Source organism: Pseudomonas sp. LPH60, from assembly GCF_030718165.1.
GTDB lineage: Bacteria > Pseudomonadota > Gammaproteobacteria > Pseudomonadales > Pseudomonadaceae > Aquipseudomonas > Aquipseudomonas danubii.
Map to the genome: position 1 here is coordinate 560,692 of NZ_JAVAJH010000002.1, position 53,624 is coordinate 614,315.

General features: G+C 63.2%; 58 protein-coding genes and 4 pseudogenes (2 of these 62 only partly in view). 41 read left to right on the plus strand and 21 right to left on the minus strand.

Going from position 1 to position 53,624, the window contains the following annotated elements; genetic code table 11:
• Nucleotides 1-64 carry the 3' end of a long-chain-fatty-acid--CoA ligase FadD1 gene (gene fadD1, locus Q8O96_RS08130; RefSeq protein WP_102860615.1) on the plus strand. Its footprint begins 1,625 nt before the window's first position, so the window shows 64 of its 1,689 coding nt (coding positions 1,626-1,689); its start codon lies off the left edge, out of view; the stop codon is at nt 62-64.
• Nucleotides 65-131: 67 nt separating this feature from the next.
• On the opposite strand, the gene Q8O96_RS08135 is transcribed toward fadD1, so the two are convergent.
• Entirely contained in the window at nt 132-509 is a 378-nt protein-coding gene (locus tag Q8O96_RS08135; protein WP_115580736.1) for a hypothetical protein, read from the minus strand.
• A 212-nt stretch (nt 510-721) separates the two neighbouring features.
• Between Q8O96_RS08135 and Q8O96_RS08140 the strand changes: the two genes are divergently transcribed.
• From Q8O96_RS08140 to def, 3 genes are all read left to right on the plus strand, one after another.
• A complete protein-coding gene (locus tag Q8O96_RS08140; RefSeq protein WP_102860617.1) occupies nt 722-913 on the plus strand; it encodes a CsbD family protein in 192 nt (63 codons plus the stop codon).
• Between the two features lie 186 nt (nt 914-1,099).
• On the plus strand, nt 1,100-2,044 hold the full coding sequence (locus Q8O96_RS08145; protein WP_102860618.1) for a YihY/virulence factor BrkB family protein: 945 nt from the start codon (nt 1,100-1,102) through the stop codon (nt 2,042-2,044).
• A 2-nt stretch (nt 2,045-2,046) separates the two neighbouring features.
• A complete protein-coding gene (gene def, locus Q8O96_RS08150) occupies nt 2,047-2,586 on the plus strand; it encodes a peptide deformylase (RefSeq protein ID WP_102860619.1) in 540 nt (179 codons plus the stop codon).
• 9 nt (nt 2,587-2,595) lie between these two features.
• Here the strand turns inward: def and Q8O96_RS08155 are convergent, their stop codons facing one another.
• Complete coding sequence (locus Q8O96_RS08155) at nt 2,596-3,021, minus strand: GNAT family N-acetyltransferase (protein ID WP_305948647.1); 426 nt, start codon at nt 3,019-3,021, stop codon at nt 2,596-2,598.
• A gap of 323 nt (nt 3,022-3,344) precedes the next feature.
• Entirely contained in the window at nt 3,345-3,947 is a 603-nt protein-coding gene (gstA, locus tag Q8O96_RS08160; protein ID WP_102880644.1) for a glutathione transferase GstA, read from the minus strand.
• A gap of 97 nt (nt 3,948-4,044) precedes the next feature.
• Here gstA and Q8O96_RS08165 point away from each other — a divergent pair, with 97 nt between their 5' ends.
• From Q8O96_RS08165 to Q8O96_RS31225, 3 genes and pseudogenes are all read left to right on the plus strand, one after another.
• Nucleotides 4,045-4,902 carry a LysR family transcriptional regulator gene (locus tag Q8O96_RS08165; protein ID WP_305948648.1) on the plus strand — a complete coding sequence of 286 codons (858 nt, stop codon included), beginning with the start codon at nt 4,045-4,047 and terminating at the stop codon, nt 4,900-4,902.
• Nucleotides 4,903-5,429: 527 nt separating this feature from the next.
• A pseudogene (locus Q8O96_RS31220) lies at nt 5,430-6,206 on the plus strand (PAS domain-containing protein); the annotation flags it as partial.
• Nucleotides 6,207-6,332: 126 nt separating this feature from the next.
• Nucleotides 6,333-6,746, plus strand: a pseudogene (locus Q8O96_RS31225) (methyl-accepting chemotaxis protein); the annotation flags it as partial.
• 63 nt (nt 6,747-6,809) lie between these two features.
• Here Q8O96_RS31225 and Q8O96_RS08175 read toward each other — a convergent pair.
• From Q8O96_RS08175 to Q8O96_RS08190, 4 genes are all read right to left on the minus strand, one after another.
• A complete protein-coding gene (locus tag Q8O96_RS08175) occupies nt 6,810-7,316 on the minus strand; it encodes a hypothetical protein (RefSeq protein WP_102860624.1) in 507 nt (168 codons plus the stop codon).
• Between the two features lie 182 nt (nt 7,317-7,498).
• Nucleotides 7,499-8,242: an NAD(P)-dependent oxidoreductase gene (locus tag Q8O96_RS08180; protein WP_102860625.1), complete on the minus strand. Its 744-nt coding sequence runs from the start codon at nt 8,240-8,242 to the stop codon at nt 7,499-7,501.
• 32 nt (nt 8,243-8,274) lie between these two features.
• A complete protein-coding gene (locus tag Q8O96_RS08185; protein ID WP_305948649.1) occupies nt 8,275-8,907 on the minus strand; it encodes a glutathione S-transferase family protein in 633 nt (210 codons plus the stop codon).
• Between the two features lie 100 nt (nt 8,908-9,007).
• Nucleotides 9,008-9,439: a PACE efflux transporter gene (locus Q8O96_RS08190; RefSeq protein WP_102860627.1), complete on the minus strand. Its 432-nt coding sequence runs from the start codon at nt 9,437-9,439 to the stop codon at nt 9,008-9,010.
• A 123-nt stretch (nt 9,440-9,562) separates the two neighbouring features.
• Between Q8O96_RS08190 and Q8O96_RS08195 the strand changes: the two genes are divergently transcribed.
• A complete protein-coding gene (locus Q8O96_RS08195; protein ID WP_102860628.1) occupies nt 9,563-10,480 on the plus strand; it encodes a LysR family transcriptional regulator in 918 nt (305 codons plus the stop codon).
• Here Q8O96_RS08195 and Q8O96_RS08200 read toward each other — a convergent pair.
• On the minus strand, nt 10,477-11,406 hold the full coding sequence (locus tag Q8O96_RS08200; RefSeq protein WP_305948650.1) for a LysR family transcriptional regulator: 930 nt from the start codon (nt 11,404-11,406) through the stop codon (nt 10,477-10,479). The genes Q8O96_RS08195 and Q8O96_RS08200 overlap by 4 nt on opposite strands.
• Before the next feature lie 66 nt (nt 11,407-11,472).
• On the opposite strand from Q8O96_RS08200, the gene Q8O96_RS08205 reads away from it, so the two are divergent.
• Nucleotides 11,473-12,093 (plus strand): LysE family transporter, encoded by a 621-nt coding sequence (locus Q8O96_RS08205; protein ID WP_305948651.1) that lies wholly within the window; start codon nt 11,473-11,475, stop codon nt 12,091-12,093.
• A 6-nt stretch (nt 12,094-12,099) separates the two neighbouring features.
• Here Q8O96_RS08205 and Q8O96_RS08210 read toward each other — a convergent pair whose 3' ends face one another.
• Complete coding sequence (locus tag Q8O96_RS08210) at nt 12,100-13,131, minus strand: LacI family DNA-binding transcriptional regulator (protein ID WP_102860631.1); 1,032 nt, start codon at nt 13,129-13,131, stop codon at nt 12,100-12,102.
• A gap of 215 nt (nt 13,132-13,346) precedes the next feature.
• Between Q8O96_RS08210 and Q8O96_RS08215 the strand changes: the two genes are divergently transcribed.
• Together Q8O96_RS08215 and Q8O96_RS08220 are read left to right on the plus strand one after the other, a co-directional pair.
• Nucleotides 13,347-13,880, plus strand: coding sequence for a gluconokinase (locus tag Q8O96_RS08215; protein WP_102860632.1), 534 nt, complete (start codon nt 13,347-13,349; stop codon nt 13,878-13,880).
• Nucleotides 13,881-13,964: 84 nt separating this feature from the next.
• Nucleotides 13,965-15,317, plus strand: a complete 1,353-nt coding sequence (locus Q8O96_RS08220; protein WP_047305702.1) for a GntP family permease — start codon at nt 13,965-13,967, stop codon at nt 15,315-15,317.
• A 209-nt stretch (nt 15,318-15,526) separates the two neighbouring features.
• On the opposite strand, the gene alaC is transcribed toward Q8O96_RS08220, so the two are convergent.
• Complete coding sequence (gene alaC / locus Q8O96_RS08225; RefSeq protein ID WP_047305701.1) at nt 15,527-16,738, minus strand: alanine transaminase; 1,212 nt, start codon at nt 16,736-16,738, stop codon at nt 15,527-15,529.
• Between the two features lie 279 nt (nt 16,739-17,017).
• Here alaC and Q8O96_RS08230 point away from each other — a divergent pair, with 279 nt between their 5' ends.
• The 9 genes from Q8O96_RS08230 (at nt 17,018) to Q8O96_RS08270 (ending at nt 26,685) form a co-directional block, all read left to right on the plus strand.
• Entirely contained in the window at nt 17,018-17,680 is a 663-nt protein-coding gene (locus tag Q8O96_RS08230) for a LysE family translocator (RefSeq protein ID WP_110594805.1), read from the plus strand.
• Between the two features lie 69 nt (nt 17,681-17,749).
• Nucleotides 17,750-18,238 (plus strand): GyrI-like domain-containing protein, encoded by a 489-nt coding sequence (locus tag Q8O96_RS08235; RefSeq protein WP_102860634.1) that lies wholly within the window; start codon nt 17,750-17,752, stop codon nt 18,236-18,238.
• A gap of 253 nt (nt 18,239-18,491) precedes the next feature.
• A complete protein-coding gene (gene kdpF / locus Q8O96_RS08240) occupies nt 18,492-18,590 on the plus strand; it encodes a K(+)-transporting ATPase subunit F (RefSeq protein ID WP_016968152.1) in 99 nt (32 codons plus the stop codon).
• Nucleotides 18,574-18,744, plus strand: a complete 171-nt coding sequence (locus Q8O96_RS08245) for a hypothetical protein (protein ID WP_162884082.1) — start codon at nt 18,574-18,576, stop codon at nt 18,742-18,744. Before kdpF ends, Q8O96_RS08245 begins: the two co-directional genes overlap by 17 nt.
• 13 nt (nt 18,745-18,757) lie before the next feature.
• The gene (gene kdpA, locus Q8O96_RS08250) at nt 18,758-20,464 is read left to right on the plus strand and encodes a potassium-transporting ATPase subunit KdpA (protein ID WP_115580729.1); all 1,707 of its coding nucleotides are present in this window, start codon (nt 18,758-18,760) and stop codon (nt 20,462-20,464) included.
• 9 nt (nt 20,465-20,473) lie between these two features.
• Nucleotides 20,474-21,157 (plus strand): K(+)-transporting ATPase subunit C, encoded by a 684-nt coding sequence (kdpC, locus tag Q8O96_RS08255; protein ID WP_305948652.1) that lies wholly within the window; start codon nt 20,474-20,476, stop codon nt 21,155-21,157.
• 12 nt (nt 21,158-21,169) lie between these two features.
• Nucleotides 21,170-23,242 (plus strand): potassium-transporting ATPase subunit KdpB, encoded by a 2,073-nt coding sequence (gene kdpB, locus Q8O96_RS08260; RefSeq protein WP_305948653.1) that lies wholly within the window; start codon nt 21,170-21,172, stop codon nt 23,240-23,242.
• Between the two features lie 60 nt (nt 23,243-23,302).
• The gene (locus Q8O96_RS08265) at nt 23,303-25,996 is read left to right on the plus strand and encodes a sensor histidine kinase KdpD (protein WP_305948654.1); all 2,694 of its coding nucleotides are present in this window, start codon (nt 23,303-23,305) and stop codon (nt 25,994-25,996) included.
• Nucleotides 25,993-26,685 carry a response regulator gene (locus Q8O96_RS08270; protein WP_305948655.1) on the plus strand — a complete coding sequence of 231 codons (693 nt, stop codon included), beginning with the start codon at nt 25,993-25,995 and terminating at the stop codon, nt 26,683-26,685. Before Q8O96_RS08265 ends, Q8O96_RS08270 begins: the two co-directional genes overlap by 4 nt.
• On the opposite strand, the gene Q8O96_RS08275 is transcribed toward Q8O96_RS08270, so the two are convergent.
• Nucleotides 26,664-26,816: a hypothetical protein gene (locus Q8O96_RS08275; RefSeq protein ID WP_162884081.1), complete on the minus strand. Its 153-nt coding sequence runs from the start codon at nt 26,814-26,816 to the stop codon at nt 26,664-26,666. The two genes, Q8O96_RS08270 and Q8O96_RS08275, sit on opposite strands and share 22 nt — an antisense overlap.
• Nucleotides 26,817-27,037: 221 nt before the next feature.
• Between Q8O96_RS08275 and Q8O96_RS08280 the strand changes: the two genes are divergently transcribed.
• On the plus strand, nt 27,038-27,535 hold the full coding sequence (locus Q8O96_RS08280) for a GNAT family N-acetyltransferase (RefSeq protein ID WP_305948656.1): 498 nt from the start codon (nt 27,038-27,040) through the stop codon (nt 27,533-27,535).
• Between the two features lie 94 nt (nt 27,536-27,629).
• Here the strand turns inward: Q8O96_RS08280 and Q8O96_RS08285 are convergent, their stop codons facing one another.
• The gene (locus tag Q8O96_RS08285; protein ID WP_305948657.1) at nt 27,630-28,115 is read right to left on the minus strand and encodes a GNAT family N-acetyltransferase; all 486 of its coding nucleotides are present in this window, start codon (nt 28,113-28,115) and stop codon (nt 27,630-27,632) included.
• Between the two features lie 183 nt (nt 28,116-28,298).
• Here Q8O96_RS08285 and Q8O96_RS08290 point away from each other — a divergent pair, with 183 nt between their 5' ends.
• From Q8O96_RS08290 to Q8O96_RS08305, 4 genes and pseudogenes are all read left to right on the plus strand, one after another.
• Nucleotides 28,299-28,733, plus strand: coding sequence for an SgcJ/EcaC family oxidoreductase (locus tag Q8O96_RS08290; protein WP_102860642.1), 435 nt, complete (start codon nt 28,299-28,301; stop codon nt 28,731-28,733).
• Nucleotides 28,734-28,800: 67 nt separating this feature from the next.
• A complete protein-coding gene (locus Q8O96_RS08295; RefSeq protein WP_102860643.1) occupies nt 28,801-29,145 on the plus strand; it encodes a YciI family protein in 345 nt (114 codons plus the stop codon).
• A 26-nt stretch (nt 29,146-29,171) separates the two neighbouring features.
• Nucleotides 29,172-29,662 (plus strand): annotated as a pseudogene (locus Q8O96_RS08300) (SRPBCC family protein).
• A complete protein-coding gene (locus tag Q8O96_RS08305) occupies nt 29,662-30,918 on the plus strand; it encodes an RNA polymerase sigma factor (RefSeq protein ID WP_250329518.1) in 1,257 nt (418 codons plus the stop codon). The pseudogene Q8O96_RS08300 and the gene Q8O96_RS08305 overlap by 1 nt, the downstream one beginning before the upstream one ends.
• Before the next feature lie 42 nt (nt 30,919-30,960).
• Here the strand turns inward: Q8O96_RS08305 and Q8O96_RS08310 are convergent, their stop codons facing one another.
• Nucleotides 30,961-31,815: a LysR family transcriptional regulator gene (locus tag Q8O96_RS08310; RefSeq protein ID WP_102880623.1), complete on the minus strand. Its 855-nt coding sequence runs from the start codon at nt 31,813-31,815 to the stop codon at nt 30,961-30,963.
• 89 nt (nt 31,816-31,904) lie between these two features.
• Between Q8O96_RS08310 and Q8O96_RS08315 the strand changes: the two genes are divergently transcribed.
• From Q8O96_RS08315 to Q8O96_RS08335, 5 genes are all read left to right on the plus strand, one after another.
• The gene (locus tag Q8O96_RS08315) at nt 31,905-32,339 is read left to right on the plus strand and encodes a multidrug/biocide efflux PACE transporter (RefSeq protein WP_305948658.1); all 435 of its coding nucleotides are present in this window, start codon (nt 31,905-31,907) and stop codon (nt 32,337-32,339) included.
• Nucleotides 32,340-32,522: 183 nt separating this feature from the next.
• The gene (locus Q8O96_RS08320; protein ID WP_102860648.1) at nt 32,523-33,131 is read left to right on the plus strand and encodes a paraquat-inducible protein A; all 609 of its coding nucleotides are present in this window, start codon (nt 32,523-32,525) and stop codon (nt 33,129-33,131) included.
• Nucleotides 33,131-33,745 carry a paraquat-inducible protein A gene (locus Q8O96_RS08325; protein ID WP_102860649.1) on the plus strand — a complete coding sequence of 205 codons (615 nt, stop codon included), beginning with the start codon at nt 33,131-33,133 and terminating at the stop codon, nt 33,743-33,745. Before Q8O96_RS08320 ends, Q8O96_RS08325 begins: the two co-directional genes overlap by 1 nt.
• Entirely contained in the window at nt 33,738-35,429 is a 1,692-nt protein-coding gene (locus Q8O96_RS08330; protein WP_305948659.1) for an intermembrane transport protein PqiB, read from the plus strand. The genes Q8O96_RS08325 and Q8O96_RS08330 overlap by 8 nt, the downstream gene beginning before the upstream one ends.
• Nucleotides 35,426-36,010 (plus strand): membrane integrity-associated transporter subunit PqiC, encoded by a 585-nt coding sequence (locus tag Q8O96_RS08335; protein WP_102860651.1) that lies wholly within the window; start codon nt 35,426-35,428, stop codon nt 36,008-36,010. Before Q8O96_RS08330 ends, Q8O96_RS08335 begins: the two co-directional genes overlap by 4 nt.
• Nucleotides 36,011-36,257: 247 nt before the next feature.
• Here the strand turns inward: Q8O96_RS08335 and Q8O96_RS08340 are convergent, their stop codons facing one another.
• On the minus strand, nt 36,258-37,175 hold the full coding sequence (locus Q8O96_RS08340; RefSeq protein ID WP_102860652.1) for a LysR family transcriptional regulator: 918 nt from the start codon (nt 37,173-37,175) through the stop codon (nt 36,258-36,260).
• Nucleotides 37,176-37,386: 211 nt separating this feature from the next.
• On the opposite strand from Q8O96_RS08340, the gene Q8O96_RS08345 reads away from it, so the two are divergent.
• The 6 genes from Q8O96_RS08345 (at nt 37,387) to Q8O96_RS08370 (ending at nt 43,140) form a co-directional block, all read left to right on the plus strand.
• Nucleotides 37,387-38,145, plus strand: a complete 759-nt coding sequence (locus tag Q8O96_RS08345; protein WP_102860653.1) for a 5-oxoprolinase subunit PxpA — start codon at nt 37,387-37,389, stop codon at nt 38,143-38,145.
• A gap of 94 nt (nt 38,146-38,239) precedes the next feature.
• Nucleotides 38,240-38,482 (plus strand): acetyl-CoA carboxylase, encoded by a 243-nt coding sequence (locus Q8O96_RS08350; RefSeq protein ID WP_102860654.1) that lies wholly within the window; start codon nt 38,240-38,242, stop codon nt 38,480-38,482.
• Nucleotides 38,483-38,492: 10 nt separating this feature from the next.
• Nucleotides 38,493-39,866 carry an acetyl-CoA carboxylase biotin carboxylase subunit gene (locus Q8O96_RS08355; protein WP_305948660.1) on the plus strand — a complete coding sequence of 458 codons (1,374 nt, stop codon included), beginning with the start codon at nt 38,493-38,495 and terminating at the stop codon, nt 39,864-39,866.
• Nucleotides 39,863-40,735 carry an allophanate hydrolase subunit 1 gene (locus tag Q8O96_RS08360; protein WP_102860656.1) on the plus strand — a complete coding sequence of 291 codons (873 nt, stop codon included), beginning with the start codon at nt 39,863-39,865 and terminating at the stop codon, nt 40,733-40,735. Before Q8O96_RS08355 ends, Q8O96_RS08360 begins: the two co-directional genes overlap by 4 nt.
• On the plus strand, nt 40,732-41,706 hold the full coding sequence (locus tag Q8O96_RS08365; protein WP_102860657.1) for a biotin-dependent carboxyltransferase family protein: 975 nt from the start codon (nt 40,732-40,734) through the stop codon (nt 41,704-41,706). Before Q8O96_RS08360 ends, Q8O96_RS08365 begins: the two co-directional genes overlap by 4 nt.
• Nucleotides 41,707-41,817: 111 nt before the next feature.
• Nucleotides 41,818-43,140, plus strand: a complete 1,323-nt coding sequence (locus Q8O96_RS08370; protein WP_102860658.1) for a cytosine permease — start codon at nt 41,818-41,820, stop codon at nt 43,138-43,140.
• 21 nt (nt 43,141-43,161) lie between these two features.
• On the opposite strand, the gene Q8O96_RS08375 is transcribed toward Q8O96_RS08370, so the two are convergent.
• Together Q8O96_RS08375 and Q8O96_RS08380 are read right to left on the minus strand one after the other, a co-directional pair.
• Nucleotides 43,162-44,772: an inorganic phosphate transporter gene (locus Q8O96_RS08375; protein ID WP_305948661.1), complete on the minus strand. Its 1,611-nt coding sequence runs from the start codon at nt 44,770-44,772 to the stop codon at nt 43,162-43,164.
• A 241-nt stretch (nt 44,773-45,013) separates the two neighbouring features.
• Complete coding sequence (locus Q8O96_RS08380; protein ID WP_115580721.1) at nt 45,014-46,036, minus strand: transporter; 1,023 nt, start codon at nt 46,034-46,036, stop codon at nt 45,014-45,016.
• An 854-nt stretch (nt 46,037-46,890) separates the two neighbouring features.
• On the opposite strand from Q8O96_RS08380, the pseudogene Q8O96_RS31230 reads away from it, so the two are divergent.
• Together Q8O96_RS31230 and Q8O96_RS31235 are read left to right on the plus strand one after the other, a co-directional pair.
• A pseudogene (locus tag Q8O96_RS31230) lies at nt 46,891-47,001 on the plus strand (hypothetical protein); the annotation flags it as partial.
• Nucleotides 47,002-47,229: 228 nt separating this feature from the next.
• Nucleotides 47,230-47,934 (plus strand): methyl-accepting chemotaxis protein, encoded by a 705-nt coding sequence (locus Q8O96_RS31235; protein WP_371826171.1) that lies wholly within the window; start codon nt 47,230-47,232, stop codon nt 47,932-47,934.
• A gap of 81 nt (nt 47,935-48,015) precedes the next feature.
• Here the strand turns inward: Q8O96_RS31235 and Q8O96_RS08390 are convergent, their stop codons facing one another.
• The gene (locus Q8O96_RS08390; RefSeq protein ID WP_305948663.1) at nt 48,016-48,333 is read right to left on the minus strand and encodes a PepSY domain-containing protein; all 318 of its coding nucleotides are present in this window, start codon (nt 48,331-48,333) and stop codon (nt 48,016-48,018) included.
• Between the two features lie 155 nt (nt 48,334-48,488).
• Between Q8O96_RS08390 and Q8O96_RS08395 the strand changes: the two genes are divergently transcribed.
• Complete coding sequence (locus Q8O96_RS08395) at nt 48,489-49,400, plus strand: sterol desaturase family protein (RefSeq protein WP_305948664.1); 912 nt, start codon at nt 48,489-48,491, stop codon at nt 49,398-49,400.
• On the opposite strand, the gene Q8O96_RS08400 is transcribed toward Q8O96_RS08395, so the two are convergent.
• Together Q8O96_RS08400 and Q8O96_RS08405 are read right to left on the minus strand one after the other, a co-directional pair.
• A complete protein-coding gene (locus tag Q8O96_RS08400) occupies nt 49,378-50,058 on the minus strand; it encodes a helix-turn-helix domain-containing protein (protein WP_170001962.1) in 681 nt (226 codons plus the stop codon). The genes Q8O96_RS08395 and Q8O96_RS08400 overlap by 23 nt on opposite strands.
• Complete coding sequence (locus tag Q8O96_RS08405; RefSeq protein WP_102860664.1) at nt 50,059-51,186, minus strand: glycerophosphodiester phosphodiesterase; 1,128 nt, start codon at nt 51,184-51,186, stop codon at nt 50,059-50,061.
• A 245-nt stretch (nt 51,187-51,431) separates the two neighbouring features.
• On the opposite strand from Q8O96_RS08405, the gene Q8O96_RS08410 reads away from it, so the two are divergent.
• A complete protein-coding gene (locus Q8O96_RS08410; protein WP_102860665.1) occupies nt 51,432-51,767 on the plus strand; it encodes a DUF2025 family protein in 336 nt (111 codons plus the stop codon).
• Nucleotides 51,768-51,813: 46 nt separating this feature from the next.
• On the opposite strand, the gene Q8O96_RS08415 is transcribed toward Q8O96_RS08410, so the two are convergent.
• The gene (locus tag Q8O96_RS08415) at nt 51,814-52,137 is read right to left on the minus strand and encodes an antibiotic biosynthesis monooxygenase (RefSeq protein WP_305948665.1); all 324 of its coding nucleotides are present in this window, start codon (nt 52,135-52,137) and stop codon (nt 51,814-51,816) included.
• A complete protein-coding gene (locus Q8O96_RS08420) occupies nt 52,134-52,853 on the minus strand; it encodes a CTP synthase (RefSeq protein WP_305948666.1) in 720 nt (239 codons plus the stop codon). Before Q8O96_RS08420 ends, Q8O96_RS08415 begins: the two co-directional genes overlap by 4 nt.
• A gap of 62 nt (nt 52,854-52,915) precedes the next feature.
• Here Q8O96_RS08420 and Q8O96_RS08425 point away from each other — a divergent pair, with 62 nt between their 5' ends.
• Nucleotides 52,916-53,624, plus strand: the 5' portion of a protein-coding gene (locus Q8O96_RS08425) for a LysR family transcriptional regulator (RefSeq protein ID WP_258008898.1). Its footprint extends 185 nt past the window's final position; only the first 709 of its 894 coding nucleotides appear in the window; its start codon is at nt 52,916-52,918; its stop codon lies beyond the right edge, outside the window.

The window sequence follows — 53,624 nt, forward strand, 5'->3', positions numbered from 1 at the left end:
CGGCAAGATCCTGCGCCGTGAACTGCGTGACGAAGAGTTGAAGAAGCTCGGCGTGAAGAAGTAAGCCGCAGCGTCCACAAAAAAGCCCCGCCAGTGCGGGGCTTTTTCATGGGCTGGTAACTTGTGCCGGCTTACTGCTGGAACTGGGCAAAGCTCACGCCGGTGCCGGCCGGGCGCACGTCCTTGAGGAAGGAGTCCTTGTCGGCACTCAACTCCAGGCTCAGGGCGGCCTTGCGCTTGCCTTCATTGCGGATCACCAGGCCTTCCATCTTTTCCCGCAGGAACACGGTCGGCACTTTCAGGTGCAGCAACTGGTTGGTGTCCGGGGTGTGCAGCAGCAGGTGCACCCATTCGTACTGACCAATGGCCAGACGGGTCACCAGGATATCGAACCACCAGATATTGCGATTGCGGTTCAGCTCCGCGAAATGGCAGTTGTTGACGCCCAGCACCGCACCGCCCAGTTCCTGGTTTCTACGGGCAATGGCCTGCTTTTTATCGAGTTTCATAACATTCCTACGGGGATTGGATCTTCAGTGCTTGGCCTGAACAGGTCGAGCATTCTCCCGGGTTGCCCGACAAACATAAAGGGCAACCTCGGGCCTGCGATGAAATGCCTGACGAAAAATAATTGAAACTCTGCGCAACGGCCACGAGTCAACCTTGGGTAACGACGCAAATCCTCTTTGTTTGATCAATGAATGTTCTACGGAGAAATACCATGGGCAGCACAGCAGATAAGGCAAAAGGTCTGGCCAACGAAGCCATCGGCAACGTCAAGCAGGGTGTCGGCAAGGCCACCGACAACACCAAACTGCAGGCAGAGGGCAAGTTGCAGGAGAAGAAAGGCGAAGCCCAGCAAGCCCTTGGCAAGACCAAGGATGCAGTGAAAAAGACCATCGACAAGGCCTGAATACGGGGCCCTCGATGATTCAACGCAGCGGCCATCCACGGATGGCCGTTTTCATGTGTGTTGCTGCGGAGCAACGGTAATCAGCCCGTGCGAATGGTTGCGGTTCGCCAACTAGGCTAATTTGTTGTAGAAAACGCCCCCTGAGTCGCCATCGACTTCAACCTTTTTGCGGCGAAAGGAGACGCTATGATTTTTCCGGACCTCAAAGGTTTGCCCCTGCACCGTGTGCTGATCCGCACGGTCAATGAATTCATCGCGGACGAGATGTCCACCTATGCCTCGGCGCTGGCCTACCAGATGCTGTTCTCGCTGTTCCCCTTCATCCTGTTTCTCATTGCCCTGATCGGTTTCCTGCATCTGCCGGACTTCTTTACCTGGCTGCGCCTGCAATCGGAATTGGTGCTGCCGCCCCAGGCCCTGGAGCAGGTGAATCCGGTGATCGATCAATTGCAACAGTCCAAGGGCGGATTGCTCTCCGTGGGTATCGTCATCGCCCTGTGGACCGCCTCGGCGGGCGTGCGCCTGATGATGAGCGCAATGAACGCAGCCTACGATGTGGTCGAGGGCCGGCCGATCTGGAAGCGCTTTCCGCTGTCGGTGTTCTATACCGTGGGCATTGCCGGCATGCTCCTGGCCGCGGCAGCCCTGATGGTACTGGGGCCCCAGGTGATGACCTGGCTGGCTGGTCAGGTGGGCCTGGAAGAGTTCATCGTCACCCTGTGGACCATCCTGCGCTGGCCGGTGATCGTGCTGCTGATGATGGTGGCCGTGGCCCTGATGTACTACGTGATGCCCGATGTGAAGCAGAAGTTTCGCTTCATCACGCCGGGCTCGGTGCTGGCGGTGGTGGTCTGGATTGTCGCGTCCCTGGGCTTTGCCTACTACGTGAAAACCTTCGCTAACTACAACGCCATGTATGGCAGTATCGGCGCGATCATCGTGTTGCTGCTGTACTTCTACATCTCTGCTGCAGTGCTGTTGCTGGGGGCGGAGATGAACGCGGTGATCGAACACATGTCGGCCGAAGGCAAGGAACCTGGCGAAAAGGACTTTGACGGGCCCGGCGATAAACAACACGTATCGGGACTGGGCCGGGATCACTCGCGCCATCCGACCACTGACGAAGCCTGAACATGATCCGTGAAATCCTCAAAATGGGCGATGAACGCCTGCTGCGTATTGCGCCCCCGGTGGCGCCCGAGATGTTCGACAGCCCCGAGCTGTGGCAACTGATCGACGATATGTTCCAGACCATGGAAAGTGTCGGTGGCGTTGGCCTGGCAGCACCGCAGATCGGTGTCGATCTGCAACTGGTGATCTTCGGCTTCGAGCACAGCGAACGTTATCCGGAGGCAGAGGCAGTGCCTCAGACCATCCTCATCAACCCCTTGATCACGCCCTTGAGTCCGCAACTGGAAGAGGGCTGGGAAGGTTGTCTCTCGGTGCCAGGGCTGCGGGGCGCGGTGCAGCGCTACCAGCACATTCGCTATGAAGGTTTCAGCCCCAAGGGCGAGCCTATCGTGCGTGTGGCCTCGGGCTTTCATGCCCGGGTGGTGCAGCATGAGTGCGATCACTTGATCGGGCGGCTGTACCCATCGCGGATCAGTGATTTCAGCAAGTTCGGTTTCACCGAGGTGCTGTTTCCCGACCTCGATCCCAACGCTGACGCGTAACACCCAAGCCTACGGACCCGGGCGAACGCTGTCGGTCCCCATGGCCAGCAGCGGCTTGCTGCGTTGATAGCGAGCCAGCCGTTCGGCCAGCGGCTGGGGTAATTGGGTAGCGGTGGAAAAACTCATGCGCTGATACAAAGTTTCCATGTCCGGGTGACAGAACAGCCAGACTGGCCCTTCGACCTGCATCAGCGCCCGCTCCACCAACTGTCCGGCCAGCCCCTGGCCGCGGTGCTCGGGGGCAACGAACAAACCCGTCAGCCAATGCCCCTGGGCCACCGGGGTCAGGCTCATCCCGGCGACGATCCCCTCGTTCCTGGCCACCCAGAGCTGGCCTGCGGACGAGGCCCGCATGGGCGACTGGTGCTGGCGATAGAACTTGTTCAGCAAGGGACGCGCGGTCTCGGCAAGGAGGCAGATCTGGAGGCTGGACATGGCTTTCCGGGATTGCAACAGGGAGCGGCGGATTATAAAGGAACCCCCGACCGCTATAGGTGCTATACCTGAGTCCTATCCCGCAGCAGTGGAGTAAAGATCATGTCCAAAGGTATGAACGCCAAGAAAAATGCCAAGAAGAAACCGGCAAAGAGCGCAGACGAGAAGCGCGCCGAGAAAAAGGCCAAGAAAACCGAAGTGAACATCTTCGGCCATTGATCAATTTGACGAAGCCCGCAACGCGGGCTTCGTTTTATCCCTTCTGAAAAGGCAGGCGCGGGTTCTGCCTGTTCAGCGCGACTTCTCCATTTGCTGTTTCGAACCTAAGCCAGCTCCACCGCCAATGCCTCCCGCACCGCCGGCCGCTGCTCGACCCGGGCCTGGAACTTCGCCAATGCCGGCCAGGCTCCCAGATCGATGGCAAACAGCGCAGTCCAGCGCAGCACGGTGAACAGATAGGCATCGGCGATGCCGAACTGCCCGCCTTGCAGATAATCCTGGCGTTCCAGGGTCTGCTCCAACAGGGCAAAGCGTTTGAACAGCTTCTGCCGGAACACCTCCTTCACGCTGTCATCGAGCCCTGGGTTGAACAGCCAACCCATGATCCCGTGAACTTCGCTGGTGATGAAGTTCAGGGTTTCCTGCAGCCTTACCCGTTGCCAACTGCCATTGGCCGCCGCCAATCCGGCCTCGGGCTTGAGGTCTGCCAGGTATTGCAGGATCGCCGGGCCTTCGGTGAGTACTTCGCCGTTGTCCAGTTGCAGGGCGGCCACGTAGCCCTTGGGGTTGAGGGTGAGGAAGTCCTGGCCGTCGGCGGTGCGCTTGCTGCGATTGTCGACGCGGATGGCGTCGAACGGCAGTTGCAGTTCCCGCAGCACGATATGGGAGGCCAGGGAGCAGGCTTGAGGGGCGTAGTAGAGTTTCATCGGCAGGTCTCTGGTTGATGTTCGAGCCAGTGTCGGGGCAGCACTGACATGGGTAAAATTAATCTTTCAGAAAATGGCCATAAGGATAGCTACTGCCATGATGAACCTGATGCATTGGCGCTTGCTGGTGGCAATCGCCGAGTGCGGCACCATCACCCGGGCCGCCGAACAGGTGGGCATGACCCAGTCCGGGGCCAGTCAGGCCTTGGCCCAGATGGAGGACATGCTGGGCGTGCAACTGTTCATCCGGGAAAGCCGCCAGGCTTTGCCCACGGCAATCGGTCTACAGGTGCTGGAGCAGGCGCGGGTGATGCTCGGAGCCCTGGCCCAGGTTCGCCGGCAAGTGGACACGGCCCGGGGCATCCTCCAGGGCAGTTTGCGCCTGGCGGGCTTTCCCATGGTCCTGGCGAGCTTCCTGCCACCGGTGCTGCGACGTTTCAAGCAACTGCACCCGGGGATCGAGGTGGTGCAGCTGGAGGTCAGCGATGATGAGGTCGAAGCCCTGCTGGAGGCGCAACTGGTGGATCTGGGAGTGGTACTGAATCCGCCTCCCGAGCGTCGTTCGTGGTTGCTGGGTGTCGATTCGTGGGTGGCCGTGCTGCCCCAGGATCACCCCTGGCAAGCCCCGACCATCGAGCTTGAAGTCTTGCTGGCGCAGCCTTTTGTCCTGGCCACTGGCGGCTGCTCGGTGAATGCCCGCAGCCTGGCGCTTGAAGCTGGAGTGTCGTTGGCGGATGTGCGGATCGAAGTGCGCGAGTGGAAGAGCGCATTCAGCCTGGTGCGTGAACGTTTGGGGGTGACCCTGGTGCCCGAGAGCACCTTGCCTGAACAGCGCCAGGGATTGCGGGTGCTGCCTCTGAGTTGCGCGATCGAGCGCCAGTTCGCCCTGGTGGCGGCGCCGGGGCGGGAGTCGGGACTGGTTCAGGCCTTTGTGCAGATGCTCGCTCGGGCCTAGTCGGCGGGCGGTTCCTGGCGAGTCATGTTTATGCCTTGATTGAGACTTTTCGCGAAGGCTTGAGAGGCATTTAAAAGTTGTGAAAACAGAATGACTGGTGACCTTGCATAGAGTCGGCGTCTGTCTATGCTTAATTGTGAAAAAGCGTATCGGTCGCTTTTTCAACCACTGTCTCGTGATGTTTCAGTCTTATAACGGCTGTTTGTGGAATGTTCATCCGGGCACGAAATTGACTTCATGAATAAAGACGAGAGTGCGCATTTAGAGGCACCGCAGGATCAGGAGTAATTAATTAGATGGAATTTCTTTTCTTTGTTAGGTCCGACCCGACAGAGGGTCCTCAAGAAAAGGATGGCTTGATAAGAGCGTTGCAACATGGACTCTCCGATTAAACATCATTTGTCACCTGACACTTCCTTTCTCATATGGAGAGAGGCGCTTGCCCTGTTAATGGAACGTTGTGGTGGATCAGTTGAAAGACTAGAAACTTCCGTCAATCAAAAGACAGCGTTGAAGGTGATACAACTATGTTTAACCTACATCACAAGGCAGACCTTCTGGAGATCGAGCGCTTTAATTGTGCGTTGACCGAGGCCAATGCCAAGTTGGCGGCGATCAGCCATTCCATGGCGATGATCGAGTTCTCTCCCGATGGCATCGTGCTCGACGCCAACGAAAACTTTTGCAAGGCAATGGGCTATTCCGCGGAAGAGATACGCGGCAAGCATCACCGGATCTTCTGCGAGGAAGCGTTCTACCGCAGTGAAGAGTACGCCAAGTTGTGGCGTGATCTGGCCCGGGGTGAACCTGTCAGCGGCACCTTCCTGCGGCTGAACAAGCGCGGCCAGGAGATCTGGCTCGAAGCCAGCTACATGCCGGTGTTCGATGCCGAGCGTCAGGTCAAGAGTGTGATCAAGGTGGCTTCGGACATCTCCGAGCGCATCCATCTGGAACATGAAAACCAGAGTCTGTTGAACGCCATTGGCCGCTCCATGGCAATCATCGAATTCACCCCCGATGGCAAGATAGTTGCCGCCAACGACAACTTCCTCAAGACCATGCAGTACTCCCTGAATGAAATACTCGGTCAGCACCACAGCATGTTCTGTCATCGCTCTGAAGCCGAGTCTGCCGAGTACAAGCAGTTCTGGGCCTCGTTGAACCGTGGTGAATACCATTCCCACCGTTTCGAGCGGGAAAACAAGTACGGCCAGACCGTGTTCCTCGAGGCTTCCTACAACCCGCTGTTCGACACCAAGGGGCGCCTGTACAAGGTGGTCAAGTTCGCCAGCGATATCACCCAGCAAGTGACCACCCTGCAATCTGCCGCCGAATCGGCCCACAGTACCTCGGTGCAGAATGATGCCTGCGCCCAGAAAGGCTCGGAGGTGGTGCAACAGACGGTGGAGATCATTCAGCAGATTTCCCACGACCTGAACGAAGCCGCCCGCAGCATTGATGCGGTCAGCAAACAATCGGAGATCATCGGCAGCATAGTCCAGACCATTCGCGGGATTGCCGACCAGACCAACCTGCTGGCGCTCAATGCGGCCATCGAGGCGGCCCGGGCCGGCGAGCATGGACGGGGGTTCGCGGTGGTGGCGGACGAGGTACGCAGCCTGGCGGCACGCACCAGCCAGGCGACGGTGGAGATCGTCGAGGTGGTGCGCAAGAACCACGACCTGTCCATGAGCGCGGTCACCAGCATGCAGTCGAGCCTGAGTCGTACCGGACTGGGGGTCGAGCTGGCCAATGAGGCGGGGGAGGTGATCCTTGAGATTCAGCAGGGCTCAAGGCATGTGGTGGATGCCATCAGCCAGTTCAACTCGACCTTGCAGCTGTAGCCGCGGTTTTCCTTCGGATACAAAAAAGGGTTCCCGTGCAGGGAACCCTTTTTGTTGGCGCTGTTACAACGCAGCGAGGAACTTCTCGTCGATCGGCTTGGCGCTGTTCTTGGCCTCTTTCTCTTCCTTGGCCAACTGCATCTTGTCTTGCAGGCGCTGGGCGATTTCCTGGTTGATCGTCAGTTGCCGTTCAGGTGGCAGGTTCCTCAGGTCTTCTTCGGTCAGCCCCATATCCTTGAGGATGCTGTCGCGCAGGCGCTGTTCGGGCGTCTTGCTCATGTAGTCCTTGAACTCGCTCAGGGCACCGGTTTCCGTGGCGCTGGTAGCCTGTGGCGTGCTGGTGGCGGGCGGCGTGGCCTGGAGCAGGACACGGGTCTTGGCGAACGCTGCATTGACGTTGTCGTCCACGGTATTGCCTTGCAGGCTGGACTGGGACGTCGGCACGGTCACGGAGTTCTGGGCCTGCTGCAGCATGCCGCTGTACAGCGCGCTGGCGGCAGCGGTGGTCGGGTCCATATCGGTGCGCGAGGTGGGCTGCACCGAAACGGATTTCTGGGCGTTGACCAACATGATCGGGAACCTGTGTGAGAGAACTAGGCTGAAGTTTTAGCAAGTTCCATGCCGATACTTTAGTCATTGAATATCAAGAGGTTAGGGCAATTGTTCTCGGCGGGTGGCCAGTAAGCGGACAAGTCTTGCCGCTTCCTGGCAATTGCCGCCCGCCTGTTTGCCGAGGGGCGGCGATCAGCGTCTCAGTAAGTGATGGGAATGCCGAAATGCTCCTGGAAGGCATCGTCCACAGGCTCGTACCCCAGGACCTTGGTGGTTTCGCTGAGATCCAGGCGCTTGAAGCGGTTGTTGGATATGCCGTGGCCGATCAGGAACTGCACCCCAGGGGTTTCGACCGCTCGCTGCAGCAGTTGCACAGCGTCCCGAGGGCTGAGCCAGGCGCTCAGGTCGCGGGTGGTGGTCAGTTCGTGGTGTTGCGGGTCCTCGAATGCCCCGATGCGCAGGGCGATGCAGGACAGCCCGCGCCGGGCTGCATAAAAGGCACACAGGGCTTCGCCATAGCATTTGCTCACACCGTACAGGTTGGCTGGCATCACCGGCATGCCCGGGGTGATCTGCCGGTCCACCGGGTAGCCTTCGATGGTCTGGGCGCTGCTGGCGAACACCAGGCGCCGGCAACCGGCGTTCACTGCGGCCTCGAATAGGTAGGTGGTGGCGAGGATGTTGTTGGGCAGCAGTTCGTCGAAGCCGGCAGTGGCGTGGGGGATGCCGGCCAGGTGCACGATGACGTCGATCCCCGGCAGCAGGCGGCTGATGGCTTGCGGGTCATCAAGGTCCAGGCGCACGAAACGGTGGGGCGCCGGGATGTCGAAGTCCGGTTCGACGCGGTCGGTGAGGGTGAAGCGATGGCGCTCCTGGGAGCCCTGGAAAAACACTTTGCCGATCCTGCCGCAGGCGCCGGTCAGTAGTACGTTGAGTCCATCCATGTCGAATCTCCGGTGGGCTGAGAAGGGGCAGGCTAGGGCGTGCCGTTACGTCCATGCAGCACAAAGCCCGGACGCAGGCTGAGGCGTTCGTAGTAGGCAGCCACGGCGGGGAAGTCCGGGTGTTCCATCGGGGTCATCTTCCAGCGATTGACCGAGAGGCCAAGGACGATATCCGCCAGGCTGAAGTCTTCACCGAGCACATAGTTCCCGGTGCTCTCAAGCTGCCGTTCAAGGATCGCCATCTTGCCGTTCCAGGCCAGCAGGCTGGCGCCGATGCGCTGGCTGTCCTGGCAATCCGGATGCTGGCGCACCAGGCCCATGAAGGCGTAGCTCCAGGCCGGATTGAGTTCGGTGGCCTGCCAGTCCATCCACTGTTCCACCAGCGCCCGGGCTCGCGGGGCGATGGGCAGCAGGCCGCTGCCGGGGTGCAGGTTGGCCAGGTAGCGGCAGATGCTGTTGGACTCCCACAGGGCCCCGGCATCATCGATCAGCACCGGGACCTGGGCGTTGGGGTTGAGGGCGAGAAATTCGGGACTGTGGGTCGACTGGAAGCCGCTGCCCCAATCTTCCTGCTGGTAGGAAAGGTCCAGCTCTTCACAGGTCCACAAGACTTTCCTGACGTTGATGGACGAGGCTTTACCGAGAATTCTGCAGGGGGTTCCCATGACGCTTCCTTGTTCGTGGCACAGGTTGGCGATGGGAATCTATCAGCGAGCCAGGTTCTCGGCGACGGCCAAATTGCCTCCAGGGGTGTTTTGCCCAGCTTCAGGCCGGATCGGGCAGGGCTGAAGCCGGCAGACCGAAGACCCGGTCGAACAGCCAGTTGAAGGCGAAGGTGTAGCAGGGGATGAACAGGATCAGCGCCAGGTCCAGGAGGAAGGCCTGCACCAGGCTGATGTTCATCCACCAGGCGATGAGCGGGATCAGGAACACGATCAGGGTCAACTGGAAGCCCACGGCATGGGCAATGCGCCGCTTGACGGTGCGGGTGCGCGACGGCTGACGGCTTTCCCAGCGCTCGAACAGCGTGGTGTAGATGAAGTTCCAGGTCACCGCGATGCTGGTGATGACCACGGCCAGCGGCCCGGTGCTGCTGGGGGACGTGCCGGACAGCAGGGCCAGGCCGAGGGCCGAGAACGTCATGCCGAACACCTCGAACAGGGATACGTAGACCAGTTTGCGTTTCACGCCTTGCATGGAAATTCCTCGGTATTGAATGGCAATGGCCAGAGCTGGACTGGCGCAGGGCGCGAAAGGTAGCTTCAATAGTGGTGACAGAAAAAGTCGGAAGCTTTCAGTTTTATTGATAGGTTGCCCTCCATGAATTTCTCCAGTGACAGCATCCAGTTGTTTCTCGCCGTGCTCGAGCGCGGTTCCTTTTCTGCGGCGGCCCGCTTCCTGGGCAAGGTGCCCTCGGCGGTCAGCATGGGCATTGCCAACCTTGAGGCTGAACTGGGTTACGCCCTGTTCGATCGCCGCCATCGCGAGCCGGTGCCGACGCCCCTGGCCCTGTCCCTGGCGCCCCATGCGCGGTTGATCGCCGACCAGCTCAAGCAGTTGCAGGTGCACGCCATCGAGCTGTCCCTGGGCCTGGAGAGCAAGCTGTCGATTGCCGTGGTGGATGACATCGACAAGCAGCGAGTGCTGGCCGCCATCAAGCTGATTGCCGAGCGCTATCCGCTGCTGGAGGTGGAGGTGCTCAGTGCCCCCCAGGATGATGTGCTGCAACTGCTGCACAGTGGGCGAGTGAGTGTGGGCGTGGCCTTTGCCGGCTTGAGCGTGAATGCCCTGGAGTATTTCCAGTACATCGGCAGTGAGCGGGTGATTGCCTGTATCTCGCCGCGACATCCGGTGTTTGTGGCCAGCGATGGCTCGTTGTACCTGGAGGAGCTGATCCGGTTCCGCCAGGTCGTGGTGGCCAGCCGCGACTTGCCCATCAGCGATACGCGGCCCTTGGTGGGCGAGTCGTTGTGGCGCACCGACAGCCTGGCCATGGCCCTGCACATGGTGGAAGCCGGCATCGGCTGGGGCAATTTCCCCTTGTCGGTGATCCAGCCGCTGCTGGTGGCAGGGCGCCTGCAGAGGCTGAAGTTCAAGAACCTCGACAACGGCTTGTCGTTGCCGGTGCATGCGGTGTGGCTGAAGAACCGGCCGCTGCAGAAGGGCGCCCTGGCCCTGGTGCAGTTGCTCAGTGGCGAAGACCCGGCGCTGGGGCCGCTGCCCGCCCCCGGGGTTTAGCCCAGGGCCTGTTCACGCAACCAGCGCAGCAAATGACCGGCCGCCGAAGCGTCGCTGATCGCCTGGGCGGACAACAGGTAATAGGCACTGCCGTCGGCGACGAAGCCGAAGGGGGCGCAAAGCAATCCTCCAGCCAGATCATCGCGCACCAGTTGCCGGGGGGCGATGGCCAGCCCGAGTCCCGCCACCGCCGCTTGCAGGCTGAAGTAGAAATGCTCGAAGACTTGCTCCTGTAGAGCCAGGGAGGCGGGCAGCTGCTGCTGTTGCAGCCAGTGCTCCCAGGCTTGCGGCCGGGTAGCACTGTGCAAGCGCGGGGCGTGTTCCGCCAGGGTCGGCTGGCCGTCTGGCGAAGGGGTCCAGTCAGCCTGTCTGTCCGGCCGGCACACGGGGCCAATGGCTTCGTCGAACAGCCAGTGGGCCTGAGTTTCATCGCTCCAGGCGAAATCGTTGCGGCGGATCGCCAGGTCGATGCCGGCGTTGAACGAGAAAGGCCCGCCGCCGGCCAGCAACTGGATCGATATTTTCGGGTGAGCGGCCTGGAACGCCGGCAGGCGTGGAATCAGCCAGCGCATCAGCAGGGTCGGTTCACAGGACAGCACCAGCGGCGCCTCGGGGTCCGGTGCCCGCAGGCGGCTGGCGGTGTTCTCGATCAGGTCCAGGGCCTGGGTCACGCTGTGCAGCAGTTCGGCTCCGGCCGGCGTCAGAAATACCCGGTGGCTGCGGCGTTCGAACAGCGCCGTGCCCAGGTCCTCTTCCAGGGCGCGCACGGCGCGGCTGATGGCGCCGTGGGTCAGGTGCAGGGCGGCGCCGGCCTGGGTGAAGCTTTCCAGGCGTGCCGCTGCTTCGAAGCAGCGCAAGGCGCCGAGGGGCGGCAGGCGTCGGCGCAATGTCTGTGAGTTTTTATCACTGAGAGTGTCAGTTTTCATCGTTGGCTGTCCCCGTGCCGATCCCCATACAGTAGCGCCTGATTCTATAACCAAGGCGTATGTAAGGTGACTGAACTGTTAGTCGTAATCACCATTACCATTCTTGCTGTACTCAGCCCCGGAGCCGATTTTGCCTTGGTAACGCGCAATAGCCTGATGCTCTCGCGCCGCCACGGTGTGTTCACTGCCCTGGGTATCGGGCTCGGGGTCATGCTGCATATCGGCTATAGCCTGCTGGGGGTGGGGGTGCTGTTGCAGCAGTCGCTGCTGTGGTTCACCGGGCTGAAGATTGCCGGGGCGCTTTATCTGATCTATCTGGGGATCAAGCTGTTGCGCGGTTCGGACCAGGGGCCGCACGAGGAGGCGGCGGCGAATGTCGAGACTTCGTCATGGGCGGCTCTGCGCAGCGGCTTTCTGACCAATGCGCTGAACCCCAAGACGATGATTTTCGTTCTCAGCCTGTTTATGCAGGTGATCCGGCCGGGCACGGCATTGCCGGTGCAGGTCGGCTACGGGGGGATCATTGTCCTGGCTCACGTGTTGTGGTTCGTGGCGGTGGCGCTGTTTTTCTCGGCACCGGTCATTGCCAGTCGACTGCAGGGGTACAAGCGCCGTATCGATCAGGTATTTGGTGTGGTGCTGGTGGGGTTCGGGCTGCTGCTCAGCGTGCTGAGCCTGCAGCCCTGAAACACCTCAGGTGCTTTCCCGCACCCGCAGCTCGAAGCCCATGTCCACTACGGGCTCGGCCACGCTGTTGCCGGCCAGCAGGGTCAGCATCTGCTCGGCTGCACGGCGGCCGATGGCTTCCCTTGGGGTGCTGATACTGCTCAGGCGCGGCACCATGTGTTCCGAGGAGGGCAGGTCGTTGAAACCCAGCACCGCCACTTGCTCCGGAACCTTGATCCCGCAGCGCATGGCTTCCAGCAGTGCGCCCTGGGCCAGGTCGTCGTTGCCGAAGAAGATGGCGTCGACTTGCGGCTGGCTCTGCATCAGTTGCAGGAACAGTTCGCCGCCCAGGCCCACGGAGGATGGGCGTGGGGTCAGCAGTTCCAGATCGGGGTTGTACAGCCCGGCCTCTTGCAGGGCACGACGGAAACCTTCGCCCCGTAGCAGAGTGCGTTGATCCAGTTGTGCGCCGACGTAGGCCAGGTGCTTGCGCCCACGGGAAATCAGGTGCCGGGCGGCGGTCTCGCCCGCGTTCAACTGGGAGAAACCCACGCAGTTGAGTCCGGCGCCGGGGTCCAGGTCCATCATGTAGACGCAGGGGATGTTGTTGGCCTCGATCATCCGCCGGGCGCTTTCGGTACGGTCAAAACCGGTCAGCAACAGACCCCGGGGCTGGTAGGTCATGTAGTTGCGCAGCAGGTTTTCTTCTTCGTCCCGGGAGTAGTGGTAGTTGCCGATCAGCACTTCGAAGCCCTTGGGCCGCAGGACCTGATGAATGGCTTCCAGGGTTTCGATGAACAGCAGGTTGGACAGCGACGGCACCAGCACCACCACCGACTGGCTCTGGGCCGAGGCCAGGGCACGGGCGGCGGAGTTGACCACGTAGTTCAGCTCCTGCGCGGCCTTCTGCACCTTTTCCACCAGCTCGGTGGCCACGCTGCTGACGCCGCGCAGGGCCCGAGAGGCGGTGATCGGACTGACACCGGCCAGTCGCGCCACTTCGTTGAGGGTAGGGCGCCCGGTGGTACGGGAGCTTTTATCGTTTTTATGAGGGGTCATCAGACGGCTTGCCAAACAAAATTCAAGTCACTAAGGTAGCGCTGTCCTGAAACAGCTGCAATGCGTGAGCGAGGTGTGCCTGACCCTCGCTCTTTGGTTTGGCGGACTATATACGCGGCAACCCACAAAAATGACAAGAAGGCGTCGGCAGACACTGTTTTTGTACTAGAACTAGAACTAGCGAAGGTAGCGCTGTCTGCGCGCTGAGGTGTTACATGAGTCAATCTATTACCGCCCTGGTCATCATGGGTGTTGCCGGCTGTGGCAAATCCAGCGTCAGCCAGGCGCTGTGCCAACGCAGCGGCGCCACGGCCATTGAAGGCGATACGTTCCACCCTGCCGCCAATATCGCCAAGATGAGCGCCGGCATTCCCCTCGACGACGACGACCGTGCCGGCTGGCTCGACAGCCTCTGCGATGAATTGCGTCGGACCCTGGCCGCCGGTCAGCGTCCGGTACTGACCTGCTCGGCCTTGAAGCGCAAATACCGTGAACGCCTGCGCGCAGCGACCCCCGGCCTGGGCTTTATCTTCCTCGAACTGACACCGGCAGTGGCCGCCGATCGCGTGGCACACCGGCCAGGGCATTTCATGCCTTCGACCCTGATCGACAGTCAGTTCGCCACCCTCGAATCCCCCGTGGGGGAGCCGCTCACCCTGGCCCTGGATGCCAGCACCCTGAGCGTCCAGCGCCTGGCCGAACTGGCCAACCAATGGTGGCTGGAGCATGGCCTTGAACCTTCACATTAAGTGCTGGCTCGAAATAGGTAGCGCTATCCCACTCGGCCCTTGTTTTTAACGCTTAAATAAAAACAACAAACCGGAGGCAATCCCATGTTTGGCATGTCCCAAGAGACCTATCTGCTGGTTGATGCAGTGGTCACTATCATCGGCCTGATCGTCTTGATCACCCGATTCAAGCTGCATCCCTTTATTGCTCTGACCATTGCCGCGGGGTTCCTCGGCCTGACCTCGGGCATGCCAGTGGACAAGATCATCAAGGCGTTCCAGGACGGGTTTGGTGGCGTGCTCGGTTTTGTCGGCATCATCCTGGCCCTGGGCACCATGCTCGGAAAAATGATGGCCGAGTCCGGCGGCGCCGATCAGATTGCCCAGACCCTGATCCGTTCGTTCGGCAAGGAGCGGGTGCAGTGGGCGATGATGTTCGCCGCGTTCCTGGTGGGCATCCCGCTGTTCTTCGAGATCGGCTTCGTGCTGCTGATCCCGCTGGTGTTCATCGTCGCCCGGCGCACCGGGGTGTCGCTGATCAAGATCGGCATTCCACTGCTGGCTGGCCTGTCGGCGGTGCACGGCCTGGTGCCGCCGCATCCGGGGCCGCTGCTGGCCATCGGGGTGTTTGGTGCCGACATTGGCAAGACCATTCTCTACGGCCTGATCGTTGCTCTGCCGACGGCCATCATTGCCGGTCCGATCTACGGCACCTTCATCGCCAAATACATCCCGGGTCACCCGTCCCAGGAGCTGGTGGACCAGCTGGCCCGTGAAAACACCTCGCAGAACCTGCCCAGCTTCAGCGTGACCTTGCTGACTGTGCTGCTGCCGGTGTTCCTGATGCTGCTCAAGACCTTCGCCGACGTGGCGTTGCCGGACGGGCACTTCTTCCGCATCTGGATGGACATGATCGGCCACCCGATCAGTGCCTTGCTCCTGGCCCTGCTGCTGTCGCTCTACACCTTTGGCTACAAGCAGGGCATCGGCTCCAAGCAGATCCTCGGTTTGCTCGACGCCAGCCTGGCGCCTACCGCGGCGATCATCCTGATCATTGGTGCCGGCGGTGGTTTCAAGCAGATGCTGGTGACCAGCGGCGTGGGTGATGTGATCGGCCACATGGCGGTCAATGCGCAGATCTCGCCGATCCTCCTGGCCTGGCTGGTGGCGGCGGTGATTCGTATCGCCACCGGTTCGGCCACCGTGGCCACCATCACCGGCGCGGGCATCGTGGTGCCGGTGGTGGGGATGATCCCCGGGGTCAACCGCGAACTGCTGGTGCTGGCCACCGGTGCCGGCTCCTTGATCCTGTCTCACGTCAACGACGCGGGCTTCTGGCTGGTCAAGCAGTACTTCAACATGACTGTGGCCGAGACCTTCAAGACCTGGACGGCGATGGAAACCATCCTCTCGGTGGTGGGCCTGATCTTCATCCTGTTGTTGTCGTTGGTGGTTTAAACGGCGGGGCTGACCCCTGTAGCTGCTGTCGAGCCTGGGGCGAGGCAGGGCAAAGGCCCGAAGGGCCTTGCCCGGTGATCTAACGTCAGCCCTTGATAGGCATCTGAATCGCCGCGAGTGCTACGCACTCGTTCGCAGCCTGCGGCAGCGGCTACAGTACAGGCACAAAAAAACCGCATCGCTGCGGTTTTTTTGTGGCTGAAGGAGTCTCAGCTTTTCTGCACCAGGCCATCGGCGCGGAACATCCCGCGAATGCCGCGCACCGCCTGGCGAATCCGGTCCTGGTTCTCGATCAGGGCGAAGCGCACGTGATCGTCGCCGTATTCACCGAAACCCACCCCGGGCGACACGCAGACCTTGGCCTCGGCCAGCAGCTTCTTGGCGAATTCCAGGGAGCCCAGGTGCGCGTAGGCCTCGGGAATCTTGGCCCAGACGTACATCGAGGCCTTGGGGTTCTCCACCATCCAGCCCAGCTCATGCAGGCCCTTGACCAGCACATTGCGCCGTTGCCGGTATTGCTCGGCAATGTCCTTGACGCACTGTTGGTCGCCTTCAAGTGCCGCGATTGCTGCTACCTGCAGCGGGGTGAAGGTGCCGTAGTCGTGGTAGCTCTTGATCCGCGCCAGGGCGTTGACCAGCTCCGGGTTGCCGACCATGAAGCCGATGCGCCAGCCGGCCATGTTGTAGCTCTTGGACAGGGTGAAGAACTCCACCGCGATGTCCTTGGCTCCGGGCACCTGCATGATCGACGGGGCTTTCCAGCCGTCGTAGACGATGTCGGCGTAGGCCAGGTCGTGGATCACCAGCACGTCGTACTGCTTGGCCAGGGCGATCACCCGCTCGAAGAAATCCAGCTCCACGCACTGCGCGGTGGGGTTGGAGGGGAAGCCCAGGATCATCATCTTCGGCTTGGGGATCGAACCGCGAATGGCCCGCTCCAGCTCGGCAAAGAAGTCCACGCCGGGCACCAGTGGCACCGAGCGCACCTGGGCGCCGGCGATCACCGCGCCGTAGATGTGGATCGGGTAGCTGGGGTTGGGCACCAGCACCGTGTCGCCCTGGTCCAGGGTGGCCAGCATCAGGTGCGCCAGGCCTTCCTTGGAACCGATGGTGACGATGGCTTCGCTTTCCGGGTCGATATCGACCTCGTAGCGATCCTTGTACCAGCGGGAAATCGCCCGGCGCAGCCGTGGAATGCCTTTGGAGGTGGAGTAGCCGTGGGTGTCCTCACGCTGGGCAACGGTCACCAGCTTTTCGACGATGTGCGGCGGAGTCGCGCCGTCGGGGTTGCCCATGCTCAAGTCGATGATGTCTTCGCCGCGCCGACGCGCAGCCATCTTCAGCTCGGCAGTGATATTGAAAACGTAAGGGGGGAGACGATCGATGCGCGCAAAGCGGCGCGGCGAACCTTGTTCGGCCATTGTTGCCTCGAAAAGACGTAAGCGCCCGGAACCGTCCGAGCGACGTTGGCCACTGCGGTGGCCTGCGGGGGCAGACGATAAAGGCGCTGGCGCCGGCTTGTCCAGAGCAGCGGAAAATTATTTTTGCGCTGCCGGCGGTTTGCCCGGCTGGCGGGTTTGCCGCTATAACGTGCACGCTTTTTGCCTGCAAGGACGGCGCCCGGCCTGTGCCTGATCCGTTCGGGCGGATCTGATGCCGCTCGGCAGCTCTTCGAACAACAGCGTCAAACGGGATGAATGATGGAGTTTACCAGCGGCTTTTTGCTGAGCCTTTCGCTGTGCCTGGACATCGGCGTGGCCAATATCGCGATGATCACCCTGGCCATGCAGCGCGGCTATTTCCAGGGCTTCTGCCTGGGCCTCGGAACTTGCGTGGGTGACCTGATCTACGCGCTGTTGGCCCTGGCCGGGATGACCGTACTGTTGCAGTACGAAACTGTGCGTTGGGTGCTGTGGATCGGCGGTTCGGCGCTGCTGGTGTATTTCGCGGCGAAGATGATCTACGCCGCCATTCATCACAGTGCGCTGCTGGCCACGGCGGGGGAGGCGGACCGCGGTTCGCCGCGCAAGGAGTTCCTGCGCGGGATCTTCCTGGCCATGTCTTCCCCCAGCGCGATCCTCTGGTTTGCCGCCGTGGGGGGCACCCTGATTGCCCGATCCGGTGGCGGCACGATTGCCGACTCCGGGTTGTTCCTGGCCGGCTTCTTTTGCGCCGGGCTGGTCTGGACCATGGGCCTGTGCCTGGCCGCGACCCAGGGCGGCAAGTTGCTGGGCGACAAGCTGTTGCGCTACTCCTACCTGGCATCTGCGGCGATCTTCTGCTATTTCGCGGTGTACGTGATCCTATCCGGTTATCAGGAGTTCATCGTCGGCGCTGGGGTGGTCGACCTTCCGGCGCTCTGATCCTGGCCCTGGCGATTGGCTTCTATACTTGCTGGCGTACCCATCTTTTCTGCGGCAGGAGTGGCATTCATGGATGAGCAAAAACAGGGCGCAGGTCCAGAACCGCGCTTCGAAAGAGAGCGTTTTCTGCTGATCGCCGGCTTCAGCGAGCGGTTTACCCCTGGCGCCAGCCAGGACATCGGGCAGCTCTGGCAGCGCTTCATCCCCCACATCGGCAAGGTGCCGGGGCAAGTGGATGAGGTGACCTACGGCATCTGTTGCAACCCCGATGGCCAGGGCGGTTTCGAATACCTGGCCGGGGTCGAGATCAGCAAGCTCGACGATTTGCCCGAGCGCTATCGCTGGATCGAGGTGCAGCCGCAGAACTATGCGGTGTTCGAGCACGGTGGCTCCTTGCAGGAACTGCCACAGACCTTCAACTACATCTGGAAGACCTGGCTGCCCCAGTCCGGTCGCGAGGCGGCCGATGCCCCGGAATTCGAGCGCTACAGCGCCGACTTCAACCCCGATACCGGCAGCGGCGTGGTGGAGGTCTGGCTACCGCTGAAAAGTGAATGATCCCCTCGGGGGCGCTGGCCGGCCCCCGATTCCCCCGGCCTTGGCCGCAATCTATACGCCGTCTTAATACCGCCCCCCGCAATCAGTGTCCGACCTTGATACGCCCTCACCTAACCTGCGTGGCGCAGAGGAGAGCGGCGGACGGCTCGTTCCCGACTCCCTGCCGGTGCCCGTTGCCGGGTGCCTGACCGGTTGCGCCCCGGGCCGCTGTCTGCGGTTGCGGCGCCGCCTCAATGGATTAAGGGGAAAAGCCTTGCTGACACTGGAATTCATCTACGGCGCCAGCGGTTTTTGCGCCGTGCTGCTGTTTGTCTACCTGGGTTACGCGCTGATCCGTGCCGAGAAATTCTGATGACCGCACCCAACGCTACCCCGGCATTTTCATTCGCCCGTCCGGGCATTCTCGAGAAAGGAAACCAGCCATGTACGACCTGATCTTCGTGGGCCTGTCCCTGGGGTTCTTTGTACTGACGGCCCTGGTCATCGTCGCCATGGGCAAGATTTGAACGGAGCATCGACATGTTGAGTACTGTGCTGGAATACGCGGTGATCCTCGGGGTAATGACCGGGCTCGCCGTACTCATGGGCAAATGGCTGGCCCGGGTCTTCAGCGGCCGCGGCCACGCCTTGCCCGAGCGGGCCACCTACCGCCTGCTGGGGATCGACCCCGGCGAGACCATGGGCTGGGCGCGCTATGGCTCGGCGCTGTTGCTGTCCAACGCAGCGATGATGCTCCTGGGCTACCTGGTGCTGCGCCTGCAAACCGTCATGCCCCTCAACCCCCTGGGGTTGGCGGCGCAGACCCCGGACCTGGCGTTCAACACCGCCGCGTCCTTTATCACCAACACCAACTGGCAGGCGTACTCAGGTGAAAGCAGCCTGTCGAACTTCAGCCAGATGGCGGTGATCACCTTCCTGATGTTTGTCGGCTCCACCGCCGGTGTGGTGGCAGCGGCCGGTTTCATTCGTGGCCTGAGCCGTTCCAGCTCCGCCGATATCGGCAACTACTGGGTCGACTTCACCCGCACCCTGTACCGGGTGATGCTGCCTTTGTGCCTGGTCATGGCCCTGGTCTATGTCTGGCAGGGCATGCCCCAGACCCTCAACTCCCAGGCCCTGGCCACCACCTTGGAAGGCGCCCAGCAGCAGCTGATCGTCGGCGCCGTGGCCAGCTTCGAGTCGATCAAGCACATCGGCACCAACGGTGGCGGCTTCTTCAGCATGAACGCCGCCCACCCGTTCGAGAACCCGACTCCGCTGACCAACGTGCTGCACATCCTCAGCATGTTGCTGATCCCTTCGGCGCTGACCTACACCTTCGGCAGCATGCTGCTGCGGCGGCGTCAGGGCTGGGTGTTCTTCGGCACCTTCCTGGTGATGTTCGTCGGCTTCCTGGCCATTGTCTTCACCGCGGAGCAGGGCGGTAATCCGCTGCTGACCCAGGTCGGTGCCGACCAGCAACTGTCGGCAACCCAGAGTGGCGGCAACATGGAAGGCAAGGAACTGCGCTTCGGCATCGCCGACACCGCGCTGTTCGTCACCACCACCACGGGCGCCACCACCGGTTCGGTGAACGCCATGCATGACTCGCTGACCCCCATGGGCGGTTTCGTGCCCCTGGCGCAGATGATGCTCAACTGCGTGTTTGGCGGTGACGGCGTGGGCTTTATCAACCTGATCCAGTACGCCCTGCTGACGGTGTTCCTGGTGGGCATGATGATCGGCCGCAGCCCGGAATTCCTCGGCAAGAAGATCGAGGCCCGGGAGATCAAGCTGGTGATGCTCTCGGTGCTTGCGCACCCGATCTGCATCCTCGGTTTCACCGCCCTGGCAGCGTTGTGGCCGGACACCTTGAACAGCCTCAACAACCTTGGCCCCCATGGTTTCAGCGAAGTGCTCTACGCCTACGCCTCGGGTACCGCCAACAACGGTTCGGCGTTTGCCGGGCTCAATGCCAACACGCCGTTCTTCAACACCACCATCGGTCTGGCGATGCTCATGGGGCGTTTCTTCACCATGCTGCCGATGCTGGCCGTGGCCGGTTCGCTGGCGGCGAAAAAGAACATCCCGGCCGGTGCCGGCACCATTCCCACTGCCACGCCGCTGTTCATGTTCCTGGTGGTGTTCGTGGTGCTGGTGGTGGGTGGCCTGACTTTCCTGCCGGCCCTCGCGCTCGGCCCGCTGGTGGAGCAACTGCAGTTGCTGGCCGGCCAGACTTACAAGTAAGGGGTTGTGATGACGACGCAAATGCAAACCCAAGGCACCACTGCGGTGCTGTTCAAGGGCCTGTTGCGCCCGGTGCTGGTGGCGGCGGTGTTCTTCATGCTGCTGACCGGGCTGGCCTATCCGTTGGCGACCACCGTGCTGGCCAACCTGCTGTTCCCGTTTCAGGCCCAGGGCAGCCTGGTGCAGCGTGACGGGGTGGTGGTGGGCTCGGCACTGATCGGTCAGTCCTTCAGTCGCCCGGAGTATTTCCAGGGCCGCCCGAGCATGACCCTGGGCAGCGATCCGCTGGACCCGAGCAAGAGCGTGCCCCAGCCCTACAACGCCGGGGCCAGTGGTGCCAGCAACCTGGGCCCCACCAACCAGAAACTGGTGGACAGCGTGGCGGCGCGGGTCAGCGCCTATCGCCAGCTCAACGGCCTGGCGGCGGACATGCCGGTACCGGTGGACGCGGTGACCGCTTCGGCTTCCGGCCTGGACCCGCACATCTCCCTGGCCAACGCCCAGCTGCAATTGAACCGGGTGGCCCGCCTGCGCAACCTGCCGCTGGCCGAGCTGCAGGCGCTGCTGCAGGACCACAGCGAAAGCCGCACCTTCGGCCTGCTGGGCGAGCCCCGGGTCAATGTGCTGCAACTCAATCTCGCGCTGGATGCCCTGGCACCCGTGCATGCCTCGCCCCTTGCGGTCAGTGAGTAAGAGATACCGATCATGAGTAATAACCCTCGTATAGCGTTGTTCGACCGTGGGCTGCTGTTCACGGCGTGCCTGGATGCGGTGAAGAAGCTGCTGCCACAGGCGCAGTGGAAGAACCCGGTGATGTTCGTGGTCTATCTGGGCAGCATTCTCACCACTTTGCTGTGGTTCCAGTCCCTGGGCGGTGAAGGCGAGGCCTCCAGCGGCTTCATCCTCAGCATCACCCTGTGGCTGTGGTTCACCGTGCTGTTCGCCAACTTCGCCGAGGCCCTGGCCGAGGGCCGCAGCCGGGCCCAGGCTGCGAGCCTCAAGGGCATGAAGCGCCAGACCCTGGCCAAGCTGTTGCAGCAGCCCAGGCATGGCGCCGCCTGGCTGCCGATGGCCGCCAGCGAGCTGCGCAAGGACATGGTGGTGCTGATCGAGGCCGGCGACCTGGTGCCGCTGGATGGCGAGGTCATCGAAGGCGTGGCCACGGTGGACGAGAGCGCCATCACCGGTGAATCGGCGCCGGTGATCCGCGAGGCCGGGGGCGACTTCTCCTCGGTCACCGGCGGCACCAAGGTGCTGTCCGACTGGCTGGTGGTGCGCATCAGCGTCAACCCCGGCGAGTCGTTCCTGGACCGCATGATCTCCATGGTGGAATCGGCCAAGCGCCAGAAAACCCCCAACGAGGTGGCCCTGACCATTCTCCTGGTGGGGCTGACCCTGCTGTTCCTGCTGGTGATCGTGACCCTGAGCCCGTACTCGATCTTCGCCGTGGCCATGAGCGGCACCGGCAGCGTGATCAGCGCCACGGTGATGGTGGCGTTGCTGGTGTGCCTGATCCCCACCACCATCGGCGGCCTGCTCTCGGCCATCGGCGTGGCAGGCATGAGCCGGATGATGTCGGCCAATGTCATCGCCACTTCCGGGCGCGCTGTGGAAGCCGCTGGTGACGTCGACGTGCTGCTGCTGGACAAGACCGGCACCATCACCCTGGGCAACCGTCAGGCCAGCGCCTTCCTGCCGGCCCCGGGGATCAAGGACAGCGAGCTGGCGGACGCCGCGCAACTGGCTTCCCTGGCCGACGAAACCCCGGAAGGCCGCAGCATCGTGGTGCTGGCCAAGCAGAAGTTCGACATCCGTGGCCGCGACATCGAGGCCCTGGGCGCCAGCTTCGTGCAGTTCACCGCGCAGACCCGCATGAGCGGCGTCGACCTGCCGGAGGGGCGCAGCATCCGCAAGGGCGCGGCCGATGCCATTCGCCGGCACATCGAAGCCCTGGGTGGCAGCTTCCCGCCGGCCTTGCAGGCCAAGGTCGACGAAGTCTCCCGGCGCGGCAGCACGCCGCTGGTGGTCAGCGACGGCGCCCAGGCCCTGGGCGTGGTGGAACTCAAGGACGTGGTCAAGGGCGGGATGAAGGAGCGCTTTGCCGAACTGCGGCGCATGGGCATCAAGACCGTGATGATCACCGGCGACAACCGCCTGACCGCGGCGGCGATTGCCGTGGAGGCCGGGGTCGATGACTTCCTCGCCGAGGCCCGTCCCGAGGACAAGCTGCAACTGATCCGCGACTACCAGGCCAAGGGCAAGCTGGTGGCCATGACCGGCGACGGCACCAACGACGCCCCGGCCCTGGCCCAGGCCGACGTTGCGGTGGCGATGAACAGCGGCACCCAGGCGGCAAAGGAAGCCGGCAACATGGTTGACCTGGACAGCAACCCGACCAAGCTGATCGAAGTGGTGGAAGTCGGCAAGCAGATGCTCATGACCCGCGGCGCCCTGACCACCTTCAGCGTGGCCAACGACGTGGCCAAGTATTTTGCTATCGTACCGGCCGCGTTCGTCGCCACTTACCCGCAGTTGGGCGCGTTGAACGTGATGCAATTGACCAGCCCGAACTCGGCGATTCTCAGTGCGGTGATCTTCAACGCGCTGATCATCGTGTTCCTCATCCCCCTGGCGCTCAAGGGGGTGAAGTATCGGTCCATCGGCGCGGCGGCCTTGCTTAACCGCAACCTGCTGATCTACGGACTGGGCGGGGTGCTGGTACCCTTTGCCGGGATCAAGCTGATTGACATGCTGCTGGCCGGGCTTGGCCTGGTTTGACGCAAGGACAGGCAATGCGGCGCTCCCTGGGGGCGCCGCATTGTTCATTTAAGGAAGCTCATGACTGTGCTTGATGCAAGTCCTGCGCCCCGCGACGGGCGCCCCGATCCCGATGCGCTGCTGGAAAAGCTGCAACAGGACGAACAAGCCGCCCAGCGCGGCAAGCTGCGGATCTATTTCGGTTCCAACGCCGGGGTCGGCAAGACCTGCGCCATGCTCACCGCCGCCCGCAACGAAGTGGCCCTGGGCCGCGACGTGGTGGCCGGGGTGGTGGAAACCCACGGCCGGCGGGAAACCGCCGAGCTGCTGCAAGGCCTGGAGGTACTGGAGCGTCACAGCCTGATGCACCGCGACTATGCCTTGCCCGAATTCGACCTGGACGCGGCCCTGGCGCGACGTCCCTCGGTGTTGCTGGTGGACGAGTTGGCCCACAGCAACGTCCCCGGTTCCCGGCATCCCAAACGCTGGCAGGATGTGGAAGAACTGCTGCGGGCCGGGATCGATGTCTGGACCACCCTCAACGTCCAGCACCTGGAAAGCCTCAACGACATCGTCAGCGGCATCATCGGCATCCGCGTGCGCGAGACGGTGCCTGATCACCTGTTCGATGAGGCCCACGAAGTGCTGGTGATCGACCTGCCACCGGACGACCTGCTGCGTCGACTCAAGGACGGCAAGGTCTACATGGGGCCCCAGGCCGAGCGCGCTTCACGCAATTTTTTCCGCAAGGGCAACCTGTTGGCCCTGCGCGAGCTGACCCTGCGCCGTACCGCCGACCGGGTCGATGCGCAAATGCGCGACTATCGCCGCGAGCGCTCGATCAATGCCCTGTGGCCGGCCCGGGAGCGCTTGCTGGTGGGGATCGCCGGTGACCCGGCGGACGAACGCCTGGTGCGCGAGGCCGCGCGCCTGGCGCAGAAACTCGAAGCCGACTGGATCGTCGTGCACGTGGCCTCGGCGCAACGTCGTGGCCACGGTGCCAGCCGTTATGCAGCAGCGATGAAGACCCTGGCCCTGGCCGCCGAGTTCGGCGCCGAGACCGCGACCCTGCCAGGCCTGGACGTGGCCGAGGCGCTGGTGGCCTGTGCCCGTGAGCACAATGCCAATCGCCTGGTGCTGGGCCATTACCCGCGCAAGGTCTGGCAGTTCTGGCATCAGTCGGTGAGTGATCGCATCAGCCGCCAGCATCCGGAAATCGATCAGATCGTGATCGCCAACGGGCCCTTGAGCCGGCGCCCGGCCGCTGCGGACAAGCCAGAGGCCGGATTGTCGCCGAGTCGAGCGCCGGCCTATCTGTGGGCCAGCCTGGCCTGTTTTGCCGCCACTGCAGTGGCGGCGCTGCTGCTGAAGGTGTTCGACCCGGCCAACGTGGTGATGTTGTTCCTGCTCACTGTGGTTCTGGTGGCCTTGCGTTTCGGGCGGGGGCCGGGTGTCTGGGCGGCCATGCTGGCGGTGCTGTGTTTCGACTTCTTCTTCGTTCAGCCGGTGTTGTCGTTCACCGTCAACGACACCCAGTATTTCTTCACCTTCGCCTTGATGCTTGGCATTGCCCTGATCACCGGCCAGCTCACCGCGCGGCTGCGCCACCAGGCCCGCACCGCCGCCGAAGGCGAACGCCGCGCCACCTCCCTGGCCGGGCTGGCTCGGGAGTTGTCGGCGGCACTGACCGAGGAGCAGATCTGCGCCGTGGCCCTGCGCACCTTCAGCGGGGTGTTCGAGGCCCGGGTCGGATTGGCGCTGCCGGATGCGGACAATCGCGTGCGAGCCTTGAATGCCAATACCCTGGCGGTCGATGAAAGCATTGCCCAGTGGGCCTATGACCACGACCAGCCGGCAGGCAGCGGCACCGACACCCTGGCGGCGGCCAAGGGCTGCTACCTGCCGCTCAAGGCACCGATGCGCGTGCGCGGGGTGCTGGTGCTGGAGCTGACGGACGCCGAACGCCTCAACGAACCCGAGGAGCAGCGCCTGCTGGAGGCCTGCATGAGCCAACTGGCAATCGCCCTGGAGCGGGTGCATTACGTCGAAGTGGCGCAGAGCACCGTGGTGCAGATGGAAGGCGAGCGCATGCGCAACACTTTGCTCGCCGCTATTTCCCATGACTTGCGCACTCCGCTGACCACCATCATCGGGGCCGCCGATGCCGCGTTGCCCCATGCCCCCAGTGGCCCGCTGCCCGAGCTGTTGCATGGCATCCATGATCAAGCCACGTCGATGCAGCGCCTGATCGAGAACCTGTTGGACATGGCGCGCATGCAGGAGCGCGGGGTGCGCCTCAAGCGTCAGTGGAATTCCCTGGAGGAGATTGTCGGCAGCGCCCTGCGCCAGTTGCGTGAGCCCCTGGCTGGACATGAACTGCGGGTGACCATGGCGCCCCATCTGCCCCTGGTGGAGGTGGATGCGCTGCTGCTGGAACGGGTGCTGGTGAACCTGCTGGACAACGCCGCCAAGTACACCCCTGCCGGCACCCTGGTGCAGATCACGGCCCGCCAGGTGGACCAGCAGATCATCCTGCAGGTCAGCGACTCCGGCCCCGGCTGTCCCAAGGGCAGTTCCCCGGACAGCCTGTTCGATGCCTTCAGCCGTGGCCAGCAGGAGTCCGCGGTGGCCGGGATCGGCCTGGGGCTGGCCCTGGCCAAACGGATTGTCGAAGCCCATGGCGGGCGTATCGAGGCCCAGCCTCACGCCGACGCCGGGCTGAGTTTTGTCATCACCTTGCCGGCGGGACAACCGCCATCCATGGAAGCCCTATGAGCAACCCACGCATCCTGATTGTCGAGGACGAAGCCAACATCCGGCGTTTTGTCGGCATTGCCCTGGAGGACGAAGGTTTCCAGGTGTTCGAGGCCGACAGCGTCAAGCGCGCCCTGATCCATGCCGCCAGCCGCCAGCCGGATCTGGTGATCGTCGACCTGGGCCTGCCGGATGGCGACGGCAAGCAATTGATCAGCGAGCTGCGCGGCTGGCTGGCGGTGCCGATCCTGGTGCTGTCGGCCAGGGACCGCGAAGACGAGAAAGTCACCGCCCTGGATGCCGGCGCTGATGATTATCTGGTCAAACCCTTCGGTGTGCCGGAGTTGCTGGCGCGCATTCGTGCGCAACTGCGGCGCCACGGCCAGAGCGGCGCGGTGGCGGCCACCAGCAAGGTGGCCTTCGGTGCCATCGAGGTCGACCTGGCCACCCATGAGGTGCGCCGCGAAGGGCAGTTGGTGCACCTGACTCCCATCGAATACCGTCTGCTTTGCGCCCTGATCCGCGGCCAGAGCCGGGTCCTGACCCATCGCCAACTGCTGCTGGAGGTCTGGGGCCTGGACTATGTCGACCGCGCCCATTACTTGCGGGTGCACATGGCCCATCTGCGGCAGAAGCTGGAAGCTGATCCGGCTCAGCCCCAGCACCTGATCACCGAGTTGCAGGTGGGTTATCGCCTGGTGGGGCTCTGATCCTGCCTGGTGGCGCCGCTCAGGGCTTTTTTGCCGCGACGCCGCTCATGTACAAAATCGATGTACAAGGTGATGCAGCCGAAGGCGGTGATGCTGAACAGCACAAGAAGGCCGATCTGGATGTTGCTCATGGGGAAAGTCCTGTGGGCAAGACGCGGCAGGGCCGGCTTGATGGGGCCGGCCAGGAGGCGTCGGGGATCAGATAGATAATCCCTGGGCGCCGCCCTTGCCAGGGTTTATATGAAAGCTTTACGGCGGCCCCGACTATCCCTATGCCCTGCATACGCCAGGCTCCCGGCAACGCCACTCTTGCTAGAATCGGCCATCCTTCACCGTCTTCAGGTTGCCGCCCATGACTGCTTCGACCCCGCTGATCCGTACCGTCCTGCCCTCCGACCTGGATGCCTGCTTTGCCATCGAGACCCTGGCCTACGAAGGCGACGAAGCTGCGACTCGGGAAAAGATCGCTACCCGCATCGCTACCTGGCCCGAGGGCTTTATCGTCGCCGAGGTGGAGGGGGCAGTGGCCGGCTTCATCAACTCCGGTGCCACCTTCGAGGTGCAGATGGCCGACGAAGCCTTCAAGGAACTGATCGGCCACGACCCGGCCGGTTCCGAAGTGGTGATCATGTCGGTGGTGGTGCATCCGGATTTCCAGGGCCAGGGTCTGTCCCGGCAACTGTTGCAAGCCTTCATTGCACGCATGACCGAGCTGGGCAAGGCGCGCATCCACTTGATGTGCAAGGAACGCCATGTACCGCTCTACGAGCGCTTTGGCTTCGTCTATGTCAAGGCGTCGGCGTCGGACCACGGCGGCATGGCCTGGCATGAGATGGTGCGGGGGTTGTAAGTCCCAGGCATGCCCCTGATGCACAAGGGGCGCCGGCGTAGGGGCTTTTCAGGGGGCTGCTAAGCAGGAGTGCCCTTGAGTTGAAGTGCTGAACTCAAAACGCCAGGACCATCCTGCGTTCATAACCCATCCGGCCTTTGCAGGCTTCGCCATTCTCGACCCAGCCCAGCTTGAGATAGAGCTGGAGTGCGGCGTGGTTGTCGGCATCCACCGCCAGCATCAGGCCCTTGAGCTGCGGCCATTCCTGGAGCGCGGCGCCGGGCAGGGCTTGCAGGCAGGCGGTGCCCAGTCCCTGGCCCTGGAACGGCAGGTCCACTTGCAGGGCGTGCAGGGTGGCGTGGTCGGCCTCGGCCCAGGCCGGCAGGCAAGGCGCGTGCTTGAGCAGCAGGAACGCCACCGGCCGTTCGTCGCTGAGCAGGGCAAAGCCCTTGATGGCGCCGGCCGGTGCATTGCCCAGGGTGTACAGCGCGCCATGGATATCCCCGGAAAACGCTCTCTGTTCAGGCCGTACTTCAAGGCTCAGCAGTTGGGCACGCTGATGGCTGTCGAGCTGTTCACAAGGCACGAGACGAGTGGTCACTGGCGGGACTGTCCAGGGGAGGGAAGGGGGCGGATTCTAGCGATTTTGCCCGAGCGGTAAAATTTTTTATCGAGGTTGTCGATTGTCTGGCTGGCCAGACGACTAAGGGTGAACCGAGCATTCAAGTGCGCTCTTGCAGGGGCTGCCCGGTGCCGGTTGATTCCACTCTTGAGGAGTTTTGCCATGCACAACCCATCCAGCGAAGCACAGATCCGCAGCCTGATCGGCCATTGGCAGCAGGCGGTGGTCGCCAGGGACATCGAGCGTATCGTCAGCTTTTACGCCGATGACATCGTCTCTTTCGACGCCGTCGGCGCCCTGCAGTATTCGGGCAAGGCGGCCTACCGTGAACATTGGCAGGCCTGCATGCAGGAGTGCCCGGGGCCGGGCATCTTCGAGTTCCACCAGCTGCGGGTGCGGGCCGCCGAGGAGCTGGCGTTCGCCCATTGGCTGGCCCATTGCGGGGGCACCGATGCCCAAGGACAGACCAAGGCCTGCTGGATGCGGGTGAGTGCCGCCTATGAGCTGCGCGACGGGCAGTGGCAAGTGGTGCATGAGCACTGGTCGGCGCCGTTCGACATGCAGACCGGGACCACTCAGTTCGATCTGCAACCTTGATGAGCGGGTGGTTCGCCAAAGGACAAAACAGCAACCATAGTTGATCAGCCCGAACCCGGAGACACCCATGAAATACCTCTGTCTGGTCTACAGCGATGAACAGTTGTTGCACAGCTTGCCCGAGAGCCCCAAGGACGCCGAGTGCCAGGCCTATGCCGAGTCGGTCCAGGGCAGCGGACGGATGCTTGCCGCCGAGGCGTTGCAATCGATACAGACCGCCACCACGGTGCGCATGCGTGGCGGCAAGCTCTCCATCACCGATGGTCCGTTCGCCGAAACCAAGGAGCAACTGGCCGGTTTCTACCTGATCGAGGCCAGGGATTTGAATGAAGCGATCCAGGTGGCGGGGAACATTCCGGCGGCCCGGGTCGGCAGTGTCGAAGTGCGTCCTGTGCGTGAACTCAATCCCTGATAACAAGCATAAGCAGGAGTTTGCCAATGACCTTTTCAACAGTCGGCCGCCAGGCCGCCGAGCATGAACTGTCCATCAGCCGCTTGATCGATGCGCCGCAGGCCAGGGTGTTTCGCGCCTGGACCGAGCCGGCGTTGCTGGCGCAATGGTGGGGGCCGCACGGCATGACCACCCCGGAGTGTGAAATGGATCTGTGGGTCGGTGGTCAATTTCGCACGTTGATGCGGGCTGCGGACGGTGCCGAATACCCGACCATGGGGTGTTTCTGGAGATCCACGCGCCGTCGCGCCTGGTGTTCACCGATGCCTATGTGCCGGGCTGGATTCCTTCGGGCAAGCCGTTTATGACCGCTGAAGTGACCTTCGAGGAGCAGGACGGCAAGACGCTCTACACCGCCCGCGCCATGCATTGGAGCGAAGCCGATCGGCAAGCCCACGAAGCCATGGGATTTCACCAGGGTTGGGGAGAGAGCCTGGAGCGTCTGGTGGCCCTGGTCACCCAAGGCATGGCGGACTGATGCCGGGTCAATCCGGTGAGGCCCTACAGGTCCTGGTGGCGCGGGTCTACCGCGAGCAATCGCGGCGCATTCTCGCCACCCTGATCCGCCTGCTGGGGGATTTCGACCTGGCTGAAGAGGCCTTGCACGAGGCCTTCTTTGTCGCCGTGGAGCGTTGGCAAAAGGACGGCGTTCCGGACAATCCTCGGGCCTGGCTGGTGTCCGTTGGACGCTTCAAGGCCATCGATGCCTTGCGCCGGCGGGCGCGCTTCGCCGCTTCCCAGGCGGCGCTGGTCAGCCAGCTGGAGCACCTGGAACAGCACGACTGGGAGGGTGAGGACGTGCAGGACGATCGCCTGCGGTTGATCTTCACCTGTTGCCACCCGGCGCTGGCGGCAGACGCCCAGGTGCCACTGACCCTGCGGGAAATCTGCGACCTGAGCACCGAGGAAATCGCCCGGGCCTTTCTTGTCTCTCCGGCCACCATCGCTCAGCGTATCGTGCGGGCCAAGGCGAAGATCCGCGACGCCGGAATTCCCTATCAGGTGCCGACGCTGGACGAGTTGCCCGAGCGCCTGGACAGTGTCTTGCGAGTGATCTACCTGGTGTTCAACGAAGGTTATTCGGCCTCCATGGGGGCCGAGTTGACCCGTGAGGACCTGACCCGTGAAGCGATACGCCTGGGGCGCCTGCTGCTGGAGCTGTTACCGGAAGCGGAGGTATTGGGCCTGCTGGCCCTGATGCTGTTGCACGAGTCGCGACGTGGGGCGCGACTCTCCAGCACGGGCGAGTTGATCCTGCTGGATGAGCAGGACCGTTCCCTGTGGCAACGGGCCTTGATGGACGAAGGTTGCGCCCTGGTGGAGCGCGGGTTGCGCAGCGGACGCGGCGGAGCCTATTGCCTGCAGGCGGCGATTGCCGCGGTGCATGCCGAGGCTCCCAGCGCCGAACAGACCGATTGGCCGCAGATCGTCGGCCTGTATGAGGTGTTGCTGCGGCTGCAGCCTTCGCCGGTGATCGAGCTCAACCGTGCCGTGGCCCTGGCCAAGCGTGACGGCCCCGCGGCCGGCCTGGAGCAGGTGGAGGCCATCCTGCAGCGCGGCGACTTGCAGGATTACCACCTGATCCACGCTGCCCGTGCCGACTTCTGCCGGCAGTTGGGGCGAGTCGAGGCGGCGCGGGAGTCCTACCAAAGAGCCTTGGCCCTGACCCGGCAAGCTCCTGAACGGCGTTTTCTCGAAGCGCGCCTGGCCCACCTGGTCTCCAGCTCTGCGTAGCTTTACAGGACGCGCTCTACAGGGGCGGATACCCGAGCTGCCTCACTCCAGCATCCGCCCCAACAGCCAGCTCCCGGCCGGCCCTGGCGGGTGCAGGCGCGACCAGAGGGCATCCACCACCACCTTGCGCGGCCAGCCGCGTACGTTCAGTTCCTGCAATTTGCCGGCGCCGAAGCCTTCCACCAGCCAGCTCGGCAACGGCGCCCAGCCAAAACCGCCCTGGGCCATTTCCAGCAGCATCAGGTAGCTGGGCGCCGACCAGACCCGTCCCTGGGGACGGCTGTCGTAGGGGTTGAGCACTGTCGCCAAGCGCAGTTCCCGGTGCTGGCGCAGGGCTTCCTGATCGACGTGCTCGAGCCGGGCCAGGGGATGCTTGCGGGAGACGTACAGGGACATTTCACCCTGTTCATCCAGGGTCTGGTGATCCAGGTCTGCCGGGTAATCGGCCTGCATCTCGGCGAAGGCGATGTGCGCCCGGCCACTTTGCACCAGGGCAATCAGGTCTTCGCATTCGGCAATCAGGCATTCCAGTTCCAGGTCCGGGTAACGCTGCTCGAAGGCGCTCAGGCAGCTTTCAAAGCGATCCGACTGATAGGTGTCGGACAGGGCAACGGTGAGTTTCGCCTCGACTCCCTGGGACAGTTGGCTGGCGGCCATTTCCAGGCGGCTGGTGGCCGCGAGGATTTCCTCCGCGTGCTGCAGCATCACCTGCCCGGCGGGGGTCAGGCCGGGCTTGCGGCTGGCCCGATCGAACAATTGCACATTGAGGTCGATTTCCAGGCTGGCCACTGCCGCGCTGATGGTGGACTGGCTCTTGCCCAGTTTGCGGGCGGCGGCGGAAAAGGAACCCTGGGTCGCTGCCTGGACGAACGCCAGCAGCACTTCGTGTGAGGCCATGAACTATCGCCTTGGTCGATGGTTATTGATTATTAAGTATCGACCTGATCCTGGAAAATCGCCAACACATTCACTCAAGGAGCACGGCAATGAGCCTGCAAAAATCCCTTACCGAACGTATTTTCCAGGCTGTAGGTTTTGAGCTGCTGGCCGTGCTGATCTGCACGCCGCTGCTGTCCTGGATCATGGATAAACCCATGGCTGACATGGGCCTGGTGACCATCGGCATCGGCCTTTTGGCGCTGATCTGGAACGTGGTGTTCAACGGTCTGTTCGATCGTCTGCTCAAGCGCCTGCAACTTGCACGCAATGGTTGGACCCGGGTCCTGCATGCCCTGCTGTTCGAAGGCGGTCTGGTGGCGATGGGGGTACCGCTGATTGCCTGGTGGTTGAATGTCAGCCTGTTGCAGGCGTTCATCCTCGATATCGGCGTGCTGTTGTTCTTTCTGCCCTACACCTACCTCTACCACTGGGTCTACGACGTACTGCGGGACAAGTGGTTGCAACAGCGTCTGGCTCATTGAGCCGCAGGCCTTTGTGATAGTCGCCGGTTTCGGCCGGCGAAAACCCACGGGGGGCCTATTATGGCGTAGAGGTCTGCGAGCTGATTTCAGACAGAACTGGACACCGTCCTCGGGTTTTTCTGAAAATGTGCGTCCGCTGGAGGCCGTCACTGAACCAGCAGCCCTCCCGACTATCTGAAGACCATGACTATTTCCCGCAACTGGATCATCTGCGAACACTGCGATTCGCTGTACGAATCCGTGCCGCTCGGCAAAGGCCAGGCCGCTCAGTGCTCGCGCTGTGGCGCGTTGCTGGCCCGTGCCCGCTACATGAACGTGCAGCAGCTGTTCGCCTTGTCGATTACCGCCGGGTTGTTGTTCGTTTTCGCCAATCTGTTTCCGGTGATCAAGATCAGCCTCGAAGGCCTGAGCAACGAAGCCACGCTCTGGCAGTCGGTAGAAGCCCTGGCCCAGGGCCGCATCAGCCTGATTGCGGCGATCACCGGCCTGACCATCATTCTGGCGCCGTGCCTGCAGATCATCCTGCTGTGCTGGGTGCTGGGGTTCGCCAATTTCGATCGTGCCGCGCCAGGCTTCAAGGCCTGCATGCGGGCCCTGGAGCACCTGCGGCCGTGGAGCATGCTGGAGGTGTGCCTGCTGGGCATTCTGGTGGCCATCGTCAAGCTCGCTGGCATGCTCGATGTGCACCCCGGCCTCGGGCTCTGGGCCCTGGCCATGCTGACGGTGCTGATCATCCTGATTTCCGGCAAGGACATCCGCTATCTGTGGGATGACCTGGAGGGTCGCTACTGATGAGTACGCCCCCTTACGCCCGGGACTATCAACTGATGCTCTGCCACACCTGCGGCCAGGTCTGCGAGCAATCCGAGCACCAGTGCCCCCGATGCGACTCCGTGGTCCATGCGCGCAAGCCCAACAGCCTGGCGCGGACCTGGGCCTTTCTCGTGGCCAGCCTGATCTTCTACATTCCGGCCAACCTGCTGCCGGTGATGCACACCAGTATTTTTGGCAGCGCCAGTGAAAACACCATCATGAGCGGCGTGGTGGAGTTCTGGAGACACGGCTCCTGGGACATCGCCCTGTTGATCTTCATCGCCAGCGTGGTGGTGCCCTGCATCAAGTTCTTTGTCCTTGGCACCTTGCTGGTGACCTGCCAGCGCCGCAGCCTCTGGGCCCAGCGCGAGCGTGCCAGGCTGTACCGTTTTATCGAGGTGATCGGCTATTGGTCGATGCTCGATGTGCTGGTGGTGGCCCTGGTGGCGGCCCTGGTGCAGTTTCGGGCCCTGAGTTCCATCGATCCGCGGATGGGCATTCTATTTTTTGGTTTGGTGGTGGTGCTGACGATGTTGGCGGCCATGAGTTTCGATCCCCGGCTTATCTGGGATGTAGAGGTTGAAGATGTCTGATCATCCAGGTTCCAAGGCGGCAGGTTCCCAGCCGGCTCCCGGCGCTCCGGCGCTGCGTACGCGGCGTTTCAATGTCTCGCTGGTGTGGTTGGTGCCCATTGTCGCGGCCTTGGTGGGGCTGTCGATGGTGGTCCACAACTCGCTGTCGGCCGGGCCGGAAATCACCATCAGTTTCCAGACTGCCGAGGGCCTGGAAGCCAACAAGACCCAGGTCAAGTACAAGAACGTGGTGATCGGCAAGGTGACCTCCATCGCCTTGAGCGACGATCGCCGCAAGGTGCTGGCCAAGGTCGAGCTGGATCAGTCCGCCGAACCGTTCACCGCCGACGACTCGATGTTCTGGGTGGTGCGTCCGCGGATTGGCGCCAACGGCGTTTCCGGGGTCGATACCTTGCTCTCCGGGGCCTTTATCGGCGCCGATGCCGGCAAGTCGGAGAAGCGCAAGAACAGCTTCAAGGGCCTGGAAACCCCGCCGCTCATTACCTACGGGCAGAAGGGCAAGCGCTTCACCCTGCACACTGACGACCTGGGCTCCCTGGACATCGGTTCGCCGGTCTACTACCGGCGCATCGAAGTGGGGCAGGTGGTGTCCTATCAGTTGGCCAACAGCGGCAAGGGCGTGGACGTGAAGATCTTCGTCAACGCGCCCAATGATAAGTACGTCACCACCGACAGCCGATTCTGGAACGCCAGCGGTGTGGATGTGACCCTGGGCGCCAACGGCTTGAAGGTCAACACCGAGTCGGTGTCCTCGATCCTTGCCGGCGGCATCGCCTTCGTCGAACCCAAGTACAGCCCCAACGCCAAGCCGGCCGAGGAGAATGCCGAATACACCCTGTTCGGCGATCAGGATACGGCGCTGGCTCCGCCGGACGGCGCGCCGTATTACATCCGCATGCGCTTCGATCAGGCCCTGCGCGGCCTGTCGCTCAATGCCCCGGTGGAGTTCCTCGGGGTGAACATCGGCAAGGTGGTGTCCATGGACCTGGACTACGACGAACAGCGCAAGTATTTCCCCACCCTGGTAGGGGCGGTGATCTATCCCGAGCGCCTGGGCAAGGCCCATGAAAAACTGGCGAAGCAGACCGGCGGCGAAGACGACGCCCGCTCCGCGCAACTGATCGGCGCCTTCGTCAAGAACGGCCTGCGGGCCCAGCCCCGCAGCGGCAACCTGCTGACCGGCCAGCTGTACATCTCCCTGGATTTTGTCGCCAATGCCAAGCCGGTGGCCTACAACCCCGCCGCACGGCCGCTGGAGATCCCCACCATCCCGGGCAGCATGGACAAGTTGCAGGAACAACTGCAGGCCGTGGTGGACAAGATCAGCAAGCTGCCGATCGACTCCATCGCCGCCAACCTCGATGGCAGCCTGGCGGAGATGCAGAAGACCCTGAAACAGGTCAACGGCCAAGTGCTGCCGCAGATGCGCGACACCCTGGAGCAGTCGAAGAAGACCCTGGCCAGCGCCAACGAGAGCTTCTCCGAGGATTCGCCGCAGCGACAGAAACTCAGCCAGGCCATGGAGGAAGTGCAGCGCACCGCCCGTTCGGTACGGGTGCTCAGCGACTTCCTCGGTCGTCATCCTGAAGCGTTGATTCGCGGTCGTCTCAAAGACAACCAACCGGATGCCTACCAGTCGCCATCCTCCTCTGTCCGCGAATCCGCACCGGAAGCCCAACCATGAAAAAAATCGCCTTGTTGTTGAGCCTGACCCTGGGACTTGCCGCTTGCAGCTCTGCGCCGACCCGTTACTACACCCTGATGCCGCCGGTGACTGAAGGCAGCGCTGCGGCCCGTAACGCGAATCTGCAGTTCGAGATGTCCACGGTGCGCATCCCGGTCCAGGTGGATCAGCCGCAACTGGTGGTGCGCCAGGACAGCGGCACCCTGGCGATCCTGGAAACCCAGCGCTGGAGCGCGCCCTTGGTGGATGAGTTCCACGACGCCCTGGCCAGCCAGATGGAGCACAAGCTCGGCACCCGCAACCTTGAAGGCTTGCCCAAGCAGCCCGGGCTCCCGGTGCTGTCGTTGCAGACCGATGTACGGCGTTTCGAATCCCTGCCCGGGCGTTACGCGCTGATCGATGTGGTCTGGAGCCTGCGCTTGCGGGGCGAGGGCGGCCCGGCCCGCAGCCTGACCTGCAGCAGCCAGATCCGCCAGCCGGCGGGTGTTGAACTGAGCAGCCTGGTGCAGGCTCATCAACAGGCCATTGCCCAGTTGGCCGCACAGATCGCCAGCACCGCACAGCGCTGGACCTGCCCCTGAATCAGCCCTGTAGCCGCTGCCGCAGGCTGCGAACGGCTGCGCAGGAGACGCAGGTTTTTCCGGCCGCCACAGGTTTGGCTCAGGATCGCCAGGCAAGGCCCTGCGGGCCTTTTCGCAGCCTCGCGGGCTCGGCAGCGGCTACAGGTGTCGGGTTGTAGCCGCTGCCGCAGGCTGCGAACGGCTCCGTAGGAGACGCGTGGATCTTGAGGTCGCTGGAGGTTCGGCAAGAGATCGCCAAGCAAGGTGTTCAGCGCCGGGCGCTGAGTTGCTGGGGCGCGAGGAAGGCGTCGTGGAAGTAGTCACGCAAGGCCTGCATCGCCGGGGTGAAAGTCCGTTCGCGGTGCCAGGCCAGGCCTACGCTCATCGGGGTCACTGCGTCGCTCAGGCTCAGGGTCTCGATGCGCTTGCCCTCCAGGGACCAGGGTCGATGCACCAGGTCCGAAAGAATCGCCACGCCGCTGCCGTTGGCCACCATGCTGCGCACCGCCTCCACCGAACTGGTGCGCACCCGGACATTGGGCTGCTGGCCGGCCTGTTCCCAGTAGCGCATGGCACTCTGCTCGGCTTCGTCGACGGTGAGCAGGATGAACGGCTCCTGGGCCACGTCCGCCAGGCTGACGCTGGCTCGTTCGCAGAGCCGATGGTGGGCCGGCAGCCATAGCCGGCGCTCGGAGTTGAACAGGGTTTCCGAAACGATGTCCGGGTGGGTCAGGTTGGCGGTGAGCACCACCGCCATGTCGAAACGCCCCTCCAGCAACCCTTGCTCGATGGCCTGGCGCTCCTGCTCGTGGAGTTCGATGGTGACGTCCGGGTGCCAGTGCTCCAGGCGTTGCAGGTGGTGCGGCAAGAAGTAGCCGATCACCGTGTAGCTGGCCGCCAGGTGCAGCACACCACTGGCCCGATAGTCCGGCAGCGGACTGTTCAGCGCATCCTCGACACTGCGCAAGATCACATAGGCGCGGTTGAGAAAATGCCGCCCGGCGTCGGTCAGGTTCATGCCCTGGGCCGAGCGCACGAACAATTGCACGGCGAGCATGGCTTCAAGCTCCTTGATCGCCGTGGTCACCGCCGATTGGGAGATATTCAAGTGGATCGCCGCCTGGGAGATCTGCCCGATCTCTGCGGTCGCCACGAAGTAGCGCACCTGGCGCAAGGTCAACGACATGTTCCATTCCCCATCACCTCTGCAGGAGCCGGTTTGTCGGCCAAAGCCATCTCACGCCGGTCTTCGCCGATACGTGGATCACCGCCTGCCTACTCCTAGCAGAGCTTTATCTGTTTTTCAGAAGATGCTCTATCTGATAATAGATCTTCCCAAGGGGTCAAGGCCGCTCTAATTTTCACTGCACGAAGTCACAAGAGTTGGAGCAACAGTGATGCAGGCAGTGGATTTCAATTCGGACATGGGCGAAAGCTTCGGCCCCTGGACCATTGGCGACGGCGTCGACAACGAGCTCATGGGCTTTATCAGTTCGGCCAATATCGCCACCGGCTTTCACGCCGGCGACCCCGGCACCATGCGCCGCACCATCGAACAGGCCAAGCGCCTGGGGGTGGCTATCGGTGCGCATCCGGGGTTCCGCGACCTGGTGGGCTTCGGCCGCCGGCACATCAACGCACCGGCCCAGGAGCTGGTGGACGACATGCTTTATCAGCTCGGCGCCCTGCGGGAAATGGCCCGGGTGCAAGGCGTGAAGTTGCAACACATCAAGCCCCACGGCGCGCTCTACATGCACTTGGCCCGGGACGAGGAAGCGGCGCGGCTGCTGGTGCAAAACCTGCGCAAGCTGGAGCCCGAGCTGCTGCTGTATTGCATGCCCAATTCGGTGATCTGGCACGTCGCCCAGGAGCTGGGCCAGCCGGTGATCCGCGAGTTCTACGCCGACCGCGATTACGACCTCAGCGGCTCCATCGTCTTCACCCGCCAGGTGCGCGCCCTGGACCCGGCTGCCGTCGCCGCCAAGGTGTTACGCGCTTGCCAGACCGGCCTGGTACGTACGGTTGAAGGCGAGGACCTGGCCATCGAGTTCGATTCCATCTGCCTGCACAGCGACACCCCCGGCGCCCTGGATCTGGTGGAGGCCACCCGCACGGCGCTGGATCAGGCCGGCATCGAGGTGCGCGCACCGCGCTGAGGCGCATCGACACGAAGCACCGCGCACAGACGCGGGGTTCATCTGGTTTTGATTTTTTGCCTGCCTTTCTACAACTATTCCAAAAGGAACAGACATGGCCGAATACAGTGTTATCACCCCCTTGCCGGGCACTTTCTATCGCAAGGCCACCCCGGAGTCGGCGCCTTTCGTCGAGGTCGGCGACAGCGTCAGCGCCGATACCGTGATCGGCCTGATCGAAGTCATGAAGCAGTTTTCCGAACTGACCGCCGGGAGCGCGGGTCAAGTCAGCGCCTTTGTGGTGCAAGACGGTGATCCGGTGGAACCGGGTCAGGTCGTCGCGACGCTCGAACAGTGAGGGCCAGGGCATGACTCAAGCAATCAAGAAGTTGCTGGTGGCCAACCGCGGCGAGATCGCCGTGCGCATCATCCGTGCGGCCAAGGCCCTGGGGATTCCCACCGTTGCCGCCTGCAGTGAGGCGGATGCCGACTCCATGGCTGCACGTATGGCCGATGAAGTGCAGATCATCGGCCCGGCGCGGGCCGACAAGAGCTACCTGAATGTCCAGGCCCTGCTCGGTGCCTTGCAGGCCCGTGGTGCCAATGCGGTGCATCCGGGCTATGGCTTTCTTTCCGAGAATGCCGACTTCGCCGAGGCGGTGGTCGAGGCCGGGGCGATCTTCGTCGGTCCCAGCGCCGAAACCATCCGCCGCATGGGCGACAAGGCCGAAGCCCGGCGCACGGCGCAGGCGGCGGGAGTGCCGGTGGTACCGGGCTCCCCAGGTGAGCTCTTCGACCTGGACGCGGCGCTCAAGGCCGCTGAAAGCGTGGGCTTTCCGCTGTTGATCAAGGCCAGTGCCGGCGGTGGCGGACGCGGGATTCGCCTGGCGCAGGATGCGGCGCAATTGGCCGAGGAGTTCCCTCGGGCGCAACGCGAAGCCCAGACCGCCTTCGGCAATGGTGCGCTGTACCTGGAGCGTTTCATTGGCCGTGCGCGGCACATCGAAGTCCAGGTCTTGGGCGATGGCCAACACGCGGTGCATCTGTTTGAACGCGAGTGCTCGCTGCAACGGCGGCGGCAGAAGATCTTCGAAGAAGCGCCGTCGCCGGTGCTCAGTGCCGAGCAGCGTGAGCAGTTGTGCAGCAGCGCCGTGCACCTGACCGAAGCCTTGGGTTACCAAGGTGCTGGCACTCTGGAATACCTCTATGACGACAGCACCGGCGAGTTCTTCTTTATCGAGATGAACACGCGGATTCAGGTGGAGCACCCCATCAGTGAACTGATCACCGGCATCGATCTGGTCCAGGCCATGTTGCGCATCGCCGGGGGCGAGCCCCTGGGGTTGCGCCAGAGCGATATCCAGCTCAATGGCGCGGCCTTGCAGATGCGCCTGAATGCCGAAGACCCAGCGCGGGATTTCTTCCCCAGTCCGGGCAAGGTCGAGCAACTGATCTGGCCGCAAGGGGCGGGGGTGCGGGTCGATAGTCACTTGTACCCGGGCTATGCTGTGCCGCCTTATTACGACTCGCTGCTGGCCAAACTGATCGTCCACGGGCGTGACCGTGGCGAGGCCCTGGCCCGGGCGCGGCTGGCCGTGGAACACACCACCTTGACCGGCATGGCCAGCACCTTGGCGCTGCACCGTGAACTGCTGGCCGAGCCCTGGTTGCAGCAGGCCGATTTTCACACCGCAACCCTGGAAACCTGGCTGGCCGAGCGCCGCGCCGGAGGTGTCGCATGAACCAGCCGATCCGCTACAGCTTTGGTGCCGACGAGCACCTGTTCGCCGAAGTCAGCGACAGCATGTCCCTGGAAGCCTTCTTCAAGGGCATGGCGGTGACCCGTGCCGTAGAGCGCCTGGAGTTGGATGGGGTGCTGGATGTGTGCCTGGCCAATGCCTCGTTCCAGATTCGTTTCGACCCGGATCGCATCGCTCCGCAGGTTCTGCTGGAGGCGGTGCAGCAGGCCGAGGCCGGGGCGGTGGCCGAGCGCAGCCTGCACACTCGGATCATCGAGATCCCCGTGCTCTACAACGATCCCTGGACCCACGAAACCCTGATGCGCTTTCGCGACCGGCACCAGGACCCCAGCGCCACGGACCTGGAGTACGCGGCGCGGATCAATGGCCTGGCGGACGTCGAGGCGTTCATCGCCGCCCACAGCGGTGCGCCCTGGTTTGTCTCCATGGTGGGCTTCGTCGCCGGGTTGCCGTTCATGTTCCAGATGGTCGAACGTGAACGGCAGTTGCAGGTGCCCAAGTACCTGCGACCACGCACCGATACGCCAAAACTGACCCTGGGTCATGGCGGCTGTTTCGGCTGCATCTACTCGGTGCGCGGTGCCGGCGGCTACCAGATGTTCGGCGTCACCCCGGCCCCCATCTACGACCCGCAGCAGCAACTGGCCTACCTCAAGGCGCACATGGTGTTCTTCCGTCCGGGGGACATCGTGCAGTTCAAGCCCATCGATCGTGAGGCTTATGACCAGGCGGTGGCCGAAGTCGAGGCCGGGCGCTTCGACCTGCGTATCCGCGAGGTGGAGTTTTCCCTGGATGCCTTTCTCGCCGACCCGGTCGGCTATCCCAAGTCGCTGCAGGAGGTGCTGGCATGATCAAGGTCATCAAACCGGGCCTGGCCACATCGGTGCAGGACCTGGGTCGCGAAGGTTTCTATCACCTGGGGATTCCGCCGTCCGGGGCCCTGGACCAGTACGCCCTGAGCGCGGCCAACCAGCTGGTGGGCAACCCGGCAGGCGCGGCGGGGCTGGAGTGCACGCTGCTCGGGCCGGAGCTTGAGTTCAGCGCCGACGCCCTGGTGGCGGTTTGCGGCGCGCATATGACGCCCAAGCTCGATGGCGTGGACATGCACCTGGACACCGCCTTTGCGGTCAAGGCCGGGCAAGTGCTGCGTTTCGACTTTCCCAAGGCCGGGGCTCGGGCCTATCTGGCGGTGGCCGGTGGCATCGATGTGCCGCTGGTGCTGGGCAGTCGTTCGACCTACGCCCTGGGCGCCCTGGGTGGTTTCCAGGGCCGGCGCCTGGCGGCCGGGGATGAGCTGCCGGTGGGTGTCGCCAGCGGCAAGAGCCGTCCCGGTGCCAGCTTGCCCATGGCGCTGCGCCAATCCCTGGGCGGCGAAATCACCTTGCGGGTGGTGCCGGGGCTGTACTACGAACGCTTGAGCGAGGCGGCCAAGGCCAGCTTCTTCGCCGAACCCTGGACCGTGGGCTCGGAGGCGGACCGCATCGGCTATCGCTTCAAGGGCGGCAGCGCCTTGAGCTTCCAGCCCCGGGAGCAGCCATTCGGCGCCGGTTCCGATCCGTCGAACATCGTCGACAGCTGCTACCCGATTGGCTCGATCCAGGTGCCGGCGGGGCTGGAACCCATCGTCCTGCACCGGGACGCGGTGTCCGGTGGCGGCTACGCCATGATCGGCACAGTGATCAGCGCCGACCTTGACCTGATCGGCCAGATGCAGCCCAACCAGAAGGCCCGCTTTGTTGCGGTGACCCTCGAAGAAGCGCTGGAGGCCCGGCGCTCCTACAAGAAAAAGCTCAGCTGTCTGAGCAAACTGTTTCCTTCCTGATTCTGCCCGCCGCATCGCGCGGGCCATGCCAAACGGTAGGCCAACGCCGCACTTCGGTGCGGTGACGGCTGCCCGCGCTTCAACCCTTGATCGGTTCTGGAGTTCACGCACATGGCAGCTTTATCGCAAGCGAATCAAACCGGGCAGACCCCGGCCGATGTGGCCCTTCCCAGCGATGCACGCATGGGCCGACTGTCCCTGACCATGGCCTGGTGGGCGGTGTGCAGCGCGATGTTCTATATCGTCGTCGGCGCTTCCCTGGCCCTGTCCTACGGCACCCGCAATGCCTTGATCGGCATGCTCTTGTCGGTGCTCAGCTATGGCCTGGTGAACAGCGTCCTCAGCCGCTTCGCCATGCGCAGCGGGCTCTCGGTGGCGCTGTTTTCACGGTTGTTGTTCGGCAGCACCGGGGCTTGCCTGGCGACCCTGATCTTCTTCTCCACGGCCATCTACTACGCGGTGTTCGAGGGTTCGGTGATCGCCGTGGCGCTCAACCACCTGTACCCGCAACTGCTGTACCCGCTGGCGGCGCTGGTGGTGGTGCTGTACAGCGTGCCGTTGATTCTGGGCAGCGTGCAGCACTGGCTGGACAAGCTCAACGGTGTGCTGTTGCCGGTGTACCTGGGGGGCTTGCTGTTCGCCGTGGGCCTGTCCATCAGCCGTTATGGCTACCAGCCGCAATGGCTGGATTTCGGCCCGGCCAATCCCAGTAGCACGGGCTGGTGGGATTGCTTTGTGGCCTACATGGGGGTGTGGATCCTGATGCTGTTCACCTTCGACTATGCACGCTTCGGCAAGCCCGAAGACGCCGGCTATCACGGTCGCTGGAACTTCGGCATGCCGTTCTACGCGGTGACGTTCTTGCTCAACGGTGCGGCAGGGATCTATCTGGTGAGCAGCATTCCCCATGACGGTGCACTCAACGAAGTTTCGGTGGTGATGGCGATCCTGCAATTGATGGGGCTGTGGGGGCTGTTGTTCGTCTGGGCCACGCAAACCCGGATCAACACCGCCAACTACTACCTGGCGACCTTGAACATGCAGGCGTTCTTCGGCCGCTTCGGCCTGCGCGGTTCCTACCTGATGTGGGCGGTGGCCGTGGGGATCATCGTCTACGGCCTGATGCTGGCGGATGTGTTCGCCTACCTGCTCAAGGCCCTGGCCTATCAGGGGATCTTCGTGGTGGCCTGGGTCGGTGTGGCCCTGGCGCAGATTCTGCTGGGGCGTACCGACGTGGCGGCGATTGAGCGCGTGGCGGCCTTCAACCCGGTGGGGCTGACGGCCTGGTTCGGCGGCACGGCCCTGGGCCTGATGCTGATGTGGGCGGGGGGTGGCTTGGCCAGTTTTTCGGCACCACTGACCGGGGTCCTGGCGTTTGCCTTGCAGGCCGGGCTGGCCAGTCGTTTGCACAGCCGCTTGCCCGCCGCCGGCTGACGGGGCGGGGCCAGCGGCGGTTCAGAACAGTTGGGTGAACAGCCAGTACAGGCTGCCCGACAGCAGGATCGCCGCCGGCAAGGTCAGGACCCAGGCCATGGCCAGGTTGCGGATGGTGCGCATCTGCAATCCGCCGCCATTGGCCACCATGGTCCCGGCCACCCCCGAGGACAGGACGTGAGTGGTGGATACCGGCAGGCCGAACATGTCCGCCGCGCCGATGGTCAGCATGGCCACGGTCTCCGCCGAGGCGCCCTGGGCATAGGTCAGGTGGGTCTTGCCGATTTTCTCGCCGACGGTCACCACGATGCGCTTCCAGCCCACCATGGTGCCCAGGCCGAGGGCGATGGCCACGGCGATCTTCACCCACAACGGGATAAAGCGCGTGGCGTTGTCGATCTGCTGTTTGAACAGTTGCAACTTGTCCCGGGTGTCCTGATCGAAGTGACCCACTTGGTTCTTGTCCATCAGGCGGATGGTTTCGCTGGTCAGGTACATGTCGTTGCGTACGTTGCTCATGGCTTCGGCGGGCACCTTGGCCAGCGAGCCGTAGCCCTTGACCTCGGCACCGATGGCACCGGTCAGGGCCGCCAGGGCAGGGATCAGTTCAGGCGTTGCCTCCTTGCTGCGCATGTAGTCCGAGAGCACCGCGCGAGGATCGGCGGGGGCCACTTGCGGGGCGCTTTTCACCAGGGCTTGCTGGGTGACCTCGGCCACTGCGGCAAATTGCAGTGACTGGTCGGCGGGCATGGTGCGGTTCAGGGCATAGGCCATGGGCAGGGTGCCCACCAGGATCAGCATGATCAGGCCCATGCCTTTCTGGCCGTCGTTGGAGCCGTGGGCGAAGGACACCCCGGTACAGGTCAGGATCAGCAAGCCGCGAATCCACCACGGCGGCGGGGCGTCGCCCTTGGGCGCCTTGTACAGCGCGCGATTCTTGACGAACAGGCGCAGGGCCAACAGCAGCAGGGCGGCAAACACGAAACCGATCAATGGCGAGAACAGCAGGGCGTAGCCGACCTTGGTGGCCTGGCTCCAGTCCACGCCGCTGGTGCCGTCGCGGCCGTGCATCAGTGCGTTGGCCACGCCGACGCCGATGATCGAGCCGATCAGGGTGTGGGACGAAGAGGCCGGCAGCCCCAGCCACCAGGTGCCGAGGTTCCACAGGATGGCGGCGATCAGCAGGGCGAAGATCATGGCGAAGCCGGCGGAGGAGCCCACTTGCAGGATCAGTTCCACCGGCAGCAGGGCGATGATGCCGAACGCCACCGCGCCGCTGGACAGCAGCACCCCGAGGAAGTTGAACAGGCCGGACCAGACCACCGCGAACTGCGGCGGCAGCGAGTGGGTGTAGATCACGGTGGCTACGGCGTTGGCGGTGTCGTGGAAGCCGTTGACGAACTCGAAGCCCAGGGCGATCAGCAGGGCCACGCCCAGCAACAGGAAGGGCGTCCAGGTGGTGACCGTGGTGCCCAGTTCGTGCATGTCGTGCACCAGGCTGTAGGCGGTGAACAGCAAGCCCATGGCCAGCACCGCGAAAAACACCACCAGGGTGAAGGGGCCGGGTTTTTTATCCAGTTGCGGTTGGTGATCGAGGCTGGAGGAGGCGGCAGTCAGGGACGGGGTGGCCATTGCTGGACAATCCTGTTGCTGGAAAGGAATGGTGTCCATGATCGTTGCCAAATGTTACAGGGAGACTGCCTCAGGTCATGGTTTAGGCGATTGAGCCGTTCCGTTGATCAAATCAAGCCCGCGTGGCCATCCCGTTATCCCGCTTATCGCATAGGAGCCGGTTTGCCGGCGAAGAGACCCTCAAGCCTGGCACCTGCCTTGGGGGAGCCTTCGCCGGCAAGCCGGCTCCTACAAGGTGGGGTCAGTAGTCCTGGCGCTTGCGGAAGGCCCAGCGCCCGGCGATCAGGGTGAAGGTGGCCACCAGCGCCACCAGAATCCAGAAGCCCTCCGGGTCGCCGGAAAAGGGAATACCGCCGACATTCATGCCGAAGAAGCCGGCGATGATGTTGATCGGCAGCGCCAGCACCGTGACCACGGTCAGGGTGAACAGGGTGCGGTTGGTCTGTTCATTGAGGTTGGCGGCAATCTCTTCCTGCAGCAGTTTGATCCGTTCGCCCAGGGCGGTGAGGTCGTTGATGATCAGGGCGAACTCTTCGGTGGACTTGCGCAGTTCCTTGACGTCGTCCTTCTGCAGCCATTGCGGCGGCCGATTGAGCAGGCGCAGCAGGGAGCCCGGCTCCAGGGCCAGCAGGCGTTGCAGGCGCACCAGCACCCGGCGCATGGCTCCCAGTTCGGCACGGTTGCTGGAGACTCGGGACGCCAGCAACTGGTCTTCGATCTGGTCGACGCTGAGGCTGGTCTTGCGCACGATCTGGGTCAGCACTTCACCCTGGTCGCGCAGCAGGTGCACCAGCAGTTCCAGGGGCGAGCGAAAGCGTTCGCCGGCCTTGACCGAGGAGCGCAGCTTGTCCACCGAATGCAGGGGCTGCAGGCGGGCGCTGATGATCAGGTTGCTGCGCACGCAGACCCACAGGGTGGAAATGTCCGAGGACACCATGCTGCTGAAGTTGAATACCACATCGTTGACCACCGCCAGCAGCGCCGAGTCCACGTGTTCGATGCGAGTCGAGCGCGAGCCTTCGTGCAGGGCTTCGAAGAACTCCTCGGGCAATTGCAGGTGGGCTTTCATCCAGCGCTCGCAGGCGGCGTGGGCCAGGTTCAGGTGCAACCAGAGGAATTGGTCGTCGTTGTGCGGCTGTTGCAGGGCTTGCAGGGCCTTGGCTGAGTCCAGTTCATGACCCCGTTCGCCGGGCCGAAAGTTGAAACCGTAGAGCAGGCCAAACAGATCGGAATCGCGGTGACTCTGGTCGATGCTGTGGTTCATGGGGTCTCGCAGGAGGGACAGTGCCTGGCGCGGGCGTTACAGGTTCACTTGGACCTCATCATGGCAAGGCTTTTTGACAGTTTTGTGACGTTTCAAAGTGCACAGTACGCGTTGCCATACCAGTGGTCGGCAGCGCTCAAGAATGGATCGCGGATGCCGATCACGCTCACATGCAATGCGCATTCGATTTTCCTCGAATGCTCCTGACAGGGAAGTTCGGACCTACGCATGCCTTTAGGGGCTTGCTCCATCCCTGCCATGAGATCTTCTCGATGTTTTTGCAAAAATCCCTGAGAGCGCAAATTCTTGCCCTGCTGAGCGGTAGCCTGTTTGCGGTGTTGTTGATCGCCCTGGCGTGTTTTCACTTGCTGTCCGGTGGCGTGCAGAGCTACCGCGAGCTGATCGAAGGTCCGCTGCGCAGTTCGCAGCTGATCGACGAGGCCAACCTGCAGTTCAAGAGCCAGGTGCAGGAGTGGAAGAACGTGTTGCTGCGGGGCAAGCAGCCCCAGGAGCTGAACAAGTACTGGCAGCAGTTCGAAGATCGTCAGCGGGATGTGCAGAACATCCTCGGCCAGTTGGCCCAGAAGCCGGGCCTGGACTCGGGCTTCAAGAGCCGGGTGCAGCGCCTGGCCGAGGAGCACCGTGCGCTGGGGGCGGCCTATCAGAAGGGCCGTGACGCCTATGTGGCCGCAGGCGCCGATCCGAGTGCCGGTGACGCGGCGGTCAAGGGCGTGGACCGTGCCACCAGCGAACAGATGAGCGAGTTGGTGACCGAGCTGCGCAAGCACAGTGACCAGCAGTCCCGGGACATCAGCGCGGCGGCTGATCGTACGGTGTGGCTGGGCATCCTGGTGATGCTGGTTTCCGGTTTGCTGATCGGCCTGCTCAGCCTGTGGCTGGTGAACCGCAGCCTGGTGCAGCCGATCCGCCAGTTGATCGACTACGTCGCCCAGCTCAGCCGTGGCCAGTTCGCCGACCGGGTGGCCAGCGATCGTCAGGACGAGCTGGGCAGGCTGGCGGGGGCCGCCAACACCCTGCGTGACTTCCTGGCCCAGACCTTCAGCAGCCTGCAGCGCAGTGCCGCGGACCTGGACAGCTCCAGCGGCGAGCTCAATTCCATTGCTACCCTCATGTCCCAGGGCACCAACGAGCAGTTCAACCGCACCGATCAGGTGGCGACGGCGATGAACGAGATGTCCGCCACTGCCCAGGAAGTGGCGCGCCACGCTGCCGATGCTGCCCGCGCCGCAGATGATGCCGACCAGTCGGCGCAGCAGGGCGAGCAGGTGATGCAGAGCACGATCCACAGCATCACCCAGATGCGTGGCGAGATCGCCAACACCGCCACGGTGATCCGCCGCCTGGAGGCTGACAGCGGGCGTATCGGCAAGGTCCTGGAAGTGATCCAGGGGATCGCCGAGCAGACCAACCTGCTGGCGCTCAACGCCGCCATCGAAGCGGCCCGGGCCGGTGAGGCGGGGCGCGGGTTTGCCGTGGTCGCCGATGAGGTGCGCAGCCTGGCCCAGCGAACTGCGGCGTCCATCATCGAGATCAACCAGATCATCCAGAGCGTGCAGACCGGTGCGGTGGATGCGGCCCAGGCCATCGAGAGCGGTCAGTCACGCAGCGAGCAGAGTGTGCAGCAGGTGACCGAGGCCGGTGCAATGCTGGAGCGCATCACCGAAGCGGTGGAAGCGATTCGCGACATGAATCGGCAGATCGCCACCGCCGCCGAGGAGCAGACATCGGTGGCCGAAGACATCTCGCGCAACCTGACCGAGATCACTTCGATTGCCAGTACCAACCTCGATAACGTCCAGCGCACAGAAGCGGCGAGCCGCAACTTGCACGGTCTGTCGGGACAGTTGAACGCAGTCACGGCGCGTCTGGGCGCCTGATACCGCTCACCCTCTATGCGGGCCCAAAAGCACAAGGCCGCGCTCCGGTAACGGGGCGCGGCCTTGTGCTGTGTGCGGGGCTTACTGGTCTTGCTTGTTGCTCAGGACCTTGCCGGTCTTGGCGTCCAGGTCCACGTCCCACTCGATGCCTTTGCTGTCACGCAGTTCTACCTGGTAGACGTAGGTGCCTGTCGCGGTCTGCTCCAGCTCGGTGTCGGTGATGCTGGCGGCGGTGGTGCCCGGGTGCTGGGCCAAGGCTGCCTGGTTGAGTTTTTCCAGGTCCATGATGGCGCCGGATTTGAGCAGGCCCGGGATCAGGTCCGGACGGACATCGGCCTGGGCCAGGCCGGCGGTCAGGGTCAGGGCGGCAGCGGCGAACAGAGCGGAGAACTTGGTCATGGGTTGATTCCTTGGGGTGATGGGTTTCGATGGACACAGGTTAGCCAGTGCAACTTAACTCACCCTTAATTCAGGTCAGTGGTTGCGCCGTTTGTTCAAGCCAGGGGGCTGGGGCGGGGCCCAAGCTGGTGTCTCCCTTCTAGGAGACTCAGTGAATGAAACGATGGCTTGCGTGGTTGTATGCCCCCTTGTTCTTTGGTGGATTCATCGGTGGTGCATTGTGCTGGATGAGCGCGGCAGAGGCGTCTGCGAGCGGGTTGCTGGTGTTGTTTGCGGCCGCGCTCCTGGTGTCGTTCCTGGTGGAGTGGGTCCTGCCTTATGAGCCGACATGGAATCGCTCCCAGGGTGACCGCCTGCGGGACAGTCTGCATGCCTTGGTCAATGAGGGCCTGAATGCCCTGGGCCTGCTCGCATTGCCGGGACTGGTGGCGCTGCTGGCCCATGACGGCCTGTGGCCTCGGGACTGGCCGCTCTGGGGCCAATTGCTGCTGGCGATCGTGATCGCCGATTGCGGGATCACCCTGGCTCATTACGCCAGCCATCGCTGGGCCTGGCTCTGGCGCCTGCATGCGGTGCACCACAGTGTGCTGCGCATGTACGGTTTCAACGGTCTGCTCAAGCATCCCCTGCACCAACTGCTGGAAGCGACGGCGGGGTTGCTGCCGTTGTTGGTGCTGGGCATCCCGCTGCCGGTGGCACAGTTGCTGGCCCTGGCCATTGCCATTCAATTGCTGTTGCAGCATTCCAATGTCGATATGCGCCTGGGGTTGCTGCGCCTGGTGTTTGCCTGGGCGCCGGTGCATCGCTTTCACCATATGAAGTACGGCCGTGCCGGTGATGTGAATTTCGGTCTGTTCTTCAATGTATGGGACTGGCTGTTGGGAACCGCGTTCTATCGGCATGACTACGCGATGCGCCAGGGCGACCTGGGCATCGGTAGCCGTCCGGACTATCCGGTGGATTACTGGCCGCAGTTACTGGAGCCATTCAAGGCCCAACACTATGCCGCCGAGCCCAAGGTGCCCGAGGCGTTGCGGCGCCCGGTCAATCCAGCAGGCGGGGCTTGAGGGTTTTCAGGGCCTGGCCGGCGGTGACGCCGAACAGCGCCTTCAAGGTCCGGGAGAAGTGCGCGGTGTCGGCGAACCCGGCGCCATGGGCCGCCAGGGCCATGGCCTGCCCCTCCAGCAACAGGGCCATGGCCAGGCGCAGCCGTCGCCACAGCACCAGGCGCCGGACGGGCAGGCCGACATCACGGGCGAACAGCCGTTCCAGCTGGCTCAGGGACAGATGGGCCTGGGCTGCCAGTTGCGTCGCTGCCACCTTGCCCTCCAGGGCAGCGTCCAGGGCCAGCAGCGCCCGTGCCACGCGACGGTCGGCAATGGGCTGGCGCGGACAACTGCGCAGCGCCGCTTCCAGGCCGGGCAGTGAGGGCTCGACACGGCTGACGCTGAGCTGCAGGTCCTGAGCCGTGATTCGCAGTGGCTCGGCGAAGACCGTGAAGGCCCGGTCGGGGGCCTGGATAATGGCGTGGCGACGCAGCGCCTGGATCAGCAGGAAGTGGCCACTGAGTCGGACTCCGTCCAGTTCCACGGTGACCGGCTGTTCGGGGGCAATGATCAGTTGATGGGCGTAGTGGGCATGGGGCGTGGTGCGCCCCATCGCCCCGTGGATCAGACCAAAGTCATGGCCCAGCCAGAGTTCGCCGCTCCAGTGTGAGGCGGACATTCAGTAACCGCTGGCCTCCAGCAGTTGGGCCACGCTGGCGCTGGCCGGCCGCTTGAAATATTTGAGCAGATCGGCGCTGCGGTTGGTGAAGATGCCATCGACCCCGGCCGCCATGACCTTCTTGAAGTCCACCGGTTCATCGACGGTGTAGACGTGCACCAGCAGGCCCTGGTCGTGGGTGTACTGATTCATCCAGGGTTGCACCAGATCCGCATAGCTCTGATCGCCGCCAGCCGTCAGTGCTGCCGAGGGACCGGTACCGATGGCTCCCTGGGTCTTGGCGAAGTCGACCCAGCGCTTGAACTCGGCCTGGTCCTTGGGTTGCTGCTTGGCATAAAAAGCGGCTTTGTCGGTCTCGCCGCTGCTGGCGAACGTCTGCCCGGAGGCTGGCTCGATGCTGCCGGGAGCCACCCACAGCAACAGGACTTTCGGCACCTTGGGCATTGCCTTGTGCAGCAGCTCCAGGCTGTGTTTGTCGAAGGTCTGCAGCACGACCTTGCCTTTGCCCTGGCCCACGGCCAGTTCGCTTTTCGCCAGCTTGGAGCCCGCCGGGCTCAGCCAGCCGCGGTCCTGGAGTTTTTCCTTGAGATCGTGCTCGATGCCGGGAAACAGCTGGGGCTCCTTGGTCTCGATGTAGAGCCCGGGTTTGTGCTGTGGATTGCCCTGGGCGATGTCGATGATCTCGTCCAGGGTAAGGATCTTCAGGCCGACGAAACCCGGACGGGCGCGGTCCGGATGGGCCTGGTTGAACCAACTGCCGGCGTCGAGGGTTTTCAGTTCGGCCATGGTGAAGGCGTTGGCCGGACTGTCCTTGCGTTCGGGGAATTTCTGCGCCACGTCGGTGGTACGTTGCAGGTTGTTGTCGTGCAGGGCGAAGAGCACACCATCCTTGCTGCGCTGCAGGTCCATCTCCAGGTAGTCGGCCCCCAGGTCCCGGGCCAACCTGTAGGACGCGGCGGTGGACTCGGGGGCATCGAAAGAGGCTCCACGGTGGGCGATCACTGCCGGGTGCGGAATGCCCTGGCGAGCGGCAAGTGCATTCGGATCAGGCTGTTCAGCGGCCTGGGCCAGGCCGCAACCGAGCATCAGGGCCAACATCAGGGCACAAGGGGGGAAGGTCGCTGGCATGCTCGAAATCCTTTCGTGGAGGCGGGGGCAAGGACCTATCTTTTAGCAACACAATGACGCTTGTGCTATCTCCAGAGCGACATAAATCCTTCTCATGCGCATCTTTCGCGGTTTTTTCCGGTGCTTTGCAGTACTCTTGGGCGCTGCAGTTTCCCCATCAGAGGGAAGCCTGAAAACAGCTCCTTCCTTGCCTCGCGTGTAGACCATCGATCACCCGTCCCATGGGACTTACAGTGAGGTTTACCATGAGCATCACCTCCGAACTCATCTGTCAGGCTGCCGATCAGCTCAAGGGCTTTGTCGGCTTCAATCGCAAGACCGGTCGCTACATCGTGCGTTTCAGCGAAGACTCCTTCGGCATGGATGTGGCGGATGACGCCATAGTGCCGGCCAATGAATTTGTCTGGGCACCGGTTTCCGATCAGGCCATGAGCCTCAAGCGCGAGCAGATCCAGTTGCTGCTGGATCAGAACATCGACGACCGGATCAACATCAGCGAACCGCTGCGGGTCTACATGCGTCGCAGCGATCTACCGGAAATCCAGGCGGTGCGCAGCCTGCTGTCGACCGCCCAGGGATGATCCGCGCTTGCCCTGAACCGCATCCGGAGCGGTTCAGGGCCTTGCTTCAAATGCCGAAGCTGTAGGCCCGCTCCACCTTGCTCACCCGGGTATGAAAGTAGCGGTACCAGTCGTTGCGACCACGCTCGCGGATGGCGCGGTGTTCGGCCTGTTGTTTCCAGGCCAGGATCGCCGCCTCGCAGCTCCAGTAGGACACGGTGATGCCAAAGCCATCCTCGCCCCGGGCCGATTCGACCCCAAGGAATCCCGGTTGTTGGCGAGCCAGCTCGACCATGTGTTCGGCCGCCCGGTCGTAGGCGGGATCGGTTTGGCGGCGCTGGGAACTGAAGATCACTGCGTAATAGGGTGGGGCGGGCGTCTGGTCGATCATCCTTGTGCCTCCAGGCAGGCGTTGAGCAGGGCTGTGACCAGGGGCGGTGTGCGGCCTTGGAGGGCCGCGCGCTCGGGCTGGAACAGTGTGGCGACGAAGAATGGATGGCCGTCCAGTTCCACGGCGCGCAAGTCGCCGTCACTGTCGTGGCCAGCAGGGCGCAAGGCGCCGCCGAGCAAGGGGTCGGCAAAGTCCGGATTGACCCCATAGCGGCAGCGATAACCTTCCTCGATGCTCTGGGTGCCGTAGGCCTGGGCGATCCGGCTGCCGCTGTGCAGCTGGATTCGGTCGCGGGCTTCCACCAGGGCGCAATTCAAGGGAGTTAGCACCGCGCGCTGGGCATGGGGGTTGATCTCGCCGTGCTCGGCGTCGTTCCAACCCAGTACGTTGCGGGCATATTCCAGCACCGCGTGCTGAAAGCCGCCGCAGGTGCCGAGGAAGGGCCGTTGCTGTTCCCGGGCGACGCGTATCGCCAAGAGGGCACCGTCGATGTGGCGGTAGGGACTGCCAGGCACGCACCAGATTCCGTCGAAGCCTTTGAGCTGTTGCTCGTGGATCAGTCCCGGCGTGGCCAGCCACTGGTAGTCCACCCTGACCCCGCTATCGGTCGCGGCGCGTTCCAGGGCCAGGGGAATGGCCTGGTGTGCGGTGATCTGTGGGTCGTGATCCCCCACCAGGGCGATGCGGATGGTGACGGTAGATCGGGCTGTGTGCATGTGGCCTCTCTGACTTGTCGACTGCCTGGAGCCACTATAGATTGGCGATCACGCAATCAATATTGGCGTTTGCCCAAGTGATCAATGCAGCCGCGCACTATCAGCTGGACTATCCCGACCTGTCACTGATTCTCGCCCTGGTCCGTGGCGGCTCCCTGGCTCGCGCCGCGGCTCTGCTCAAGGTGGATGTTTCCACGGTGTTTCGTGCCGTGCGCCGGCTGGAGGCCGGGCTCGGGCAGCAACTGTTCGACAAGAGCCGCGCCGGCTATCTGCCCACCAGCCTGGCCCAGGCTCTGGCACAGCAGGCCGAACAGGCGGAGCAGGCCCTGGAGGCCGCGCGGATCGGCGTGGCCCAGGGAGGAGAGGTGATCAGCGGCACAGTGCGCCTGACCTGCACCGATTCGGTGTTGCAGGGCCTGCTGCTGCCGGCCTTGGCGCAATTCATGCCGAACTACCCGGCGCTGGTGATCGAACTCTGTACGTCCAATGATTTCGCCAACCTCAACCGGCGTGATGCGGACATTGCCCTGCGTCTGACCGCGACACCGCCGGAACATCTGGTGGGGCGCTGCCTGGGGGCGGTGTCGTATCGGCTGTGCGCGAGCCCGGAGTACAAGCTACGGGTGGATTGCAGCGACCTGTCGAAGGTGGCCTGGATCGCCCCGGATGATTTTCTCCCCGACCATCCCACCGTAGTCTGGCGCCGTCAGCGCTGGCCTGGCGTGCAGCCCAGCTACCGCTGCAACAGCATGCTCGCGGTGAGCGAACTGG

Coding starts and splice junctions, on each gene's coding strand:
- gstA (WP_102880644.1), bottom strand. CDS start 3,947: ATGAAACTCTACTACGCCCCTCAAGCCTGCTCCCTGGCCTCCCATATC.
- alaC (WP_047305701.1), bottom strand. CDS start 16,738: ATGGCCGAACAAGGTTCGCCGCGCCGCTTTGCGCGCATCGATCGTCTC.
- Q8O96_RS08165 (WP_305948648.1), top strand. CDS start 4,045: ATGATGAACCTGATGCATTGGCGCTTGCTGGTGGCAATCGCCGAGTGC.
- Q8O96_RS08410 (WP_102860665.1), top strand. CDS start 51,432: ATGAGCATCACCTCCGAACTCATCTGTCAGGCTGCCGATCAGCTCAAG.
- Q8O96_RS08180 (WP_102860625.1), bottom strand. CDS start 8,242: ATGGATGGACTCAACGTACTACTGACCGGCGCCTGCGGCAGGATCGGC.
- Q8O96_RS08415 (WP_305948665.1), bottom strand. CDS start 52,137: ATGATCGACCAGACGCCCGCCCCACCCTATTACGCAGTGATCTTCAGT.
- kdpB (WP_305948653.1), top strand. CDS start 21,170: ATGAGTAATAACCCTCGTATAGCGTTGTTCGACCGTGGGCTGCTGTTC.
- Q8O96_RS08235 (WP_102860634.1), top strand. CDS start 17,750: ATGGATGAGCAAAAACAGGGCGCAGGTCCAGAACCGCGCTTCGAAAGA.
- Q8O96_RS08155 (WP_305948647.1), bottom strand. CDS start 3,021: ATGTCCAGCCTCCAGATCTGCCTCCTTGCCGAGACCGCGCGTCCCTTG.
- Q8O96_RS08400 (WP_170001962.1), bottom strand. CDS start 50,058: ATGTCCGCCTCACACTGGAGCGGCGAACTCTGGCTGGGCCATGACTTT.
- Q8O96_RS08420 (WP_305948666.1), bottom strand. CDS start 52,853: ATGCACACAGCCCGATCTACCGTCACCATCCGCATCGCCCTGGTGGGG.
- Q8O96_RS08135 (WP_115580736.1), bottom strand. CDS start 509: ATGAAACTCGATAAAAAGCAGGCCATTGCCCGTAGAAACCAGGAACTG.
- Q8O96_RS08335 (WP_102860651.1), top strand. CDS start 35,426: ATGAAAAAAATCGCCTTGTTGTTGAGCCTGACCCTGGGACTTGCCGCT.
- Q8O96_RS08405 (WP_102860664.1), bottom strand. CDS start 51,186: ATGCCAGCGACCTTCCCCCCTTGTGCCCTGATGTTGGCCCTGATGCTC.
- Q8O96_RS08275 (WP_162884081.1), bottom strand. CDS start 26,816: ATGAGCAACATCCAGATCGGCCTTCTTGTGCTGTTCAGCATCACCGCC.
- Q8O96_RS08330 (WP_305948659.1), top strand. CDS start 33,738: ATGTCTGATCATCCAGGTTCCAAGGCGGCAGGTTCCCAGCCGGCTCCC.
- Q8O96_RS08230 (WP_110594805.1), top strand. CDS start 17,018: ATGGAGTTTACCAGCGGCTTTTTGCTGAGCCTTTCGCTGTGCCTGGAC.
- Q8O96_RS08360 (WP_102860656.1), top strand. CDS start 39,863: ATGAACCAGCCGATCCGCTACAGCTTTGGTGCCGACGAGCACCTGTTC.
- Q8O96_RS08345 (WP_102860653.1), top strand. CDS start 37,387: ATGCAGGCAGTGGATTTCAATTCGGACATGGGCGAAAGCTTCGGCCCC.
- Q8O96_RS08280 (WP_305948656.1), top strand. CDS start 27,038: ATGACTGCTTCGACCCCGCTGATCCGTACCGTCCTGCCCTCCGACCTG.
- Q8O96_RS08190 (WP_102860627.1), bottom strand. CDS start 9,439: ATGCAAGGCGTGAAACGCAAACTGGTCTACGTATCCCTGTTCGAGGTG.
- Q8O96_RS08210 (WP_102860631.1), bottom strand. CDS start 13,131: ATGACCCCTCATAAAAACGATAAAAGCTCCCGTACCACCGGGCGCCCT.
- Q8O96_RS08395 (WP_305948664.1), top strand. CDS start 48,489: ATGAAACGATGGCTTGCGTGGTTGTATGCCCCCTTGTTCTTTGGTGGA.
- Q8O96_RS08195 (WP_102860628.1), top strand. CDS start 9,563: ATGAATTTCTCCAGTGACAGCATCCAGTTGTTTCTCGCCGTGCTCGAG.
- kdpC (WP_305948652.1), top strand. CDS start 20,474: ATGACGACGCAAATGCAAACCCAAGGCACCACTGCGGTGCTGTTCAAG.
- Q8O96_RS08380 (WP_115580721.1), bottom strand. CDS start 46,036: ATGAACCACAGCATCGACCAGAGTCACCGCGATTCCGATCTGTTTGGC.
- Q8O96_RS08215 (WP_102860632.1), top strand. CDS start 13,347: ATGAGTCAATCTATTACCGCCCTGGTCATCATGGGTGTTGCCGGCTGT.
- Q8O96_RS08270 (WP_305948655.1), top strand. CDS start 25,993: ATGAGCAACCCACGCATCCTGATTGTCGAGGACGAAGCCAACATCCGG.
- Q8O96_RS08355 (WP_305948660.1), top strand. CDS start 38,493: ATGACTCAAGCAATCAAGAAGTTGCTGGTGGCCAACCGCGGCGAGATC.
- Q8O96_RS08370 (WP_102860658.1), top strand. CDS start 41,818: ATGGCAGCTTTATCGCAAGCGAATCAAACCGGGCAGACCCCGGCCGAT.
- Q8O96_RS08175 (WP_102860624.1), bottom strand. CDS start 7,316: ATGTTGGTCAACGCCCAGAAATCCGTTTCGGTGCAGCCCACCTCGCGC.
- Q8O96_RS08220 (WP_047305702.1), top strand. CDS start 13,965: ATGTTTGGCATGTCCCAAGAGACCTATCTGCTGGTTGATGCAGTGGTC.
- Q8O96_RS08350 (WP_102860654.1), top strand. CDS start 38,240: ATGGCCGAATACAGTGTTATCACCCCCTTGCCGGGCACTTTCTATCGC.
- Q8O96_RS08265 (WP_305948654.1), top strand. CDS start 23,303: ATGACTGTGCTTGATGCAAGTCCTGCGCCCCGCGACGGGCGCCCCGAT.
- Q8O96_RS08140 (WP_102860617.1), top strand. CDS start 722: ATGGGCAGCACAGCAGATAAGGCAAAAGGTCTGGCCAACGAAGCCATC.
- Q8O96_RS08305 (WP_250329518.1), top strand. CDS start 29,662: ATGCCGGGTCAATCCGGTGAGGCCCTACAGGTCCTGGTGGCGCGGGTC.
- Q8O96_RS08390 (WP_305948663.1), bottom strand. CDS start 48,333: ATGACCAAGTTCTCCGCTCTGTTCGCCGCTGCCGCCCTGACCCTGACC.
- Q8O96_RS08200 (WP_305948650.1), bottom strand. CDS start 11,406: ATGAAAACTGACACTCTCAGTGATAAAAACTCACAGACATTGCGCCGA.
- Q8O96_RS08375 (WP_305948661.1), bottom strand. CDS start 44,772: ATGGCCACCCCGTCCCTGACTGCCGCCTCCTCCAGCCTCGATCACCAA.
- Q8O96_RS08365 (WP_102860657.1), top strand. CDS start 40,732: ATGATCAAGGTCATCAAACCGGGCCTGGCCACATCGGTGCAGGACCTG.
- Q8O96_RS08310 (WP_102880623.1), bottom strand. CDS start 31,815: ATGGCCTCACACGAAGTGCTGCTGGCGTTCGTCCAGGCAGCGACCCAG.
- def (WP_102860619.1), top strand. CDS start 2,047: ATGATCCGTGAAATCCTCAAAATGGGCGATGAACGCCTGCTGCGTATT.
- Q8O96_RS08320 (WP_102860648.1), top strand. CDS start 32,523: ATGACTATTTCCCGCAACTGGATCATCTGCGAACACTGCGATTCGCTG.
- Q8O96_RS08340 (WP_102860652.1), bottom strand. CDS start 37,175: ATGTCGTTGACCTTGCGCCAGGTGCGCTACTTCGTGGCGACCGCAGAG.
- Q8O96_RS08325 (WP_102860649.1), top strand. CDS start 33,131: ATGAGTACGCCCCCTTACGCCCGGGACTATCAACTGATGCTCTGCCAC.
- kdpA (WP_115580729.1), top strand. CDS start 18,758: ATGTTGAGTACTGTGCTGGAATACGCGGTGATCCTCGGGGTAATGACC.
- Q8O96_RS08315 (WP_305948658.1), top strand. CDS start 31,905: ATGAGCCTGCAAAAATCCCTTACCGAACGTATTTTCCAGGCTGTAGGT.
- Q8O96_RS31235 (WP_371826171.1), top strand. CDS start 47,230: ATGTCCGCCACTGCCCAGGAAGTGGCGCGCCACGCTGCCGATGCTGCC.
- Q8O96_RS08145 (WP_102860618.1), top strand. CDS start 1,100: ATGATTTTTCCGGACCTCAAAGGTTTGCCCCTGCACCGTGTGCTGATC.
- Q8O96_RS08295 (WP_102860643.1), top strand. CDS start 28,801: ATGAAATACCTCTGTCTGGTCTACAGCGATGAACAGTTGTTGCACAGC.
- Q8O96_RS08185 (WP_305948649.1), bottom strand. CDS start 8,907: ATGGGAACCCCCTGCAGAATTCTCGGTAAAGCCTCGTCCATCAACGTC.
- Q8O96_RS08290 (WP_102860642.1), top strand. CDS start 28,299: ATGCACAACCCATCCAGCGAAGCACAGATCCGCAGCCTGATCGGCCAT.